Raw genomic sequence first — 57,671 nt, 5'->3', positions numbered from 1 at the left:
AGAAAAAACTGGCTATAGTGTAAGGCTTTAACCTAAAAAAATACAGTAATAGACAACAAAGACTCAGCATCCACACACGATATGTCGATGCTGAATACTGGCTAAACGGGCTCTTTCGGCAGACTTGGCAGATATTGCGGCTTAATAAACTGTTTGGCTGCATAATATTGCAGGGTCAACTCGCTCATCCCTTCGGCGTACGAAGCCAATTCATACAGCGGATAGACGAATACTATCCCATTGACACCATAATAATAGTTGTCACTCACCTGCAACTGCTCTTTCTTGATGTTGTGGTCTTCCAGCCAATTCTGATTCGAGGCATATAACTCATCGCGTAGTTTTTGGTTCATGTCAGGTTTAACCAATTCACTTACAGTAATGTGTTTTTTATTGGACAGGTCAAAATTGACAAATTCCTGATGCGACATGCCATGTGCCGCACCCGCAGGGTAACTATAGGTCTGAATAGCAAAAGTCGCTAAATTATAGTTTTGCCCTAAAAAACGTACATAAGTGCTACTTTCACTAAGCGAGGGTTCATCCGCTGGCACCTTGACTTTTTGGTCTGCAATGTTGGCAAAGGCATTCGGCTCGGCCTTTTTCATACGATTGATAAAATATTCATCAATCCATTTTTGCTTGGTCTCGACCGTTTGCAAGTCATAACTGGTACATCCATCTTCCAGGCACAACTTTTGTTTAGGAAGCTTAACCGCCACAACTTTGGCCTGAATCAATGGAATATCGACTTTTTCAGCATTAGCTGCCGATTGTTCCTTTTTAGGTTGGCAGCCAGCCAGTGCAATCACCGTAAGTATTGGAATGAGTGGAATCAATTTTGATGGTTTTACTATTTTCATCGCCTTGCAAGCCTCCAGAATTTTTCTTCACTATACAAAGCCTTGTACCTAGATGAAATTAAGAAATGTATCTATATCACGCCCAGCAAAAAGCCGCAACAGATGCGGCTTTTGTAGGGTCAAATCCATTACTGGTCAATAATATCTGTACCTTTTGGCGGTTCAAAGTTAAACACCGATGCTGGAATTGCTGGATTCACTTTGATGTTGCTAAAACGCACATACGTGGTTTGGCCTAAAGAATCCTGCAAAATCATCAAGGTGGGTGCCTTATTTGCGCCAAAGCTAATGGTCAGGCTTTGAAACGCACCATCATCCTGTTTTGGGTAAAGGGTATAGTACAGCTTGCTACGGTCAGGCTGGGTCACACGATAAGCATCCATAATTTGACTGGTATTGCCTGACAATAATAGTGCAGGCGTATTGGCCACCTGATCATCCAGACTCTGGCGTACTGCCTGCTGTAAATCTGGATCATAAATCCACACCACCTTACCCGTGGTTACAATGGTTTGCTTGGCTGGACTGGTGGTTTCCCAATAGAATTTTCCAGGACGCTCAACCTTCATCACACCCTTAAAGGTCTGGTTCATGTGCTGGGCTGTTAAGCCTTTTTTCTGTACAGTTTTATTATTGGTGGTCTTGGTGCTTTGTTCAAAATCTGCGGTCAGTCGTTGCAGGCCAGCCAACTGCTTTACCAGACTGCTGGTTGCCTGCTGAGCCGATGCAGCCACAGGTGCGGCAAACACCTGACTTGCCACAACAGGGGCAAGCGTGATGGCACTTAATGTTGCGGCATAAGCTATTTTTTTTACGAAATTCATAAAATGAACCTTCTATCAGATTTTTACTGTTATGACGACATCTTACTGTTTTTGATCACGAAAAAAATGAAGAAATCCACAGGTTTTGTGTATTTCGTGTCGCAAAGTCCTGCATTATGTATGAAGTTTCTGCCTTTATGTAGAGATTGTAAATATAAAAAAACCCGCCAAAAGCGGGTCTTTCTGAACCATTAAAGCTTAAGCTTCAACAGTTACATAGCGACGGCCAAACTGACCTTTCACTTCAAATTTCACTACGCCGTCAGCAGTAGCAAATAAAGTATGGTCACGGCCCATACCAACATTTGCACCAGCGTGGAACTCAGTACCACGTTGACGAACGATGATGTTACCAGCAGTTACAGTTTGACCACCGTAAACTTTAACACCCAACATCTTAGGATTCGAATCACGACCGTTCTTCGTCGATCCACCGGCTTTTTTAGTTGCCATGTCTATTTACTCCTGTGTTAGCCTGCGATACCAGTAATTTTCAACTCGGTAAACCATTGACGGTGACCTTGTTGCTTACGGTAGTGTTTACGACGGCGCATTTTGATGATGCGGATTTTGTCGTGACGACCATGGCCAACTACTTCTGCAGTTACTTTTGCGCCAGCTACAACTGGAGCACCGATTTGAATGTTGTCACCGTTTACAACCATTAATACGTCATCAAACGTAATAGTCGCGCCAGTTTCAGCTTTCAATAATTCTACTTTAAGGGTTTCACCCTCAACAACACGGTGCTGTTTACCACCGCTCTGGATTACTGCGTACATAATGTACTCCAACTTGCCCGTGTCGTCGTGCCGATAAAAGGACATATCGATCTTAAGACGAACGCCACTGGGGTTATACAAGGCGATAGATTTTAAGTGAAATTTGATCAAACAACAAGTGATTTTGCACAAATACGCCGCTCAACAAATGAGCTGTAGATTTCATAATAAAATCAAACAGTTTGAGAATACGTTGTTTTTATTGATTCTGATCGGGTTTTGCAATACATTCTAAAAAACCAATTGCGACAATAACAATCTGTGTTCATATAAAGTCACGCATACCTATGGTATAAAGCTTGGGTTTGACTATGTAGAGACCGCTTTTTTGTCTAACGAAAGCCGCAAAATCGCTGCACCGATTTAAATGACTGATTACACAGCCTGTATAGCTGTTCAGCAACAGACATATTGATACACCTAACACTATATTTCACCTGTACGAGGTTCTTCTTCATATGGTTATCGATTTTAAGCAAGACATTCTCTCTCCTGTAGCGACAGATTTTGCTGCGATGGATCATTTGATCAATGAAGGAATCAGCTCCAAGGTTGGCCTGGTCATGTCGGTCAGCAAGCATGTGGTTGAGGCTGGCGGTAAGCGTATGCGCCCAATCATGTGCCTACTCGCAGCCCGTGCATGTGGTGTAGCCAATATGCAGCATGCGCAGCATCTGGCTGCAATCATTGAGATGCTGCATACCGCAACGCTGGTACATGATGATGTTGTGGATGAGTCCAATCTGCGCCGCGGCAGACCCACTGCCAATGCAACCTGGAACAACCAGACCGCCGTTCTGGTCGGTGACTTTCTGATTGCCCGCGCTTTCGATTTACTGGTGGACTTAAACAACATCACTTTACTCAAGGATTTCTCAACAGGAACCTGTGAAATTGCGGAAGGTGAGGTTTTACAGCTTCAGTCCCAACACCAGCCAGAGACCACTGAAGAAACCTATCTAAAAATTATTCATGGTAAAACATCACGCCTGTTTGAACTGGCAACTGAAGGCGCGGCTATCTTGGCGGGTACTGAAGAATACCGTGAGCCACTGCGTCGCTTTGCGGGTCACTTTGGCAATGCCTTTCAGATCATTGACGATATTTTAGACTACACCTCCGATGCGGAAACACTGGGTAAAAATATTGGTGATGATTTAATGGAAGGCAAACCGACTTTACCGTTAATTTCAGCATTGGCCCACTCCACTGGTGATGACCATGCGATTATTCGCCGCAGCATTGCAACAGGCGGTGTGGAACATTTGGATAAAGTGATTGAAATTGTTCATCACTCAGGTGGTCTGGATTACTGTCAAAAACGTGCCCAACAAGAAACGGATGCCGCTTTAGAAGCGCTTAAAGCACTTCCAGATAATGAATATCGCCAGGCACTGATGAATCTAACCTTAATGGCCTTACATCGACTACAATAATTTTTCTGAGTGCCTATGCATTTAAATTTATCTGATTTATTTTTAAAAATGCAGGAACAGCTTGACCATCCTGAAGCTGTTCCTGAAAGTCTTCTTGCCAATGAGCAGATCCTCATTGAACTGGTCAATCGCATACGACCCAAAAAACCGAATGATGCTGAAGAAGTTAAACAGCGAATTCATGCATTAATCAAAATTCTTTTGCTGACTCCCACTTCAGCAACTTTACTCCAGAATTTCCTGCTCAAGCTGATGAGCCAGTATAAACAGATCAGCCTCTATGCCGACAGCGGCATTCTTTCGCTGGATGGTTTCTGGAATCAGCTTGGGCAACGTCTTGGCGCACATTTCCTGCCTTTAGTGGAAGATGCTAACCAGCTTAAAACCCTCGTTGGCAAAGTCTTTCATAAGCAAAGTGATGGAGAATGGCTGGACCTGATCGAAAATCAGGACTGGATTACCCTCTTCAACCTAATTGCTGAAAGCCAAAGCAACACGAATGAAAAACAGGTGTGTAAAACCGACCTGATCAAGGCCATTACTGTGTTGTCCTATCGGATTAGTGGCATTGGTCTGTATCCAGAATTTATTAATGCACAACCCGACATTATTGAATATGAGTCACCTTTTTTGGTTCAGAACCGTGAAATTGTAGAGTTCATTGAAAAGTATAAACAGCAGATACACCAGCAGGATACAGTTGCGGTGCTTGCTCCTCCCGATGCGTCACAGGCCTTTGTGATGCTGGACCAATGCCGTGAGGTTGTGCTCAAGATCCGTCGGGCAACCAAGCGCATCGGGGTCAGTATCAGCCTGACCTATTTATTGTCCTTACTGGAGCAGGCGCTTGACCGTATTGAATTATTGCTTGGTTTGCTTGCCAGTAAAAATGATTTCCACTATATCGCACTGGGACAATTAATTACTGACCTGACCCAGGCCCATTATGATGAAAAAAGTGTTCGTCACCTACTAAATTCAACCAGTGAACTGATTGCCCTGCAAGTCACCGAAAATGCCAGTAAAACAGGTGAGCATTATGTAAGTACCGATAAAAAAGGCTTTTTCGGCATGTATAAGGCGGCGGCAGGTGCAGGCGCAATTATTGCCGTCATGGCCACCTTGAAAATTTTAACGACCCGTCTGGTACTTGCTCCATTTATGCATGCATTTTTATATAGCATGAATTATGGTCTAGGTTTCATGCTGATCCATGTGCTGCATTTTACGGTTGCAACCAAACAACCTGCGATGACGGCCGCAGCACTTGCAGCAACGGTACAGCAGCAGAAAGGCAGTAAAACAGCTCAGATTGCTGAACTGGCGGCCCTGATTATCAATATTATCCGAACTCAATTCATCGCAATACTGGGAAATATTTCAATCGCTATTCCTGTAGCGGCCTTAATTACCTTTTTATGGCAGTACAGTCTTGGGGAACCGTTACTTTCCCCTATTAAGGCAGCCAAGACACTACATGATTTAAATCCATTTACTTCGCTGGCTATCCCGCATGCGGCAATTGCAGGTGTCTGTTTATTCCTTTCAGGCCTGATTGCGGGCTATTTCGATAATCTGGCAGTCTACCGAAAGGTCGGCCCCCGTCTAAAACAGCACCGCCGCCTAAAACGCTGGATGGGACAGGCACGACTGGACAAGTTTGCCAACTATATTGAAACCAATCTCGGGGCTTTGGCAGGTAACTTCCTGTTCGGGATAATGCTGGGAAGTATGGGAACCATCGGTTTTATTTTAGGCCTGCCGCTGGATATCCGTCATATTGCCTTTGCATCCGCCAATTTCATTCAAGGCTTAATGACAGTAAGCGGCGCACCTGACCTTGGTTTAATCATCGTGTCATTTTTGGGCGTTATGTTGATTGGTCTCACCAACCTGTTTGTCAGCTTTACCCTGACGATTATTGTCGCGTTGCGTGCGCGCCGTGTTCGCTTCTCACAGTGGAAACCCTTGGCTAAATTAGTCATCACCCATTTCCTGACCCGACCAAGTGATTTCTTCTGGCCCCCAAAACAACCTGTTGAAGTGGAAGAGCAAGACACGACAGAGCAAAAAATGAGACATTAATCAAATTTTGTTATGTTTTTTTACTGAACCTTAAAAAACATGAAAATGAAATTATCATAAGATTTCAAGACTTGACCAAGAGTGTACTCGCAAGTACACTTTCAAACATTCGACAACCATGAACAATGGTTAAGCAAATAATGAGGTTCGCATGCCGCACCTACTGCTTTGTATTGGTTGCTTTTTTTTAGGACTCGGTGTGTTTGGGCTGGTTTATCTCGACACATCGACTTTAGACCTTTTTAGTGTTCAAGCTTTATTTGAACACCGTTCGTTTGTGCTTAACCAGGTAACCATTCTGCTTTCTCGACTGGGTGGAATGCCATTTTTATTATTTTTAACCACTTTTTTGTGTATTTATCAAACTTGGATTAAAAACTATAAGAATGCAATTTTTATCGCTTTAAGTGTGGGTGGAAGTATTGTGATTGGCTGGCTTCTGAAATGGGGCATTGATCGACCAAGACCCTTGGAACTTTATCACTTGATTCAAAGTTATGGCGCATCTTTCCCAAGTGCCCATAGCCTATATGCTGCGACCCTTGCGAATATGTTCATGTTGCTGTACAGCGCGCATAAATACCGTAACAGCATTATTTTAGTATCTACTTTATGGTTTGTTTTCATGGGGATATCTAGAGTTTATGCTGGGGTTCACTATCCAACCGATGTATTGGCAGGTTGGGGAATCGGGCTGATTTGGACTTCGTTGCTTTGGTTTTGGCTGTATCAAGGCAATTTCAGCAACAATTTGTTTTTAGATAAAAAATCTAAATTGAGGTGGAATAATGATGTCAGCTAAGCTTTGGGCTCCTGCCCTCACTGCTTGCGCGTTGGCAACAAGCATTGCGCTTGTTGGTTGTAGCAAAGACCCTAAAGATGCACAGCAAGCTGCTGCTGCTCAAAAAATGCCACCTCCTGAAGTCGGTGTCATTGTTGCCCAACCGCAAAGTGTAGAACAAAGTGTGGAACTTTCTGGGCGGACCTCCGCCTATCAGGTTTCAGAAGTACGTCCACAAACAGGTGGTGTCATTTTAAAGCGCTTATTTGCTGAAGGCAGTTATGTTCAGGCAGGTCAGGCACTTTATGAAATTGACGCCAAGACCAACCGTGCAAGCGCAGACAGCGCCCGCGCGACCTTATTGCGCCAGCAAGCAAACCTAAATGCATTACGCGTTAAAGAAGGGCGTTATCGTCAGTTGGTTGGCACCAATGCGGTTTCCAAACAGGAATATGATGATATTCATGCCCAGGTCCTGTTGGCTGAAGCCGATGTAGCAGCCTCTCAGGCGGCATTGAAAAATGCTGAGATCACTTTGGGCTATTCTACTGTACGTGCGCCAATCTCAGGCCAGTCCAGCCGTTCTTCGGTAACAGCTGGTGCGTTGGTGACAGCGAATCAGGCTGATCCCTTGGTCACGATTCAACAGCTTAACCCGATCTATGTTGATATTAACCAATCCAGTGCCGAAATGTTGCGCCTACGTCAACAGCTCAGTAAAGGCAGCCTGAACAACAGCAACAACACCCGTGTCAAGATTACGCTTGAAGATGGTTCCGACTATCCTGTTGAAGGCCAGTTGGCTTTCTCTGATGCCAGAGTCAATCCAGACACAGGTACAGTGACCTTGCGTGCAGTGTTCTCAAATCCAAACCACCTGTTGTTACCAGGTATGTATGCAACTGCCAAGATTTCACAGGGCATCATTCCAAATGCCTACCTGATTCCACAGGTGGCTGTGTCACGTCTACCAACAGGACAGGCGATTGCCTTGATTGTAAATGCGAAGAATACGGTTGAAGCGCGCCCAATCACAACGGTTGGTGTGAAAGCTCAGGACTGGATTGTCACCGATGGCTTACAGGCGGGTGACAAGATTGTGGTTGATGGTGTTGCCAAGGTTAAGGAAGGCCAGCAAGTTTCTGTAAAACCTTACCAGCCACAGGCAAAAGCACCACAAGGTCAAAATGCTACACCACCAGCCGCCGCTGAACAACAAAAGCAAGCCGATTCAGCAAAAGCTGAACAAAAAGCTACTTCACAAGCTTAAGGGGTAGATTGCATGGCTCAATTTTTTATCCATCGCCCAATTTTTGCATGGGTGATCGCACTGGTCATTATGTTGGCGGGTATTATCACGCTCACAAAAATGCCAGTTGCACAATATCCGACAATTGCCCCCCCCACGGTAACGATTTCTGCAACTTATCCTGGGGCTTCTGCGCAAACCGTTGAAAATACGGTCACCCAAATCATTGAACAACAAATGAATGGTTTGGATGGTTTACGTTACATTTCATCGAATAGTGCGGGTAATGGTCAAGCATCAATTAACTTGAACTTCGCACAAGGTGTCGATCCAGATATCGCCCAAGTACAAGTTCAAAACAAACTGCAATCAGCAACAGCACTGTTACCTGCTGACGTACAACGTCAAGGTGTAAAAGTGACGAAGTCTGGTGCAAGCTTCTTGCAAGTTATTGCATTTTATTCGCCAGATAACAGCCTTTCTGCTTCTGACATTAAAGATTATGTGAACTCAAATATTTCTGAGCCACTGAGTCGTGTGGCAGGTGTAGGTGAACTCCAAGTATTTGGTGGTTCATATGCAATGCGTATCTGGTTAGATCCAGCAAAGCTGACTAGCTTTAACTTGACGCCAAATGATGTTGCAACTGCTATTCGTGCACAAAACTCGCAAGTTGCGGTGGGTCAGCTCGGTGGTGCGCCATCAACTGCAGGCCAAGTTCTTAACGCAACGGTAAATGCACAAACCATGTTGCAAACCCCTGAACAGTTTAAAAACATCTTCCTGAAAAATACCTCAGGTGGTGCACAAGTTCGTTTGGGTGATGTTGCACGTGTCGAACTCGGTTCAGATAACTATCAATTTGACTCAAAGTTCAACGGTAAGCCTGCAGGCGGTGTCGCAATTAGATTGTCTACAGGTGCTAACGCCCTCGATACTGCTGCTGCTGTGGAAGAACGTCTCAAGCAATTACGTCCTAACTACCCTGAGGGTTTAAAGGATGAATTGGCCTTTGATACCACGCCATTTATTGAACTTTCGATTAAGAGCGTTGTTAAAACCTTAATTGAAGCGATCATTTTGGTCTTTATTGTGATGTTCCTGTTCTTACAGAATTGGCGTGCCACCATTATTCCAACTATGGCCGTGCCTGTGGTGGTACTGGGTACTTTTGCCGTAATCAATATGTTTGGCTTCTCAATCAACACCCTCACCATGTTTGCAATGGTACTGGCCATCGGTCTATTGGTGGATGACGCCATTGTCGTGGTCGAGAACGTTGAACGGGTAATGCAGGAAGAACATCTGGAACCTGTCCCTGCGACCGAAAAGTCGATGAGTCAGATTTCAGGCGCCTTAGTCGGTATTACCAGTGTGTTAACAGCGGTATTCGTACCGATGGCGTTCTTTAGTGGAACCACTGGGGTAATTTATCGTCAATTCTCGATCACGCTGGTTACTGCGATGATCTTGTCATTGATCGTAGCACTTACCTTTACCCCTGCCCTATGTGCAACCTTGTTAAAACAGCACGATCCAAACAAGCAGGAAAGCAACAATATTTTCGCGCGTTTCTTCCGTTGGTTTAACCGTAGCTTTGAAAGACTTTCGGAGAAATACCAAGGCGGTGTCAATCGTATGACCCACCACAAGTTATTCTCTGGGGTACTTTATATTGTTGTGATTGCCGCTTTGGTTGGCATTTATAAAGTTTTGCCATCTTCATTCTTACCAGAAGAAGACCAAGGTGTGGTGATGACACTGGTTCAGTTACCACCGAGCGCGAGCTTGGAACGAACCGACAAAGTCATCGATACCATGACAGGCTATTTCTTGAATAAGGAAAAAGAAAATGTAGAGTCAATCTTTACAGTTGCTGGTTTCTCATTCACAGGGGTGGGTCAAAACGCGGGTCTTGCCTTTATTAAATTAAAAGACTGGAGTGAGCGTACGACACCAGAATCACAAATCGGTGCCATCATTCAACGTGGTATGGCATTGAACATGATTGTGAAAGATGCGTCTTACATCATGCCATTGCAGTTACCCGCAATGCCTGAATTGGGTGTCGCTTCTGGTTTCGATATCCAGTTAAAAGATGCCAGCGGTCAAGGGCATGAAAAACTCATTGCTGCTCGTAATGCGATTTTAGGTATGGCATCACAAGACAAACGTCTTGCGGGTGTACGTCCAAATGGTCAAGAAGATACACCACAGTACCAGATCACCATTGATCAAGCGCAAGCAGGTGCAATGGGTGTCAGTATCGCCGATATTAACAGCACCATGGGCATTGCCTGGGGTGGTTCATACATCAATGACTTCATTGATCGTGGACGCGTGAAAAAAGTCTATGTGCAGGGTGAAGCCAATGCCCGTATGATGCCTGAAGACCTCAACCAGTGGTATGTACGTAACAACAAAGGCGAAATGGTTCCGTTCTCTGCATTTGCAACTGGCAAATGGACCTATGGTTCACCACGTCTTGAACGTTATAACGGTGTATCATCCGTCAACATTCAGGGTACGCCTGCACCGGGTGTCAGCTCTGGTGATGCAATGTTGGCAATGGAAGAAATCATTGGTAAGTTACCTTCTATGGGCTTAACCGGTTTCGACTATGAATGGACAGGTTTATCTTTAGAAGAACGTGATTCTGGTAGCCAAACAGCACCTCTTCTTGTTCTTTCATTATTAATCGTATTCCTGTGTCTTGCTGCACTCTATGAAAGCTGGTCTGTACCTGTTTCGGTATTGCTGGTTGTACCTTTAGGTATCGTCGGTGCATTTGCCTTGACATGGTTAGGTATGCTGATTAAAGGTGATCCAAACTTATCCTTTAACATTTACTTCCAGGTTGCAATTGTTGCCGTAATTGGTCTATCCGCGAAGAATGCAATCCTGATTGTTGAATTCGCAAAAGAATTACAAGAAAAAGGTGAAGAGTTGCTTGAAGCAACCCTGCATGCATCCAAAATGCGTCTACGTCCAATTATCATGACTACACTGGCGTTCGGCTTTGGTGTCTTGCCATTGGCGCTTGCAAGCGGTGCGGGTGCGGGTAGCCAGCACTCAGTCGGTTATGGTGTATTGGGTGGTGTCATTTCCTCAACACTTTTAGGTATCTTCTTCATCCCTGTATTCTTCGTGTGGATTCGTAGTATCTTTAAGTACAAACCTAAAACTTTAAATACTCAGGAGCATTGATCGTGATGCAAACTGTATGGTCTATTTCCAGTCGTGGCATTGCAATCTCTGCACTCGCGTTGTCTTTGGCTGCGTGCCAAAGCATGCGCGGGCCAGAGCCTGTTGTGAACACAGATATTCCTGAAAGCTTTGCCTCTTATGGCAAGGCTTCTGGCGCATCAATCGCGGAACAGGGTTACAAAGACTTTTTTGCTGACCAGCGTTTACTGCAAGTGATTGATATGGCACTTGCCAACAACCGTGACTTGCGTACTGCTGTCCTCAACATTCAAAAAGCACAGCAACAATACCAAATCTCAGAAAACAACAGATTGCCAACCATTGGTGTCGGGGGGGGCGCAACTCGACAGGTATCCCCAAGTTATGATCCAAACAATCCTTATTCTACTTATCAGGTGGGTATACCACAAACAACCTATGAGCTGGATTTCTGGGGGCGTGTTGCCAGCTTAAAAGATGCAGCACTAGATAGCTACCTTGCGACACAGAGTGCGCGTGATGCCACACAAATTAGTTTAATCAGCCAGATCACTCAGGTGTGGTTAAACTACTCGTATGCAAGTGCACAGTTGAAACTTGCAAATCAAACCCTCAAGGCGCAGCAAGACTCGTTTAACCTGAACAAGAAACGTTTCGATGTGGGCATTGATAGTGAGATTCCATTACGTCAGGCGCAAATTTCGGTTGAAACCGCACGTAATGATGTTGCCAACTATAAAACGCAAATCGCACAAGCACAAAACTTGTTAAATTTACTGGTTGGACAAACAGTTCCTCAAAACTTATTGCCACAACAGCAAATTTCTCAAATTACCAAACAAAGTGCTTTAAGTGCTGGTTTGCCAAGTGACCTACTTAATAATCGTCCAGATATCAAAGCGGCTGAATATCAACTCAGTGCCGCAGGTGCAAATATTGGTGCGGCCAAAGCACAACTCTACCCAACAATTAGCCTGACAGGTTCGGCAGGTTATGCTTCAACAGATTTGAGCAACCTGTTTAAGGCAGGCAATGCTGCTTGGTCAATTGGTCCAAATATTAGCTTGCCAATCTTCGATTGGGGTACACGTAAAGCCAACATCAAGATTTCAGAGACCGATCAGAAAATTGCGCTGGCAAACTATGAAAAGTCAGTTCAATCTGCTTTCCGTGAAGTGAATGATGCGCTTGCAACCCGTGCCAACATTGGTGATCGTTTAACCGCGCAACGCCGTTTAGTGGATGCAACCAACACGACCTATAAGCTGTCTAACGCCCGTTTCCGTGCAGGTATTGATAGTTATTTAACCGTGTTGGATGCCCAGCGTTCAGCGTATTCGGCTGAGCAAGGTTTACTGCTGTTACAACAGGCCAACCTGAACAACCAAGTTGAGCTTTACAAAACATTGGGTGGTGGTTTAAAGACCAATACCAGTGATACAGTAACGCCTCAACCCTCTAGTGCTAAAATACATGCTGCACAATAAACCTTAATAAGATGTACTATCTATAGCCATCTCCCGAGATGGCTAGTTTATTTTGAGTCCGACTGAATAATAGTTTAACCCCAAATGATTGGCATATTGTGCCGCTTCGGCACGCGATGAAATTCCCAGTTTACAGGTTATTTCTATCACACCATCAAATAACCATCTCACTTTCAATCAAAATGGCTTGGTATATTCCCAAGCTATATTTATGAGAATTACCTTTTTAAGCTTTTCTCATCCCTCATGTTGATTTATCTTTAATACAGTATTTTTATTCGAGATCAATATGTTACTCAGCAGCTTGGAATCTGTACCTGGTCATGAAATTTTACGTCAGCTTGATGTGGTGTATGGCAGCACTGTCCGCAGTAAGCACGTGGGTCGCGACCTGATGGCGGGTTTAAAAAATATTGTGGGCGGCGAATTGACAGGTTATACCGAACTTCTTGAGGAATCCCGTCAGGAAGCCACACAACGCATGATCGACAAGGCACGCGGTTTAGGTGCCAATGCGATTGTGGGGATTCGCTTTTCCACATCGAATATTGCCCAAGGCGCGTCCGAACTTTTTGTATATGGTACGGCTGTCGTGGTTCAGCCTGTGGCGCCTAAACTTCCTGATCCATTTGGCGCATAGGCAATATAATGGATGGATTAATTTTTCAGATCGTTATTTTTCTGATTCTTTTTTCAGTCGGTTGGGGTTTTGGTCGTCATATTGAACAAAAACATTTACGCGAACTGGATGAGAAAGAAAGGCAATTTGCCCATATCCGCATTGATACCAACCGCTTTGTTGAAACGACTGCAAAAGGTCAATTGGTAAGCAGCAATGTGGTGATCTCACATGACTATTTTAAATATGTGCTTGCCACCATTAAAAACTTCTTTGGTGGCCGTCTCGTCAGCTATGAAAATGTGGTAGAACGGGCACGGCGTGAAGCCATGCTTCGGCTCAAGCAGGAAGCACACAGGATGGGAGCAAACCAGATCATGGGGGTTCGTCTCAGTACCACTGAACTGGGGATGCAAGGTGGCATGGTTGAAGTGTTTGCTTATGGCACGGCTATTTTAAATGAGTAAAAGGGAGCAAAAGCCCCTTTTACTTCACTTTGGTTTTACGAATCATTTTATACAACAGGCTTGGTGACAAACGGGACACCAATACGCCCAGTTGTTCTTTCTTGCCGCCGACAACTACATATTCCTCACCTGCCATCAAAGCCTCAACAACTCGCTGGGCGAATACATCGGCATCGAGGCCATTTTCAATGGCTTCATCCTGATGGCCCTGTGGCTTACCCTCACCATTTAAGGCATTAAAAGAGACATTGGTTTTAACAAAGCCTGGGAAAACCACCGAAACCTCAACCCCATCTTTTGAAACCTCGGCGCGAAGACTGTTTGCCCACATATGAATCGCCGCTTTGGCAGCTGAATAACTGGCGCGATATTGTGTACCCAATAGGCCCGCCACACTGGAGACAAATACCACCCGACCAGACTTTTGTTTGAGGAATGTTGGTAACACAGTCTTGGTAAAGAACACCTGTGAAAAATAATCCACTTCCATGATGGCACGTTCAGTTTGCATGGTGGTGTCCTGAATCAGGGCACGCTGGCTCAGACCTGCATTGTTGATGAGCCAGTCAATTCGCCCTTTGCATGCCAAAACCTGTTCATGCGCATGACGTACCTGGGCTTCATCAGTAATATCAGCGGCAATTGAAACATGACGTTCTGGCTTGAACAAACCGACACGCACAGCTTCCAGTTCATCATAACGGCGTGAAGTCAGCACCACCTGCGCACCCTGCAAGGCACATTCCCTTGCCAGCGCCTTGCCCAAACCAGAAGAAGCCCCTGTAATCCATACCACTTTATTTTCAAGGTTTTTTAGCTTTGCCATATCAATGATCCCCTATGCCTGATGACGCATAAATTTTAAGAAGTAATCCACATAAATGACCGCAACCTGCTGATCCAGTTGAGTGCCTAGTTTTTCCAAACGTTTATAGCCTAGATGTGTGGTCATGTTGATCACGCCATTGAGGGTTTTATCCACCACAAAATTGAACTTTAAACATTTTTTTGGTTCACGAATTAAATGGGTCACACCAACATCTATCACATCAGTCAGCAGTTTCAACGCATTTACCGTTTCATGACGGTCTCCACCAGCAAGCTTATGGCTTGAGCTTTTCACCTGTTGTGCAAGCTGCTGTTCAATTGGATAGGTCATGTAAACCTTTTCATCTTCAAGCTGAATGGTTTTGGAAAGATATTCCACCACAGGAACCAATCGGTCATTGCCAAAAAATGAAACTGACCACGGCATATATTTGCGAATGGCTTCCAGAATTTGCTGAATCACCTTTTCGGATTCGCCTGTTTGGGAATGATGCTGGTTTTCCTGTAGCAGCACCATAAAAACCTGTTCAATCACTTCACAAGCCATTTCTGACAGGACATTCCCCAAAGCATTTGCCTGACTTTCCTTACTGCCCTGTAATAACTGCGCTCGAATATGCGCAAATCTCGCGTATGTATCCGCATGAATATTTAAAAAAACGGCGGTGTTCATTCTAATTACCCTAATTCTTAGATTGCATAAAATAAGGGCTTGTTCAACAAGCCCTTAGTTTTCCATCAAACTGTTTTATATGATTTTTGGCTTTTTACACGCCGAATTTACCATATTCTATTCCGCATCGACATGCATAAATGCCAAAAAATGATTGACCGTGTGTTGCTTCATTAATTTTTAGTTAGGACTTACGCAAAGACGACCAAAGGCGAGCGTAACTGCTCACGCAAATAATCACTGAGTAAACCCTTTTTAACCTGATATAAAGATTGTTTTAACCGTTTAGCCTGTCTGGCTAACTGCAGCCAAACCAGCATACAACAACAAATATGATTCCGCTGAATACGAGCCTTACGACACTGATTAGCTTCAATACCAGTGAGTTGTTTAAGTTCTCGGTAAAACTGCTCAATCTTCCAGCGGATGGCACACACCAATCGTGTGCCATCTGATGAATCCTGAGTGGTGTCATTGGTGACAATCCAGTCCGTGCGGTTTTCATTAACCACTACTCGGAACAGTTGCACTTTGTAATCTTTAGGAAAGGCATGTATTTTAATCAGTTTGCCATTTTGCTCTTGGTCAGTCCAAGTTAATTCGTTGACTGCTTTGTAAGGGTTTACTCCTTTTGAATCGTCAACTTTACAGTTAGATTTTAATGGGCAGTAATAAATCTTTTTTAAGCTGTCTATGTACAACATGATGTCTTTGGTGGCATACCAGGTATCCATGAGCACATATTTGAATTTAATTTGTTTGTGTTCAATACTGTGCTGTAGCATGTCTTTTAGATGGTCAAGTTGGCTTTTGCCATCGGTGGTTTTGTCATAAATACGGTAATCAATGAGCCAGTATTGTTCGGTCTTTGGATTAACATAGATACAGTTAACGATGCAGATGCCTTTAATAATGCGATGGGCGTTGCCACTGTATTGGCGATTAACCAATTCAATTTTGTGACTATGATTTTTATCGAGTATGCTGTCATCAAAGAATTGATGCGGTCATGACTAATTGATTCAGGATGATGTTCTGCGTAGTTGGTAAGGGTGTAGTTGGTTTGGCTTACCAGTAAATATTGATAGTAGTCTAAGCGGGTGATAGCTTTTTTTCTTCATCTCTTTATGTTATGCTACTATATTTTTATCCGCTTTCGCAAAATTTTATGCTTTTTGCGTAAGTCCTATTATATAATATTTTCAATGGTTTATTGTAAGGCAGCTTACATTACATTTACCTATCTACTACATGAATAGACAACAACCGTGCATGGCGCGTGTTACTCTGCAAAACATCAAATGATAACGCCACATAACAGTTCAGTGCCGCTGTATTATTTGGTCAGATAACAGTCAAAAAACAATAACTAGGAGTCATACCCATGCGCGCATTAACCTATCACGGTGCCAAAGATGTTCGAGTCGACAATGTGCCCGACCCAAAATTACAAGCCAAAGATGATATTATCTTAAAAGTCACCGCTACCGCCATTTGTGGCTCGGACTTACATTTATACCGTGGCAAAATCCCTGCGACCGAAGAAGGCGATATTTTTGGTCATGAATTTATGGGGGTTGTCGAAGAAGTGGGCGCTGACGTCACGGCGGTAAAAAAAGGCGATCGTGTGGTGATACCCTTTGTAATTGCCTGTGGTAGCTGCTTTTTTTGTCAAAATGATTTGATGGCAGCCTGTGAGACCACCAATGAAGGTCCTGGCGCGGCGATGAACAAAAAGCTAATTCCGCCACCTTCGGCATTGTTCGGTTTTAGTCATTTATATGGCGGTGTGCCCGGTGGACAAGCAGAATATGTGCGTGTCCCAAAAGCCAATTTTGGTCCTTTTAAAGTCCCAGGTTCATTGCCTGATGAGAAAGTGTTGTTCTTATCGGATATTTTGCCGACTGCTTGGCAAGCGGTGACGAATGCCAATGTCACCAAAGGCTCGACCTTGGCTATCTATGGTGCAGGACCTGTGGGCTTGCTATCAGCCGCCTGTGCCAAAATGTTAGGCGCTGCACAAATATTCATCGTTGACCACAATGACTATCGTCTGCAATACGCACAAGATACGTATGGCGCAATTCCTGTCAATTTTGACAAAGTAGATGCCGCAGAAGCCATTATTGAGCAAACTGCGGGGCATCGTGGTGTCGATGCGGTGATTGATGCCGTTGGTTTTGAATCAAAAGGTAGCATAGTTGAAACAGTATTAACGACGCTCAAGCTTGAAGGCTCAAGTGGTGCGGCATTACGTCAGTGTATAGCAGCGGTACGCCGTGGAGGTACAGTCAGTATTCCTGGGGTGTATGCAGGTCCGATTCATGGTTTCTTAATGGGTGATGCGTTTGACAAAGGATTAACCTTTAAAATGGGTCAAACTCATGTACATAAATACTTGCCACAACTGCTTGAACATATTGAAAATGGGGATTTATCGCCTGAAGCGATTATTACCCATCGTATGAATCTATCTGATGCGGCAAAAGGTTATGAAATTTTTGAAAAACGTGAAGAAGAGTGTCGAAAAGTGATTTTGACGCCGTAATTTTACCTCGTCATGGATAGATTTGGAATGATAAAAATATAAGATGAGTGTGAGTCACCTTCATACCCTGATTAATCATTCAGTCACTAGCCCCTCACAACTTTTAGCTAATAATTTAGCCAAAGTTGTGCAAGGGGTTTCTGGCTTGTTGCTACTGTTAGATATTGATGGGACACTGAGTGAATTTCACCCCGATCCCCAGCAAAGTTTTATCAGCAATGATAATTTAGCAATTTTAGCGCAGTTACAAAATCATATACCCATTTGGCTAGTAACAGGGCGTTCAGTTGCCGACGCTAGACGTTTGACAGCGCCGTTAAAACTGCCGGTGATTGGTAGTCACGGTTTGCAATGCGATACTCTAATAAATAGCTATTCTTTGGTGGACATCGATTTAGCGCAGCTACAACAAATTATTCAAAGCGTCATTAACGCTACTGGTAATCATCCAAACTGGCGCATTGAGCAAAAACCTTTTGGTGTGGCACTGCATTTTCGTGAGCATCCCGAACTTGCCGATAAAGCTTTAACTATCATGCAAGCTATTGGGCATGATTTTAATGATTGGCAACTTAAAGCGGGCAAATATGTTTATGAGCTATTGCCTCAAGGTGTCGATAAAGGCAGTGCCATTAACCATGTTTTAAAACACTATCATCCTCATTGCCATCCGATATTTATCGGCGATGATGTGACCGATGAAGCAGGATTTATTGCCGTACAAAGTTATAGTGATACATCAAATAAGAAAGGTAGTGATATCATAGGAATTGGTGTCAAAGTCGGTTGTGAACCCACCCATGCTCATTATTATGTGAGCGACGTCTCAGCGGTTACCGCGTTACTTCGAGGATTATTGACCCTATGTCAAAGTTGATTGTGTTATCGAATCGGGTTAATTTACCTAATAAACAGTCACCTAAAGCTGTGGCAGGGGGGTTGGCAGTAGCGCTTCAAGAAGCCCTTGCCAAAGATGGCGGTATTTGGGTCGGTTGGAGCGGTCAAGTAGTGACAAATATCAGCGATATGCCCGATACCGTCAACCAATTTGCGACTGAGCAGCATGACAAAGTCACCTATGTCACGACGGCTTTTTCACCCATGCAATATGAAAAATATTACTGCGGTTACGCCAATAATCGACTTTGGGCGGGGATGCATGACCGCACGGATTTGATTGTATCAAGTAGTGAAGATTTTAGCGTTTATCAAGCTGTCAATCTTATGTTTGCCAAACAGCTACAGCAAATCGCGCAGCCTGACGATATGATTTGGATACAAGATTATCATTTTTTGGCGGTAGCAAGGCATTGCCGTGACTTAGGCATGAAACAGCGCATTGGCTTTTTTTTACATATTCCGTTTCCTAAGTTATTCGTTTGGGATTTTTTGACTTATGGTCAAACGTTAATCCAGCAATTACTCGATTATGATGTGGTTGGATTACAAACCCAACAAGACGCTCAAAATTGTGTCGCAGTGATTGAGCAGTTACTCCCCCACGCCATCCAGATTACCCAAACAAATGGGCGTACATTGATTACCCATGGCAATCATACCACCTTAATACAAGCCTATCCGATTGGTATCAATCCTGTCCATATTCGCCATCTTGCCAGTCAACCGCTCTCAGACCAATCTGTATTAAAAAATCTCACTTCAACCATCACCACGATTTTAGCGGTGGAACGACTGGATTACACCAAAGGTATTCCCGAACGCTTACAAGCTTTTGCCGCCTTTTTGCAGCGTTATCCACAATATCTTGAACAAATTCAGCTCTATCAAATTGCTTGCCCATCCCGTCTCGATATTGAGACTTATCAACAGTTACGACAACAAGTGCATACCCTAGTTGAGCAAATTAATAGCCAATTTGCTACTGCCAGTTGGCAACCGATTATCTATCAAGAAGACCCTGTCAGTCATGACAATTTAATGCCGTTATTTAGGCAATGCCAAATTTGTTGGGTTAATTCGCTAAAAGACGGCATGAATTTGGTGGCAAAAGAATACATTGCCGCACAGGATGAACAAAACGCAGGGATTTTGATTTTGTCTAAAAATGCGGGGGCAGCGCACCAACTTCAGCAAGCTATATTGGTCGACCCAAATAGCAACGACAGCATGATAGAGGGCTTATACCAAGCATTGACCATCACCAAACGACAACGGGAACAACGTCACCAATCGCTACTAAAGACCATCTATGAGACCGATATTCACACGTGGCTAGCGAATTTTTTGGCAGATTTAACCGACATGGATAAACCAAATAACCCAATGTAACAGACAATAAAACAGACAATGAAATAGACAACAAAACAGCCAATGAGAAATTCACAATGACACCAGTGTTGGATCATGCTTTACCTACCGACTATCACCAATCGGACTTGAATAAATTAATCACCGCTATTTTGCAAGACTTTCGTAGAACGGTTGATACATCACCTAAACTAAGCGATGCTGCTTATGTCACACAACTAAAGCAAACTTTGTCACAGTTGGTGCTTTTGTCGGCCCAAATTGCCTTGCCTGCTGACGGTCATACTTTACAGCGCTGGCAAGTATTGGCACAGGTTGCCGCTTGTGACTTGAACCTGGTCAAATTTTTTGAGTCGCATCTTGATGCATTGGCGATTCTGGCAGAATTGGGCGTGGACGATATCGCCGAAGGCCTATGGGCAGTATGGGCAGCAGAAGGCGGTGATGAGCCAGTGCGTTTTGATGGCGAAACATGCACGGGACAAAAACTGTGGTGTTCGGGTGCGACCTTTGTCGATCATGGCTTGGTTAGTTTCCGAGATGCCCATAATAACGCCCAATTGCTGATGTTAGCCATGAAGCAGCCGCAAGTGACCATTGATGACAGCGGTTGGTATGCGGTAGGTATGCCCTACACGGCGACAGCCACGCTCCATCTAAAAGGCGCTAACGCCACCCAAGTCATATCAAATGCGATTGCCAAAGGTAGCAGCCCTTATCTCGACCGCCCAGGATTTTGGCATGGTGCAGCAGGGGTAGCGGCTTGTTGGTATGGCGCGGCAGCCCAGTTGGCACAGTTTTTATTGGACAGCTATCAGCAAAAACCCCAAGCCTTTAAAGCACTTTATCTTGGCGAAGTGTCGCAAGCACTCAGTGTCACCCAAGCATACTTTCATCAGGTTGCGCAATTAATCGACAGTGAGCCTAGCCAAAGTCATGCACTCCCTATCCGTATCTTAAGAGCGCAAGTGGAGACCACCGCCATGCTAGTGCTTGAAAAAGTGGGTAAAGCCTTGGGCGCAACGCCTTTTTGCAAAAACGCCCATTTTGCACGGCTGTCGGCAGATTTATCGGTATTTATCCGTCAAACCCATGGCGCATTTGACAGTGAAGCGATTGGCAAATTGACTGCCCAACAGCAAGGCGATTCACAAGGGGCATTATGGCAACTGTAAGTTCCCAGCACGCCCCACTGCATCCGATTGTGGGTGACCGTTTAATTGCAGGCAACGGCACATCTGCACAAGACTGGCAAGCCTGGCAAGGGTTAGAGAGTCTCACCCGACTGGATATACCAACCCATTTTTCCACCCATCGGCGCGTGTGTTTTTTTGCGCCGCACCCAGATGATGAGATTTTGGGCTGTGGTGGGCTGCTGCAAGCGTTGGTGTCTCAAGGTAATCAAATATTGATTGTTAGTGTTACCCAAGGCGAAAAAAGCCACCCTAACTCACCGCTGTATCCGACCGACAAACTGGCAAAAATCCGAGCACTTGAAAGCCAGCTTGCGCTTGAAACGCTGGGTAGCAGTTTGGATTTGCCCAATGTGTCGATGATAAGCTTGAATTTTCCTGATGGCGAAGTTTTTGGGCGACAAGCGGATTTTTTTGACAAATTAACATCACTGATTCAGCCCGATGATATTTTAATTACCCCATTTGCGTACGATGGTCATCCCGACCATGAAAGTACTGGGCAAGTGGTACAGCGTTTTGCCCATGAGTTTAAAAGTCGCTTAAATTTGACCTGCTATCAAGTGCTGATTTGGGCATGGCATTGGGCAAAGCCTGGCGATAGCCGTATTCCCTGGCACAAGGCATGGCGATTTGATTTAAGCGAATTGCAGACGCAGCGAAAAAGTTATGCCATGCGCTGTTTTAGCAGCCAAATCTATGCTGACCCAACAACGGGAACAGCGCCAATTTTGTCAGATACCACGTTAACTAGGCTTAGCCAACCATTTGAGGTATATCTTCATGACTGATGTGTCAGCGTATTTTGCCCAAATTTATGCCGATAGTAGCGACCCTTGGCAATATGAAAAACGCTGGTATGAAGTGCGAAAACGCGCGATTTGCCTGTCATTGTTGCCCTACCCACATTTTGCCAAGGCGATTGAACTAGGCTGTAGCAATGGCGTATTTAGTGAGCAGTTAGCCCAGCGCTGCGATGATTTGCGGTGTATGGATGGGCAACTTGAGGCAGTCAGACTTGCCAGTGAGCGTCTGCAAACCCAGGCGCATGTGCAGGTTATGCAAGGCTTGATACCGCAGGATTTGCCGAGTGAGCGATTTGATTTGATTGTGGTCAGTGAGATTTTATACTACTTGGCACCTGACTCGCTGACCGAAGTCATCGCTTGGCTCAACAGCGCATTGACAGACAATGGCGTGATTTTAGCCTGTCATTGGCGCTATCCGATTGACGGGTTTCAACTGACAGGCGAAACAGTCCACAACAGTTTGCAACAACAGTTACTCTACCCTCAGCAAAGCCATGTTATTGACCAAGATTTTTTGTTGACCATTTGGCAAGCCAATCACCAAAGCCTTGCCGAGCAAGAAAACCTAGTGGAATAATTAAGGAAAATATCATGTCAAATACTCCAGTCTCACAGCGGCTGCCCAAAAAAATCGGCATAGTCATCCCTGCTCATAATGAAGCCGATAGCATCAGCGCTTGTTTGGATGCCATCAAACAGGCGATTGCTCAGCTATCAAGCGACATAGCGGTACAAACGGTGGTCGTGCTAGATAGCTGTGATGATGATACCTTATCAAAAGTACAAAACGCCCACGTAGACTGGCTGTGCTGTGAGTTTCGCTGTGTGGGTAAAGTCAGGGATTTGGGCGTGCGCTACTTGATTGAGCAAGGGGCTGATTGGATTGCTTGCACCGATGCCGATAGTATGGTTGAAGCTGATTGGTTAGTTGCACAAATCAAACACCTAAAAGCCGAACCCACAGCTATGATATGTGGCGTGGTGAGCATTGATTGTTGGGATGCATTGTCAGAGAGTACCAAACAGCAATACCTCGCCCATTATCAAGATTGTATGAATCATCGCCATATTCATGGGGCAAATTTGAGCTTTGCCAGTCAAGATTATCTGGCGGTGGGTGGTTTTGATGAATTAACCTGCCACGAAGATGTGGGTTTGGTGAAAAAATTTGAGCAAGCCAATTTACCCATTATTTGGAGTAATTTGGTACGCGTGGTGACTAGCAGTCGCCTTGATGCCCGTGCGGATGAAGGGTTTGCCCATTTTTTAAGGAGCTTAGAGAATCAGCCTTCGGCTTAAATGAGAACCAGCCTTTGGCTTAAATAAAGCTACAAAAATCGGGCGCAATAGCATTCACTTACAAAACTATTGTGATATCCCTTGCTATCTGCCGATATTACTATATACTGGACAACAGCTAGAAAGTAGTCAGAAGTTTCAATCGCATTACATTAAGTCTATTCTAAGTTCGTTTTCATTACGCTTGTGTCCTAGATTTTAAGTCAATCGTGTATCAAAACTGCCGCAATTCTTTCATACTAAATAGAATCGTGTTGTGGCTTAGTTCCAGCTTTAGAATCAGATGACCACTTTTAAAATCTATCTAATCAAGGACAATCCTATGTCAAATACTGTAAACGGCACCGTAAAATGGTTTAACGAATCAAAAGGCTCTTTTAGATGGTCAAGTTTGCTTTTGCCATCGGTGATTTTGTCATAAATACGGTAATCAATGAGCCAGTATTGTTCGGTCTTTGGATTGACATAGATACAGTTAACGATACAGATGCCTTTAATAATGCGATGGGCGTTGCCACTGTATTGGCGATTAACCAATTCGATTTTGTGACTATGATTTTTATCGAGTAGGCTGTCATCAAAGATAAGATAGCCATCGTCGTCTAATACGATGTCGTCTTTGACTTTTTCCCATACGAGCTTGGGTTTTAGTTTGTCATGACGTAGGTATCGATTGATGCGGTCATGACTAATTGATTCAGGATGATGTTCTGCGTAGTTGGTAAGGGTGTCATTGGTTTGGCTTACCAGTAAATATTGACAGTCGTCTAAGCGGGTGATAGCTTTTTTTCTTTATCTCTTTATGTTATGCTACTATATTTTTATCCGCTTTCGCAAAATTTTATGCTTTTTGCGTAAGTCCTATTAGTAAAATTGAATAACTCATCTGAACCATCCTCTGATTCATATTTTAGTAGTTTTATGTTGTTATTTTATCCGTTCACATTTTTATTTACGTGATCCAATACACATAAATCCAACTTTTTCCCACTAAAAAAACCAACGCATTTCATCGGCTTTTTTAGATGAAAATCTTGGCGGTTTTTTTGCTACAATAGATCCAATTTTTTATTCAATTTTAATCTTCTGTACTATGACTGACGCTCAATCTGCTCAAAATATTGCAACCACTTACGATCCAACCGAGATCGAAAAGAAATGGTATCAAATCTGGGAACAACAGGGTTACTTCAAACCATCAGGTCAGGGTGAATCATTCTGTATCATGATTCCACCGCCAAACGTGACAGGTAGCCTGCATATGGGGCATGGCTTTAACAATGCCATTATGGATGCCTTGACTCGCTATAACCGTATGATGGGTAAAAACACCTTATGGCAACCAGGCACAGACCATGCGGGGATTGCAACGCAGATGGTGGTCGAGCGTCAACTCGGTTTGCAAGGTGTAACCCGTCATGACTTGGGCCGTGACAAGTTCATCGACAAAGTTTGGGAATGGAAAGAACAATCTGGCGGAACGATTACCAAGCAAATCCGCCGTTTAGGTTCATCTGTGGACTGGTCTCGTGAACGCTTTACCATGGATGATGGTCTATCCAATGCCGTAAAGGAAGTGTTTGTGCGTTTGCACGAAGATGGCTTGATCTATCGTGGCAAGCGTTTGGTGAACTGGGACCCTAAACTGCAAACTGCCCTTTCTGACCTTGAAGTTGAAAGCAAGGAAGAAAAAGGCTCATTGTGGCACTTTAAGTATTTCTTTGAAGATAAATCACTGAAAACCAAAGATGGTAATGACTATCTTGTGGTGGCAACCACACGTCCAGAAACTTTATTAGGCGATACAGCAGTTGCGGTACATCCTGAAGATGAACGTTATGCACACCTGATTGGTAAAAACATTATTCTCCCAATTACAGGTCGCTTAGTACCTGTGGTGGCTGATGAATATGTCGAAAAAGATTTCGGTACTGGCTGCGTGAAAATCACCCCAGCGCATGACTTTAATGACTATGAAGTCGGTAAACGCTGTAACTTAGCCATCATCAACATCTTCAACAAAAATGCCGAAGTGCTGGCTGAGTTTGAATATATCGCCAAAGCGGGTGAGCAAATTTCTCAACTGTTGCCTGCCCCTGCGGACTATATTGGTTTAGAGCGTTTTGCTGCCCGTAAAAAGTTGGTTGAACAAGCGGAAACTGAAGGCTGGTTAGATCAAATCCAACCTTATGACTTGAAAGCGCCACGTGGCGACCGTTCAGGTGTGATTGTTGAACCATTATTGACCGATCAATGGTATGTCAAAATTGCGCCACTTGCTGAACCTGCAATCGAAGCAGTTCAGGATGGTCGTATTAAGTTTGTGCCTGAGCAATATACCAATATGTATATGTCATGGATGCGTGACATTCAGGACTGGTGTATTTCGCGTCAACTGTGGTGGGGCCACCGTATTCCTGCCTGGTATGATGCAGAAGGAAACATATACGTGGGACGCAATGAAGAAGACGTTCGTAGCAAAAACAACATCGCTGCTGATGTAGAACTTAAACAAGACGAAGACGTTTTGGACACATGGTTCTCATCTGCGCTTTGGACGTTCTCAACTTTAGGTTGGACTGGCGATGCACAGAAAGATGCAGCCAATGACTTCCTTAAAACGTTCCACCCGACTGATGTGTTGGTGACAGGTTTTGACATCATCTTCTTCTGGGTTGCCCGTATGATCATGATGACCATGCACTTCATGAAAAATGAAGATGGTTCATCACAAGTTCCATTCAAGACGGTTTACGTTCATGGCTTGGTCCGTGATGGTGAAGGTCAGAAGATGTCGAAGTCCAAGGGCAACGTACTTGATCCGTTAGACTTGATTGACGGTATTGATCTTGAAAGCCTGGTTGCGAAACGTACCACTGGCTTAATGAATCCGAAAGACGCAGCGAAGATTGAGAAATCAACCCGTAAAGAATTTCCAGACGGCATCAATGCCTACGGTACAGATGCAGTTCGTTTTACGTTCTGTGCGCTTGCCAATACGGGTCGTGACATCAAGTTCGATCTAAAACGCGTTGAAGGCTACCGTAACTTCTGTAACAAGATCTGGAACGCAACCCGTTTTGTTCTAATGAATGTTGAGGGGCAAACCGTTGGTCAGGAAGCGCGTCCTGATTTATGGGAACTTCCTGAACAATGGATCATCAGCCGTTTACAGAAAGCAGAAGCTGCGGTGCATCAAGCATTTGCCACCTACCGTTTAGACCTTGCGGCGCAAGCGATCTATGACTTTATCTGGAATGAATACTGCGACTGGTATGTCGAACTGACCAAGCCTGTGCTTAACGATGCCAATGTGTCAGAAGAACGTAAGGCAGAAGTTCGCCGTGTGTTACTTGCAGTAATGGAAGCTTCTTTACGTTTGGCACATCCACTCATGCCATACTTGACTGAAGAAATCTGGCAAACCCTTGCACCAATGTTGGGCAAAGGTGGCGCAACCATCATGACCGCACAATATCCTGTGCCTGATCAAGCGAAGATCAATGATCAAGCTGAAGCAGATATGCAGTGGTTACAAGGCCTGATTGGTGCGGTACGTAACATTCGTGGTGAAATGGGCTTGGGTAATGCGCGTTTATTGCCTGTATTGCTGCAAAACATTTCTGATACTGAACGTGAGCAAATCACCCGTATTGAAGCATTATTTAAGGCATTGGCTAAAGTTGAAAGCATTACATTCTTGGTTGACGGCGAACAACCGCCATTATCTTCTTCTTCTGTTGTGGGTCATGTTTCTGTATTTGTTCCAATGAAGGGTTTAATTGACCCGAAAGCTGAATTAGGTCGTTTGCAGAAAGACCTGGATAAGGTTCAAAAGCAACATGATCAAATCGCAACTAAACTTTCTAACGAAAGTTTTGTCGCTAAAGCACCAGCAGCCGTTGTTGATGGTGAAAAAGTCAAATTGGCTGAGTTCGCTGACCAATTAGCGAAGATTAAAGCGAATATGGAGCAAATTGCAAGTTTATAATTATGACTAGCGTATTGAATAAAATATATTCAATACGCTAAACAGAGGTGGTCCCACTTGTTTGAACAACTAAAAGCTTATTTACAGGCTCAAACCACTTTAAAAATTAAATGACCAGCCGAATGCTCTATTTTTAAGTAAGTTTTTTAAACAATCAAAATCCTTATAACTATTTAAACACTGTTCATCTTGTAATAGCTTTCTTCGAATTTCCCTCAAATCATATTGGTACTTCTTAGCCAAATCAGCAGGTTTAAAAGTGTGTTTATAAAAACCTGAGCTTTTCCAATCAAATGAGTAAATAATGTGATCTAACTCCATTTGCAATTGCTCAATTTGATCTTCTAGCAATAGATTATAAGATTTCAAATGTTCATTTGCGATTTTAACTGCTTGTTTTTGATCACCTTGTTCTGTATAAGCACGTAACTTTAATAGCGTAAGTAAATCTTTTTCTTCAAGTGCAGTATTTGCTTGCTGCAAGAGCTCGGTTTTGTCTATACGTTTTTGCTCATCCCGTTCACGATCAGGATGGATCACAGAGGCAATTTTTAAATAAATGCTTTTTAATGACTGCCCTGCCATTTTTTTTGCATCTTCAAGTTGCATTTGCTTCTTTAAAATTTTCTTTTTTTCTTTTTCTGCAAACTTTTGATATGCTTCACGTTCATGATCATTCAGTTGATTTTGAATGAAATCAGCTTCCTCTCGATCAAATTTTTCTTTTACTTTTTGCATAAACTCTTCAAGATTTTCGAGATCAAAATCAAAGTCAATCCAGTCCTCAGACACACCCAATTGATCTGCAAGAATTTCTTTCATCACTTGTTTTTCCATCATTTCATCAACATCATGCTCTGAATGAAAATCATCCTCTGTATCATCTACTTGTGATGTAGGCAAATGATCATGGTCTTCTAAAATTTTATAAAATTGAGCAATGACGATGGTCAATTTATGTTGTTCTTCAGACAGATTGGGATTATTTAAAAGTTGACTCACTAAAATTGAGATTTTTTGATCTAAACGCTCTAAATGGGTTTTAGCAAATTTATGCGATTGTTTATATTGCCAAAGTACCTCTAGTTGACTAAATAAAACTTGGTGCCATTGAGCATATAATGGCAAGAGTTCAACACTTGCATCCTGCTGTACTTTTTGTTGTGCTTGTTGCCACTCAACCAAAGAGAGTTGTAATTTCTCAATTTTTTGAATCTGACGATTAAACTTTTTTTGTTGTGGAGATAAATTTTCAGTTTCTTGATACAAACTTAAATCTAAAATGCTCATGACTTTATTTCAATACAAATGCGATTTGACTCAATATTTTAACAGAAAGCATGCCTACGACCATTTGTTTTAAAAGTAAAATTCTTATCTCATAAAACCCCATGCCCCAACAACATCTCCCCGCCACTCAGCTTTTTCATATACTTTAAACGTTCTTTTTTCCCACTTCAACTGCGGCTTTAAATCAGTACAATCGGCATCTTATACTTACTAGACTCGCCTTACAAAATGTACAATTCAAATGTACATCTAAATAGGACAAATAATATGAACAACATTCCATTTAGCCAAGTCCGAGCCAATCTTGCGCAACTGATACAACAAAGCAAACAAGGTCAACCGATTTTTATTTCACAACGAGGGCAAACCTCTGCGGTGCTCTTATCTTTCAATGACTATCAAAAATTAGGTCATCAGCCACAAAGTCTTATGCAGGCATGATCAGCATGGCATCAACAACATATACAAGATTTACAAAATGAGACTGATGATTTTCAGCCTGAACGCTCACAAGAACAGGGGCGAAATTTTTCATGGTAAATTCTACCCTATCTCATATTAGTTATCTCCTAGATACCAACATCATTTCTGAACTGATCAAGCCCCAGCCTAATCCACACATCATTTCGCAATTTCAACTGTATCAATATGAAATTGCGATTCCGAGCTTAGTTTGGCATGAACTGCGTTTAGGTTGGCTTAAAATGCCTCAAGGCCAACGTAAAGAAATGATTGGTTCTTTTTTACAGACATTGTCAGTCTGATTCCCATTGTTTCTTATCATGAATCTGCTGCCAAAATTCATGCTGAAATTCGCTTAGAAGCACAACAAAATGGGCTTAATATTTCCTTTGCAGATGGACAGATTGCGGCAATCGCAATGGCTCAAGGCTTACCTTTGGTCACTCGTAATAGCAAAGACTTTCAAAATATTTCAGGTTTAAGGTTGGTCAATTGGTTTATATAACCCGCATTTTTCCACGCTTCAACATTTTCCATCACATCAGGCTTTAGCTTAATCAAACGCGCAACAACATCAGTCATTTTATTTCCCCTCTATAAAACTGTGCTCTTTTTAAGCAAATCGCACCACTTTTCATCAAAATTACAATTTAAATTCTAAATTGGTGCTTTTTTTGCATTAAAAAATCCATCAAATTGGGTTGTTCCACGACAGCTTGAGTTTTTAGATTTACTAAATCTATTTTGGTGCAAAAAACGAATCAAATATTTGTATCAAAACCGAATTTAGCACTTTTTTTGAGCACCACTATGCAAAACGTAGATCTATTTTTCTTACTGCTCGGTGCAGTACTGGTATTAGCAATGCATGCTGGCTTTGCATTTTTGGAACTGGGCACAGTACGCCATAAAAACCAGGTCAATGCGCTCAGCAAAATCTTAACTGATTTTGCCATTTCAGCAATTGCCTATTTCTTTGTGGGCTACTGGATTGCATACGGACAGAACTTTTTCCATGCAGGCACTACCTTGGCTGCCGATCATGGCTACAACCTGATGCGCTGTTTCTTCCTGCTCACCTTTGCCGCCGCCATTCCAGCGATTATCTCTGGTGGTATTGCTGAACGTGCCAAAATGCGCTCCCAAGCCATTGCCACGCTGATTCTGGTCGCGCTGATCTATCCATTCTTTGAGGGCATGATCTGGAATGGCAATTATGGCTTGCAAGGTTGGCTGGAAAAAACCTTTGGTGCTGGGTTCCATGATTTTGCAGGTTCAGTGGTGGTTCATGCCATGGGTGGATGGATTGCATTGGCGGCCGTGATTTTGCTGGGTGCTCGAAATGGTCGCTATAAGAATGATGGCCGTGTCAGTGCGCATCCACCATCATCCATTCCATTCCTTGCCTTAGGTTCATGGATTTTGATTATAGGCTGGTTTGGCTTTAACGTGATGAGCGCTCAACGTGTGGAGGCTATCTCTGGCTTAGTTGCGATCAACTCATTGATGGCGATGGTTGGCGGTACTTTGGCAGCAAACTTTATGGGTAAAAATGACCCTGGTTTCCTGCACAATGGTCCATTGGCAGGTTTGGTCGCAATCTGTGCGGGTTCGGATATTGTGCATCCTATTGGTGCATTATTCATTGGCGGCGTTGCAGGTGCCCTGTTTGTTTACCTGTTTACTTATACACAAAACAAGCTCAAGGTAGATGATGTACTGGGGGTATGGCCTTTACACGGTGTCTGTGGTGCATTTGGTGGCATCGCTGCGGGTATTTTGGGTCAGCAGGCTTTAGGCGGATTGGGTGGCGTGTCCATCATTTCCCAAATCATTGGTACAAGCTTAGGTATTATCATTGCGCTGATTGGTGGTTTTGTCGTGTACGGCATCTTAAAAGCGACTTTGGGTATCCGTCTTTCTCAGGAAGATGAATATCGCGGTGCAGACCTTTCCATTCACAAAATTTCGGCAAACTCTGAAGAATCCATATTCTGATGTGGTTTAATGATTAGAAACAAGTATTCCTAAAATTTCCCTTGTATGTGCAGACCTCACTACAAGGGAATAATTTTAAACATAAAAAATTTATTTCAAACATACATTTTAAATGTATTAGCTCGCTCCACATTTATTTTATAAATTTGTATTACCTTATAATATGAATAACATTTTTATTATAATAACTGATGTTACGCACCTAGCCTATATGTTGTAAATTTTCAAAAATTCAACCACAATATATTGTGGTGAAAGTACCCAAAAATACACTTACTGAGTAACATCAGATAATAATAAAAATTATCATTCAAATAAATTTAATTTTTCTTTAAGTTTTGGTTAATTTTATATTAAGTTCCATCATTTTAAATCTCAGTCCAATCTGCGCCATTATTATTTATTCATTATGTTAATGAAATCCCCTTTTCTCTTATGGAACAGTTGCCTACTTATTCTCAGCGGGTTGGTATTGATTTTTGTATTTCCAGTCGCTGGACAGATTGATTTATCTCTTATTCAACCCTGGGTGGATAGCACAGGACATTTCCAATTAAAGGGCGACTGGTATTTAGCCATCCTAAGTCATACTTATGTGAAGAAAATCCTGACAGTGGTCTACATCATCTTTTTTGTACTTTGGTGTTTATCATTTAAGGTTGAGAAACTGAAAGCAAGACGTTGGCAGTATGGCTATATGTTTTGGGTCAGTATGTTATGTACATGCATTATTGGTCTAATGAAAGCACAAGCTTCTCATGCTTGCCCATGGGATATGACCCATAAGACTGTCACAGGTTTTATTTGGGATTATTCCGCAACTGCGGGACACTGCTTTCCAGGTGGACATGCCAGCACAGGCTTTGCCTTGCTCACAGGCTACTTTACCTACCGTTTACAGGACAGAAAACGTGCATGGTTTTATTTATTTGCAGGTTTAACACTGGGTTTTGCGATGGGCTGGGCACAGATGATGCGTGGCGCACACTTCCTCAGCCATAATCTCTGGACAGGCTGGATTTGCCTAACCATTAACTTTGTTCTCTATGCGGTCACTGAAAAATACCACGTATCGCTCCCCGACCGTAATTCCGTACCGCAAGCACAGCTTGATGTGGTAAAGTGAACACCTACTACAAGTAAGTGTTTATAAACATCAGGATGTTTTTTGCTGGCCTATGTCTGACTTTCAAACTTTTTTAGAATCGTCTTTAACCACACAACAGAATTCGATTGAGGCCTACCAACTCAACATCGGCAAGGTCTGGCTTAAAAAGGCTTCCGAGCGTCATGGTTTATGGCTCTACACCCCACTGAAATGGCTGGCAAAAATATTCAACCTCGGTGCAATCATGCCTGTTCCCAACCGAGGGGGATCAATCGCAATTCAGTGTGAATTCAAGCGTATTCAGCAACTCAGAGCATTAGGGGTTTCCACGCCAAATGTGTTGGCAGTTTCGGAAAAAGGCATTTTATTACAGGACATTGGAATACAGCATCAAAGCCAGATTCAGCAACTAGATCAGGCGCTTGCCCGCCGCAAGGAAAATCCTGATGCACAATTTCTACTATTTACCCAGGCAATTCAGTCCATTCAAAGCATACATCAGAAAGGTGGGTATTTAAGTGAAGCCTTTGCACGCAATATTCTAGTCGATGAGCAGAATCAGTTTAGCTTTATTGACTTTGAAACTGATCCACGTGATGTACTCAGCCTGCATGACTGCTTTGTACGTGACTGGTTGCTGTTTATTTTCTCAACGGCCTATCATTTTGAATTTGAACAATTAAATGATGCCAGCCTCATCCTGTACAAAGCGCTGCTTGCTGAGCCGCAAGTCTATAAGGACATTGCCAAGGTTGGAAAACGCCTGAGCTGGGTACTTAATTTCAATGTAAGCAAGGTCGGTAATGATGGAAAACGTATTCAGAAATGTGTGTTGTTTCTGCGCGACCTTAAAGAACACGCTGAAAACGCATCAGCATAGTTTTCTCTATGCATGATGCTCCAGTTTTTTAGGAAGTTTTACCAGCACCGATAAACCGCCTAAATCAATACTTCTTGATAAAGTGAGTGTGCCACCCAAACGCTGCGTGGCCTTATCCACAATTGAAAGTCCAAGACCGCTGCCCACTTCCAGATGATGATGCACACGGTAAAAACGCTTCAAAACCTTGTCGTATTGGTCTGGATCAATGCCCTGCCCGCTGTCATCAATCTGCACGTAGGCAAAGCCATCGGTATCATCATAAACCGAAATATTGATGATGCCCTGATTCGGAGTGTACTTGATCGCATTATCAATCAGGTTAAAGATAATCGAGTGAACGGTTGGCTCAAGGCTTTGCATTTCAATCAGGTCATTACGCTCAAAGCCCAGATCAATTTCTTTCTCCATTGCCAGATTGACCAGTTGCTCCACGCAGTTCAGTGCCACATCATTCAGGTAAAACTGGGTGTTTGGTTCAATCAGGCTTAATCCAACATCCTGTTTTGCCAAGGCCAGCAACTGTGTTACCAAGTGCTGAATACGTGCCAGTCCCTTGCTGAGGTTTTGCAAAGCCTCATGTTCAGGAAACTGGCTAATCAGAATCTTGGTTTGCAGGTTCAAGGCGGTGACAGGCGTCCTGAGTTCGTGTGCCGCATCGGCAATAAACTGTTTCTGTTCGGTCTGTGCGTGCTGGATCCGTTCAAATAAACGGTTCATTTCCTCAATGGTTGGAATCAACTCCTGCGGATATTCGTCACTATCAATTGGTGCCAATCCCTCAGACCCTCGTTGGGTCAGCTCAGTTTTAAAGTCTTCCAGTGGTTTTAGGCTTAAACTGATAATAAAGGCCAGTACAATGATCGCAAATGGCAACATCAGGATATAGGGAATAAACATGCTGCCCGCTAGTTCCCAGGCAAAGCTTTGACGTACCTTTTCCTGCTGGCTAATCTGGATTTGATAGTCTTTTAAGGGAAATACATAAACCCGCCATGTGCCCTGCACAGTATTTTGGGTATAAAAACCCGCCTGTTTTACAGGGGGAACCAGTAAATGGGTTGGGTGCCAAAGGTGGCTTTGATCTTTATATGCCCAAATATCAACCAGTAAATCCTCTTCATGGTAACTGCGGTGCAGTTCTATTTTGCTGGCAATCTTTATGATCGGTTCAACGGCGGAGCGTTCAGCCATATACTGCATCTGGGTATCCAGAATTTCATTGACCTCATGCAGGGCAATTTTATAGGCGGTAAAAATCAGCAAGCATCCAAGTAGAAGACTAAAGACAGATGTTCCCCAAATCAGTCTTTTTTTCAGTGAATATTGCTTCATTTTTTTCATAAATAATCAGGGTTGTCCCAGTCTGTAGCCTAGCCCACGAATGGTTCGAATAAAGTCCTTGCCAAGCTTGGCACGCAAATGGTGGACATACACCTCAATGGTGTTGCTTGTCACCTCACTATCGAAATCATATAGCTTGTCTTCAAGGTTGGCTTTGGAAAAGATTTTATTGGGATGCGTAACCATTGGGATCAGGATGGCCCATTCACGGTTGGACAATTCAATTTGCTGCCCTTTAAAAGTCGCCAAATGCTGTTCCACATCCAGCGTCAACTCACCACTTTTAATTAGCTGTGACTGGTTTTTCAATAAGGCGGTTTCTGAATTTCCACGGCGCAATAGTGCATTGATACGGGCCAGCAATTCATCAAACTCATAAGGCTTGACCAAATAGTCATCCGCACCCTGATTCAGTCCATCCACCCGATTCTGCAACTGGTCGCGTGCCGAAATAATCAGCACAGGAATTGAGGTACGCTGGCGAATCTGTCTGAGAATCTGCATACCATCCATCAGCGGCAGGCCTAAATCCAGCAGAACCAGATCAAAAGACTGTTTGGTCAGCAATGCCAAGCCATCGACCCCATTATTGACTCCCTCCACTTCAAACTGATGATAGCGCAGCAGGGTCATTGTTGACTCTGCAATCATAAAATCATCTTCGATCATCAAGATTTTGGTCATGATTTCATCACACCTTATGGATTAGGAACATGCTGCCAGCATATCGTTGTTCGGGTCGATCACCTTGCTTTTGACATCTAGCAGGCTCAGCATGGTCGGGAACAGGTTATCCTGACTCAACTCCTGCCTGCCCTGTTGTGCCAAACACTTGACCTGTTGTTTTGCCTGATTTTTCCAGACAGTGGAGAACCACATCAGCATCGGGATATGGGTTTGTTGCGTTGGTGCAATCGCATAAGGCGCACCATGCAAATAGATACCGCTTTCACCTGTGGACTCTCCATGATCAGATAAATACCACAAAGCAGTTTGGTATTTCGTTGTATTTTTTAATGTTTCAATCAGGCTGTCCAAAACATAATCGGTATAGAGCAAGGTATTGTCATAACTGTTCAGCAATGCATCTCTGCTACAACCCTGAATGGCGTTGGTGTCACAGGTCGGCTTGAACACTTTGAATTGTGCGGGAATACGTTTATAGTAGGCTGGTCCGTGACTGCCCATTTGATGCAGTACAATCAAACGTGGACGATTGTCATCTTGCGGAATTGTGGCTAAATAGGCCTTAAAGCTATCAATCAGAATATCGTCAAAACATTCCTTGTCCTTGCACCATTTCTGCTGGATGGGTTCAGGAATCTTGAATTGATTGACACGGTCACAGGTGCCTTTACAGCCTGAATTATTATCAATCCAGGTCACCTGATAACCCACTCGCTGGGCAATATCCAGTAATCCCTCACGGTGGCTGGCAAGACGTTCTTCATACTCTTTACGCGGCATACCTGAGAACATACAGGGAACCGAAACCGCGGTTGCCGTACCACATGAACTGACCTGCGAGAAGTTTAAAATATCCTGTTGTGACAGTTTCGGATTGGTGTTTTTGCCATAACCATTTAAGGAGAAGTTTTCAGCACGGGCGGTTTCTCCCACCACCAACACCATCAACTTGGGTAAAGATGAATCTTGTGCTTTTTTCATCACCGCATCTTCACCATACACCATCAGTGGTAAATTTTCTTTAGGTGCTTTCTTCTTATAATACGAAGCAAAGGAAGCAATCATGTTCTGCGGCGAAATCATGCCTTTCAGGTCACGGTTTTCACGAAAGATTGCAGCAAAATCAACATAGAAAACAAATAATAGCCCTAACACCATCGCCAGAGAGACAACAGAAGCAATGACCTTGTGCAATAGCTGACGAATGATGGGTTCAGGTTTGATTTTCATCATGAGAATCACAATAATCGGCAATACTGTCATTCCCAAAGTCCATGTCACCAAATGCCATGACCAGGTATCACGCGCTTCCGCAATATCAGTCTGCATCAAGTTCTGGATTTGGTCAGATGTAATGAGTACGCCTAGTGTATTCACTGCATAAGCGGCAAAACCACCAATAAATACCAGTACAATCGCCAGAGGTTTTGCTGTCCATTTCCAGTTAAAAAGCTGGAAAATAAAGTTATAGGCGGCAACCACAATAATGATTGAAGCGACAACAAATAATCCTGCCTTTACACCATTATATGGCGTCAGCATGTGTATTTTTTCAAAAAAGGCAATATTTAAAAATACACCCAACCAAATTGCCAGTAATAAATTAAATACAATTAAAGAAATAGGTTTTTTCTTTAAATTTTGAAAAAATGTCATCATTACAGTCTAAACATCAATATCCTGCTTCTTTTTAAATATAAAAATACAAACTTAAAAATGACTTAAATAGAAAAAGACGATCAAGTGATCGTCTTTTTGTTAAAATGATAATGATATTAATTCTTAGAACTTAAATTCCAGACCTAAACCAGCAACAGGCTGTTTATCCTTTTTACTGGCCTGTTCAAGCGTTAAGTAACCTGCATAGCCATAAGTCTTTACCTGCTTGTTAAATGCATAGTCCACGCCACCAATGATCTGTTTGGCCTCAAAGTCAGCCGTGGTATCCTTAAAGCTGGTGGTGTTCTGGCTGTACTGACCTTTTACTGTCCAGTTCTTTGCCTGTGGAATGGTGTATTCCGCACCAAGCAACCAGCCCTTGGCATCATCAATCTTGTCTGCGCCTGCGGTATTGCCAGCCACATTCTCGACCTCAGAGCTTTGGAATAGTGCTTTCAGCGCCAAACCATTCACTGGGTTGACACGGCCAATGGCACGGATGGTGTTTGCCGCGGCAAATATCGCTGGGGCAGCCGTTGGTGAAATTGCCTTGTCAGAGGCATTTAAAAAGCCACGTCCAAGGAATGTGCTTGGAATGGCTTTATCATAGCCAATACCAGCAACCAATAACGGACTTTCAAAGCTTGCTGACGCTGACCATGCATCACCTAAACCACGGCCTGCTGTTTTAACAACACCTGATTTACTGGTATCAATTCCTGTTGCTTCGCCTGTTGCCAATAGGCCACTTACTTTAATGGCTCCGTCCAGTACAGGAACTTTTACTGCTGGTGATTCATAAACAACGACGTTGCTAACACGTGTTTCACCACCAAAAATTCCACCAATGTCGGCCTTATTGGCAACATAGTTGTTAAAAGTATCAACGACACTAGAAAGTTGCTTCAATGGCGTATCATGTACACCAATTTTCACTGTACCCAACTGGACATCTTTTAAACCGACAAAACGGTTACGCTGTGACCAGTCTGTACTGTCACCATCTGCGCTGAAGCCCCATTCAATAGCATAAACGGCACTTAAGCGGTCTGTAAGTTTTTCATCGCCCTTAACACCAATAAATGAACTATTTGAACTAATTTCCCAAACATCCTTGTTGGCCTTGGTTGCATTTTTTTCTGGTAGATAGTCAACACTGGCATCAATTTCACCGTAAATGGTCGGTGCTGCAAATGTTGTGGTTGCAAGTAAACCAAACACTGCTGCTGTTACAATTTTGATTTTCATTGTGTACGTCCTAGCTAAATTTGTAACAAATCCTACACATTAACTTTATATGACAAAACGATTAAAATCTTATTAATTTATTCCATTTTCGACTAAAGTTTAATTTTTAGACACTTTTTCAGTACCGTTTAACTCGATTTTTTCTTATCTCTTCATCCAGATTATTATTTTAACTATCAATCAATTAAGAAAATAAATTTATTTTCTATTTCAATAAAAACACCTTTATTCATAAAACAACTGTTTTTTATAAATTACTTCAATTTTCCATATAAAACATGACTTCAGCACATAAAACCTATTTCAATCGTAGGCCATTTTAGAAAAAATTGTAATAAAACTATATTTTCATCTTGCATTATTTTTCCAAAGGAATATCGGCCATAAACAGAAAATGGCAACCCCACAAATCATGGCTAAATAACGGTAATATCCGAGTACATCCCCTACGATTCCACTGATCAGATACAGCAAACCACTCACTGTCGCCATGACTGACACCTGAAAGGTAAAGTCTGTTCCAGCAAATTGCTTACGGCTATATTGCATCACCAAGGTCAACATCACCACCAACAGCATCGCGGAACAGGCATCTTCAAATGCGTTCACGGCATATAGCCATAACGGTGCAACCTGAACCTGCTGGTCATATGCATATGCAACAAAGGCATAAGCGACCAGACTCAGGATTTTCAACAGGGAAAATATGATCAGACACTGTGCCCGAGAAAAATACTTCAGCAGCACACCTGCACAAGCTGCCCCGATCAGCGCAGCGATGGCACCAAACATGGTGATAAACACGCCAATTTGGGTGAAACTCAATCCCATATCCACCATAAGCGGCTTTAATAATGGCCCTGCCAAACCATCCGCGACCTTGAAGCTGATCAAGACCATTAACCAGCTTTTAAGCGCTTTGGATGAGCTAAAATAATTCAGGTAATTCCTGATGGCCTGTATGAATGAGGGAGCAACCTGTGGATCATCAACGCTTGGCCTTGAATGAAGCGGTTCCCGATAAAATAAAACAGGTAATGTGTTCAGGAAAACCAGTACCGCCAACACAAGAAATGTTGCCTGCCAATGTAGCCAGTCCAGCCCCCAGAGTACCGCTCCACCACCGACAATAAAGCCCAGACGGGAACCGATCACCTGAAAGGTATTGCCCCAATGTTGCTGATCACTTTTAAGCAGGTTCACAGCAAGACCATCTGTGGCAATATCCTGAGTTGCTCCCGTAAGGTTCATGAGCAGCAATAGCACAAAAAAAATGATCAAATAGCTGGGTTGGTCCAGAGACTGAATGGGAAAAAAAGACAAAATGACCAGAATAAACACACTACATAATTGAGTGGGGACAATCCAGCTACGATAATGCCCCAAACGTGACAAGGCATAACGATCCACATAGGCCGCCCAAAAAATCTTGATTGACCACGGCAGCATCAACAACCCAAAGCCACCAATATGTGCCAGAGATACCCCCTGCGCCCTTAAAATCACGGGTAAGGCGTGGGTCATAAAGCCAACGGGAAGTCCCTGTGCCCAATATAGGGAAAACAATAAAATGTAAATCTGTCGGAGATTAGCCACTTTTTCAGTTTCCCTTGGCAAGCTATGGCGAAGCCCAAAGTATCCAATCCTTTCAGTGTCATGGCAATAAAATCTTATTTTTTGCCAATGCAGGCACTGTCATGAGGATTTAAGATGATAGGAGTTGTTCATGATCTATCTTCGCTTATGCCACAAGATTTTCCAGGTTTACCGCCCTTAGTTCCGCAACGTGGCAGAGCGTATAGTCGTGCATTGTGCAGAAAACTTTTCATTGGTCAGGGATGAAAAGTGGCTTTTATCATATTGCCCATGCCGCTGGTGTACCGATTGTGATGTTTTCTTTCGATTATGAGCACAAGACCATCTATAGTCTGGGCGCATTCACCACGACAGGACACTATCAGCAAGACCTTGAGAAAATTATGAAATGTTATGAGGGCCATTTCTCACCAAAGAATCCACACTGGCTGGCTGAACCCTTACAAAAACTTGTGAAAAAAAACTAGAAAATTAAGGGCAAATCTGCTCTGATGTGCCCATCTTTTTGTACACTTTATCTGCATTTAATATGAAAATTGCTCGACTGTCTTGCCTGACTTTACTTAGCCTGGCTTTATTTGGTTGTGATCAGACTGCAAAAAAAACACCGCCTACAACAGCAATCAAGGCCCGTGAACCTGTGATCGCACTGGCGTTGGGTGGTGGTGGTGCCAAGGGCTTTGCTCATATTGGTGTGATCAAGGTGCTGGAATCACATGGAATCAAGGCCAAGATTGTGACAGGCACCAGTGCAGGCAGCTTTGTGGGCAGTATCTATGCAAGCGGTCAAACACCTTATCAAATGCAAAACCTTGCCCTAAAGCTGCAAGAGTCTGATCTGCGTGATTTAACCCTCAACAGTCAGGGCATTATTTTAGGCCAGAAACTACAGAACTATGTCAATGCTCAGGTGGGCAATAAACCGATTGAAAAGTTCCCAATCCGTTTTGCTGCGGTTGCAACCCGTTTAGACAATGGCAAAAAGGCTGAATTTATTAAGGGCAATGCAGGTCAGGCAGTGCGTGCATCCTGTAGTATTCCGAACGTTTTTGTACCCACTGTAATTAGCAATACCAAATATGTCGATGGCGGTCTGGTCAGCCCAATTCCAGTAAAAACGGCAAAGGATATGGGTGCTGATATTGTGATTGCGGTGGATATTTCAGCCCGTCCAACGGGTGACAAACCATTGAGTATGTGGGGATTGCTCGACCAAACCATTAATATTATGGGACAGCAAAGTATTAATGAGGAGCTGAATCAGGCAAACGTCGTGATTCAGCCTAAAGTTGGTCATCTTGGTGTGCTTGACCTTAAATCAAGTAATGAAGCGATTTTAGAGGGTGAAAGAGCGGCTCAGGGTAAAATCGTTGCCATTCAAAAAGCCATTACTGATTTTAAGAAGTCCCCTGCTGCATTACAGCCAGCGCCTCGGGCTAAATTCTAAAAAAACAATATTAAGTCGTGGTGTGCATTTCAAAAATGCTTGCTCTATGAGTAAGCTTTCCAGCTCGCATCCCCCCCCATTCTAAAAAAACAATCTTTTTATATTCATAAAGATAATCATCTGCTAGAGTGGAGAAAGTGAATATTTTTTCACCTCCACTCAGTTTAATGATGCGAGCAAATCTATGGAGTTTGTAGTTGAACCTTGGCACTGGTTCGTATTAGGGATTTTACTGATTCTTTCAGAGTTGATTTTGCCTGCTTTTGCCGCATTATGGTTTGGCATAGCAGCAGTCATGGTATGTATTTTACTGTGGCTTTTCCCAATGATGGGCTTTACCACCCAAGTGGTGACCTGGGGAATTTTATCTATTTTATGTACGATACTCTGGTTCAAGTTTATCAAGCCACTCTCGACTGATAAAACCAAGGCAGGATTACCACGGGAAGCCACGATTGGACAAGTGGGTATGGTCATCCGTACTGGGCTTGACCATGATCAGATCATTGTACGCTTTCCAATGCCTGTTTTGGGCTCAGATGAATGGAATTGCCGAACCACAACGGCTGTTCAAGTCGGTGACCGTGTTCGGGTCGTTGATATTCTAGGTAATGATTTAGTGGTCCAACCACATAGTAGTAATATTTCATAACAAAGAGGGTTTTGATATGTCTGCTGGAGCGATTATTGTTTTAGCTCTTTTGGTCTTTATTGGTATAACCATTTTTAAAGGGGTTCGTATTGTTCCCCAGGGTTATAAATGGATTGTACAACGTTTAGGTAAATATCATACTACGTTGAGTCCTGGCCTGAATTTTGTCATTCCATATGTTGATGAAGTGGCTTATAAAATCACCACCAAGGATATTGTGCTGGATATTCCTTCACAGGAAGTGATTACACGCGACAATGCGGTCTTGGTGATGAATGCAGTTGCCTATATCAACCTGACCACACCTGAAAAAGCGGTGTATGGCATTGAAAACTATACATGGGCAATTCAAAACCTTGTTCAAACTTCACTACGTTCCATCGTGGGTGAAATGGACTTGGACGATGCGTTGTCTTCCCGTGACCATATCAAAGCGAAATTAAAAGCCGCGATTTCTGATGATATTTCAGACTGGGGAATCACGCTCAAAACCGTTGAGATTCAGGATATTCAACCTTCACATACCATGCAGGCTGCAATGGAAGAACAAGCGGCAGCAGAGCGTCAACGTCGTGCTGCTGTAACCAAAGCAGATGGTGAAAAACAGGCAGCTATTTTAAGTGCAGAAGGCCGTCTGGAAGCATCCCGTCGTGATGCAGAAGCGCAAGTGGTACTTGCTGAAGCCTCACAACGTGCCATTGAAATGGTCACCAGTGCTGTGGGAGATAAAGAAATTCCTGTTGCCTACCTATTGGGTGAACAATATGTGAAAGCCATGCAGGATTTATCCAAATCAAGTAATTCAAAAACTGTGGTACTCCCTGCTGATGTACTGAATGCAATTCGTGGGATTATGGGTAAGCATTAATTTTTAGTTATAAAAAAACGTACTATCTCTAAAGATGGTGCGTTTTTTTATTGAGCAAATACCATCTAACCTGTGTAGTTGATATTTATTGCTCAGCTAATTTCTTAATTTTACGATCAAAAATAAAAGGGCCAAAAGGTAGGATCGCAGCAATCAACCCCATGTTAAAAATACTCAGTGACCATTTCATACGGTGACAAACAACCAGCAAGACCGCTAAAAACAACAAGAACAGTACTCCATGTCCCATACCAATGTATTTGACAAAAACAGGATTATCCCAAATATATTTAATCGGCATCGCAACACCAAGCAATAACAGGAAACTGATTCCCTCAAGCGTACCCACGAAACGTAAAGTTTTAATATTCATTATGATGCTGTTCCTGTCATTAACTTTTTCGTGCCAGTAAAAACTGTGCAATTGCCACCAGCTCTCTGGCGCCATCACCAAAATAGCCCAATGCTTCAAATGCCTGATCATGTAGGGTTTGCGCATAGGCCTGAGCTTTTTCCAAACCCATTAAGGCTGGATAAGTCGATTTTTGTACCTGCTCATCCTTACCCGCAGTTTTACCCAACGTTTCAGTGCTGGCGGTAATATCCAGAATGTCATCCTGAACCTGAAAAGCCAAACCAATGCTTTGCCCAAACTGGCGCAACTTTGGAATCGCCTGATCCGTACCTGCAAAAATTGTCACTGCACCCATCATAATCGCGGCCTGAATCAAGGCACCTGTTTTATTACGGTGAATATTTTCCAGTTCAGCCTGATCGACCTGTTTGCCTTCAGCCTGTAAATCCAGTACCTGACCACAGACCATTTTTGAACTGGCGGTGGCTAAAATCTGCATTTGCTTCAGTACAATTGCAGCATCTGTACCTTGACCTTGTTCATCAAACAAACGGCTTCCCAGAATTTCAAATGCCATGGATTGCAAGATGTCACCTGCCAACAAGGCAGTGTCCTCACCAAATGCCACATGGCAGGTTGGCTGCCCACGACGCAGTAAATCATTATCCATACAGGGTAAGTCATCATGTGCTAAGGAATAACAATGTATTAACTCAATCGCAACGGCAGCACGACGAGCCGCTGCAAAATTATGATTCGGCAATAGAGCTGCTGTTGCATAACACAATGCAGGACGAACACGCTTTCCCCCTAGCATCACGGCATGATGCACAGCGGCCTTTAACGGTTCTGGAATGGAGAATGCAGCCAATGCTGTCAATAAATCCTGTTGAATACGTTGTTGAGCTTGTTGTAAAACATCCGCATTAACTTGAGAAATAGATGACACAATTGCCTCTGGAAGCTTGAATGATAAGGATAAAGACAGGACCTGTCAGAATGGCGACATCATACCATTATTTATCTCAGGAAATTGTGTTTGTATTTTTAACTTATTCAAAATAATAAAGCCTCCAAAAGGAGACTCTATCAAGAGATTTACTGGGATAATTTAGAACGTATCACCTGGTACACGCACCCAACCTTCCATTAACACACGTGCGCTACGGCTCATAATGGCTTTTTTCACGGCCCATTTGCCATCAATCAACTCAGCTTGAGCGCCAACACGCAATGTCCCTGATGGATGACCAAAACGAACCGCTTCACGCTCACCACCGCCTGCTGCCAGATTCACCAACGTTCCTGGAATGGCTGCTGCCGTACCAATCGCAACTGCGGCTGTGCCCATCATGGCGTGGTGCAGCTTACCCATCGACAAGGCACGCACCAATAAATCCACATCAGCCGCTTCAACGGTTTTACCACTTGAAGAGGTATAGGCTTTCGGCTGAGAAACAAAGGCAATTTTAGGCGTATGCTGACGGGCAGCAGCTTCAGAAATATCTTTTATTAAGCCCATTTGTAGCGCGCCATAGGCACGGATTTTTTCAAAGCGCGCCAAGGCAGCGTTATCACCATTGATATGATCCTGCAATTCTGTACCCTGATAGCCAATATCTTCCGCATTCAGGAAAATGGTTGGAATACCCGCATTGATAAAGGTGGCCTGAAATGTACCAATCTCAGGTACTTCAAGCTGATCCACCACATTGCCTGTAGGGAACATATCGCCGCCCTCTTCACCATCATCGGCAGGGTCTAAAAATTCAATCTGCACTTCCGCTGCTGGAAAGGTCACGCCATCCAGTTCAAAGTCACCTGTTTCCTGTACCTGACCATTGGTTACTGGCACATGCGCAATAATGGTTTTCTGGATATTCTTCTGCCAAATGCGTACCGTACAGATGCCATTTTCAGGAATACGTTCGGCATCCACCAGACCATTGGAAATGGCAAATGAACCGACTGCTGCGGTGAGGTTGCCACAGTTACCACTCCAGTCCACAAATGGCTGGTCAATCGAAACCTGTCCAAATAAATAATCTACATCATGTTCTGGTTGTGAACTTTTTGCCAAAATCACGGTTTTGCTGGTACTTGAAGTTGCACCACCCATGCCATCAATTTGCTTGCCATAAGGGTCTGGACTGCCAATCACACGAAGAAGAAGTTGATCACGTGCCTTTCCTGCCACCTGTGCCGCTTCAGGCAAATCATCCAGCTTGAAAAACACCCCCTTACTTGTGCCACCACGCATATAGGTTGCTGGGACTTTGATTTGCGGTACTGAGCTCATGTCAATTTCATCCTTTTATCATGTTTTGGTGCAGCTAGGTTTTGTGTTCAACGTTACTGCACAGCAGTCAAAAATGCCATACGACCAATGGTTTTTTAGGCAAATTATCGTTAGCAAAATATGTTGTTTATATTGGGTATATCAGCATGATTTAACAATAGCACTAAAGCCAACAAACATGGTTAAAAAACAAACTTGCCTTTCAAGCGTACAAATATAAATCAATATTTATTTTATCAATCATTCAAATATAGGATTTTAAATAACTTTTAAAAACTACTTTACAGTCATAGCCTGCCTGTACTTTTACTAGGCGAAAATCCTGCAATCTATTAGAATAATCCACTTATTCATCGTCGAGCTCAGTCCTTTGAACAACGATTCTTCTCAACTTCAGCGTGGACTAAAAAACCGCCATATCCAGCTCATTGCGATGGGTGGAGCAATTGGTACGGGCTTATTTTTAGGTTCTGCACAGGTGATCCAGTCTGCTGGACCATCCATTATTTTGGGTTATGCGATTGGCGGCTTGATTGCCTTTTTAATCATGCGTCAACTTGGTGAAATGATTGTTGAAGAGCCTGTTGCAGGTTCATTTAGCCATTTCGCCTATCAGTATTGGGGTAAGTTTCCAGGTTTCCTGTCAGGCTGGAACTATTGGGTATTGTATATCCTTGTTGCCATGAGTGAGCTGACGGCGGTCGCCAAATATATCAATTACTGGTGGCCTCATATTGCCGCCTGGCAATCGGTGCTGTTCTTCTTCGTCATCATTACTGCCATTAACCTGACCAATGTAAAATTTTATGGTGAGTCAGAATTCTGGCTTGCCATTATCAAGGTCACGGCCGTGGTTGCCATGATCCTGTTTGGCCTTTTCCTGCTCTTTACCGCAGATGCCAATTCAACCGCCTCATTTAGCAACCTCTGGGCGCATGGTGGCTTTTTCCCAAATGGCTTCGATGGCCTTTTCTATATGCTAGCATTCTTGATGTTTGCCTTTGGTGGGATTGAACTGATTGGTATGGCAGCAGCCGAAGCCAATGATCCAAAGAAAACCATTCCTAAAGCGATCAATCAGGTTGTGTTCCGTATTCTGATTTTCTACATCGGTTCACTCACAATTTTATTATCACTTGTGCCCTGGAATCAGTTGGATTTAGGCGGTCTGGATAAAAGCCCATTTGTGATGATCTTTAGCCAGATGGGAATTGGCTGGGCTGCACATTTACTTAACTTTATTATCCTGACTGCTGCTTTATCAGTCTATAACAGTGGTATGTATGCCAATAGTCGTATGTTGTACGGTCTGGCTCAACAAGGCAATGCGCCTAAAGTGTTTGCCAAGACCAATAAACAGGGTGTGCCTGTACCAGCGGTTTTACTGTCTGCCTTATTGATCTTTGGCTGTGTGTTGTTGAACTACTTTGTTCCAGAAGATGCCCTTGGCCATTTGATGTATGTAGTGGTCGGCGCACTGGTTTTAAACTGGGCGATGATCAGCCTGACCCACCTGAAATTCAAGGCGATGACCAAGACAAAAGGCCTGAAAACCAGCTTCCCTGCGTTATGGTCGCCATTGAGTAACTATTTGGTCTTGGCATTTATTGCTGTGGTGTTGTACATCATGTGGCAGCAGGGCTTTAAGGAATCCGTGCTGATGATTCCAATCTGGATTGTGCTGATGTTTTTACTGTATAAAGTGCTGAATTTAAAAGCCAAGAATTAAACACTTGATCGGTATTGAAAAAGTGATTGTTCTAGCAATCACTTTTTTGTTTATGCTTTTTCATTTACAATCACCGCACTATGCGCCCTTAGCTTAACTGGATAGAGCAGTTGCCTCCTAAGCGACCGACGTGGGTTCGAGTCCCGCAGGGCGCACCATTTTATGGTTTATTTTGATATAAAACATTCCACCCAAAAATAAAACATACATTAAATTCAAATATTTAATTAAAATCAAATCTAATTTAGTCTATAAATTTCCAACTTAATACATATTTTTTTGCGGTAATTTTTACGGTAAGATGTACTACCGCAAAAACTCTTACCGTAAAAAGGCCAAAAATAGTTATACCACTTACAGATACCAAGATTAAAACTATCAAAGCAGACTCTACAAAAGTTCAGAAGCTTGCCGATGGTAATGGTTTATTTTTGATTATCTCTAAGACTGGGGATAAGAGCTGGAGATTTGACTACTCACGCCCCTATACCAAAAAAAGAAATTCCTTAAGCTTTGGTTCCTATCCAACAGTCACTCTAGCTGATGCAAGAATTAGACGTGAAGAAGCCCGTACCCTTCTCTCTCAAAATATCGACCCACATGTTGAAAAAGTTAGAATTGAGAATGAGATATTAAATACGAATAATAATACTTTCCAAAATATTTCAAATGAGTGGATGGCAAAGCAAGACTTTGCTGAATCAACGATTAAAGGGCAACAACGCTTATTAGAAGTAATCAATCAGCATATTGGTAAAATCCCAATACATGAGATTAAAGCCATGGATATCCTGAAGGTTTGTCGAATTTATGAAAAAGAAGGCAAATTAGAAACAGCTTAAAAGGTCAAAGTGAAATGTGGTCAAGTTCTGCGCTACGCGGTTTCTATTGGATTTTGTGAGCGTGATGTTACTCAAGATTTAAAGGGAGCCATCTCCCCTCCCAAAGTGACACATATGGCCGCTTTGGTAGAACTGATGTGGTTCTAGGATTTTAGACCACGCCTATAAGTGATAATCTACTCCCCAATAAGCATACCAGTAAGCCTAATCTTGCACACCGTATTTTCCCATATCTGTTGAAAAACATGGTCATCGATCACTCTAATCAAGTCTGGTGTACAGATATCACATACATTCCTATGGCTAAAGGCTTTGTCTATCTGTGTGCAATTATAGATTGGCATAGTCGTAAAGTACTGGCTCATCGTGTATCGATCAGTATGGAAACAGACTTTTGCATAGATGCGTTGCAAGAAGCAATTGTGAAATATGGTTGTCCTGAGGTGTTCAATACAGACCAAGGCAGTCAATTCACAAGCGAGGCATTTTTGAATGAGTTAAAATTGCGAAATATCCGTATCAGTATGGATGGGAAAGGACGATGGATGGATAATGTGATGATTGAGCGTTTATGGCGCAGCGTGAAGCATGAGGAAGTCTATTTGAAGGCTTACGATACGGTTAAACAAGCGAAACAATCAATTGCTGAATATTTGGGTTTTTATAACATGATACGTCCTCATTCAAGTTTGAATAAGGCAACACCGAATGAATTTTATGATCAACATTTACTAAAAGTAATGGCAGCATAATTTAAATATTTAGAGCGGATTTATCACTTATAAAACTGAATTGAGTGGTCTAATTAACGGAACCACATTACTTTAAATACTTATGATGGATATTAAGTAACTAAGAATAAACCATTATGCTTTTGATTGGATCAGTGATATTAGGTGTTTTAAAACTTTAGGAATACAAGAAATCGTGCTTTTAGGACCACTTTAAAATGGGATTTCAATTTTTTATTGGCATTAATCCATGAATACAAATCTTCATTTAGCAGTCCAATTTGTTCTAGGTGCTTTTACAGTTCAAGATATAGTTGGTGATACTTTAGATTGGCGATATATCATGTACTCTCATCGTCGATTTAATTTATCCATTGGTGTACAAGATAAAATCAATGAGGCAATTCAATGTTGCATTGAGCAAGGCTATCTAACCCATGATCATAGATTGACTGAAAAAGGGTTTATAAAACTGAGAGCGTAAGAAAATAAGATTACCCACAATTTACATCGTGGGTAATCTTTAATTGCCTCTAAAAGTAATTACTTTCCTTTCCCAACCAACTCTTAATTTTTCAAATGAAAAAACTTTTAAGCTTCGTTATTTCCCTCTAACCATTTGGTCGAGTCACAATTGGAAAAATTGAATCTGGACGTTTAAACATGGCAAAGAATTTTCCAATTTTCAATGGATTGCCTTTTACTTTACTGTCTTTAGACAGCAGGACTTTTACCCCTTCTATTTGACCTGTAATCATTTTTAGATATAAGGGCTTGGTTACGGTTAATGTTGGGCAATCCGATGCCAAATCTTTACTGTCATCATGACGCTTAAACTGCATGACTGAGTTTTCAACCCATAATGAAAAATTCTCTTGGGTATCCGACAAAACCAGATTGATACACTGGTTTTCATTTTTTAAATTTTCCACATCTAAATTTGTCGCCATGGCTTCAAGAAATCTTTCAGTTGGCGTGTGAATCAATAAATCACTCGGATCAGATGTATTTTGTAGGGGTACATTATTCTGTAGCTCTTGAGCGCCCACCAAAAAGAAATTACGCCAAGTTGAAGCCTCAGCTGCATAGCCCAATCGTCGATACGTATTTGCCAATAAGTCTTTTGCTTGCTGGTTCTGAGGGTTATTCAACACAATATGTTTTAAAATCTCAGCAGCCCATCTATAGTCAGCTTGAGCATAAGCATCCTGCGCATTTTTCAATGCATTATTCTCCCCGCCTGCCAACTCAATATATTTTTTTGCAACAGCTTTAGGCGGCAATGGATCTAAATTGGAAGGATGAGCATCGAACCACCCCATATAGTATTGGTATACCGCTTTTACATTATGCTTTAGGGTTCCATAATAGCCATGCGCATATAGTTTTTGGTCAAGTGCCACTGGAAGCTGAATTTTTTCGGCAATTTCAGCACCATTAAAACCAGAGTTCATATATCTCACCGTCTGATCATGCGTGAACTTATAAACATCTCGCTGGGTTTTAATAAAATCTTGAATATTGTCATTGCCCCAGACCGGCCAATGATGCTGTGCAATCAATACATCGGATGTTTTGGCATGCTGCATTGCTTGGTCTAAATAGCCCACCCATTTTAAGGCATCACGGACTTTGGCACCGCGGAGGGTATAAAGATTATGCATGGTATGCGAAAGAATTTCCGCGCCATTATAAAGTTTCAGCGATGGAATAGAGAATGTTAACTCTGCTGGCGCTTCTGAACCCGGCACGTTATAAAACACAAAATCCAAGCCATCAATGGCCATTTTCTGTTCTGCTTGGGTGATCAGTTGTGTAGGCTCAAGGATGCCCATTTTACCCACAGCAACAGCCTTACCTAAACCTGTATCCACCAATCCTTCCGCATTCTTTGGTAGAAAAGTTCCATACATATAAGTCGCACGACGTATCATGGCTGAACCTGCCATCACATTTTCACTGGTCGCTTCTTCCATAAAGCCTTGCGGCGCAATAATTGGGGTTTTTCTAGCGTTAATTTCTTCTGTAGAAAGAACACCTAATGCACCACCAAAATGATCGATATGGCTATGGGTAAAGATAATGGCTGAAATTTTTTGCTCACCTAAATGCTGCCTAGCAAATTTAAGTGCTGCTTCCGCCGTTTCTTTAGAGGTTAATGTATCCACAATAATCCAGCCAGTATCGCCCTGAATAATGGTCATATTTGCCAAATCAAAACCACGAATTTGCCAAACTCGATCTGTGACTTTAAATAGACCAACATTATTGTTGAGCTTTGCTTGTCGCCATAGCGCAGGATTAACAGTATTTGGTGCTGGATCATTTAAAAAATTAAACGCATCAAAATCCCAGATCACATTGCCTTTTTCACTTTTAATTTGACCTGTTGGCTTGGCAATAAAGCCTTTTTGCGCATAATTAAACTCCGTCATATCGTCTAAATTATATTTGGTTTTATACGCATTATTTGATTCAATGACTGCTTTTTCGACTTGCCCATTTGCTGCAAAAACAGAAAATGGCAAAATAAACATCAATGAGACCGTTAAAAAATTAATTTTCATTGTCGTTCCTTCTTTAAAATATCCATAATTTTTGATTTTCTGATCTGTACTATTGATGTGGTTCTAGGATTTTAGACCACGCCTATAAGAAAACCCAATACCAGTAAGCCTAATCTTGCACACCGTATTTTCCCATATCTGTTGAAAAACATGGTCATCGATCACTCTAATCAAGTCTGGTGTACAGATATCACATACATTCCTATGGCTAAAGGCTTTGTCTATCTGTGTGCAATTATAGATTGGCATAGTCGTAAAGTACTGGCTCATCGTGTATCGATCAGTATGGAAACAGACTTTTGCATAGATGCGTTGCAAGAAGCAATTGTGAAATATGGTTGTCCAGAGGTGTTTAATACAGACCAAGGCAGTCAATTCACAAGCGAGGCATTTTTGAATGAGTTAAAATTGCGAAATATCCGTATCAGTATGGATGGGAAAGGACGGTGGAGAGATAATGTGATGATTGAGCGGTTATGGCGCAGCTTGAAGCATGAGGAAGTCTATTTGAAGGCTTACGATACGGTTAAACAAGCGAAACAATCAATTGCTGAATATTTGGATTTTTATAACACGATACGTCCTCATTCAAGTTTGAATAAGGCAACACCAAATGAATTTTATGATCAACATTTACTAAAAGTAATGGCAGCATAATTTAAATATTTAGAGCGGATTTATCACTTATAAAACTGAATTGAGTGGTCTAATTAACGGAACCACATTATTTCCATACTAATCCTTTATATTTAGACGACTACAATAAAGTCTTACTTTTATTAATCAGTATTTATTTTACATTAAAATCATTATTTTAATAGATCATTATTCACTATAAAAAATGAATATTAATTAACACCAAAAACAACAATTCTACGTATAAAAACTGGCTATATCCGTTATTGCTTGGAGTAAAGAGTAATGGAGGCCTAAGACCTGAACCAAACTTTCAAAAAGTAAGTGAGTTATGCTTTTAAAGTATGGTAGAGAGCAATCAAGAAATTTGATAAAAGATAGGCTTTGCAATAGATGTGAATTGGCTTGAACAGTTATTATTTACTATTTCTAATTAAAAAAAGTGATTCAGCAATAATGTACCCCTCATTCAATAGAGGTACATGAGTATAAATGAGCTCATTAAACATTACATTCAACTCATTTATTGAGCCGAATATGTGTTATATTTAGCTCACCTTGGAAAGACTCTAAGTGGAGATTAAGATGCAAGATTGGATTTGGCAAAGTGACAACTGGGTAAACTTCACATGGGAAGATGAAATCATCTTACCCAAAACCAGACAAATTCATCAAAAAATTGGAATCCTACTTGGGCAAAGTCAACATGATTTAGCCAAAGAACAATTCACTTTAGATACTCTACTTGCCAATCTTGTAGCGTCATCAGCGATTGAAAATGAGACCTTAAATGTGTATTCATTACGCTCCTCACTTGCTCGTCGTTTGGGTGTTACCCTTGAACAACCTTACCCAAGTTCAGACCGATCTGAAGACTTAACCAACATCATGCTGGATGCGCTTAATAACGTAAAGCAACCACTTACTGTTAAACGTCTTATGCAATGGCACCAATGGCTTTTTAATGACCCTGATTGGACAATGCAGCGTTTACGTATTGGTCAACTCAGAGGTTCAGAACCAATGCAGGTTGTCTCTGGTCGATTGGACTATCCGACCGTTCACTTTGAAGCACCTCCTAGAGAAGGACTAGAAGAACGTTTAGAAGCTTTTATAAATTGGTTTAATCATAGTCTAACCGATGCGTTGCTTGACCCACTACTTCGTGCAGGCATTACTCACTTATGGTTTATCACACTTCACCCTTTTGATGATGGTAACGGTCGTATTACACGTACCCTCACAGACCTTGCATTAGCACAAATGGATGAACAGAGTATACGTTTGTATGCGATGTCCCCCGTTATATTAAATAAACGCAAAAGTTATTATGAAATATTAGAACAAACCCAAAAAAATGATTCCAATATCACCAATTGGCTTGTCTGGTTTTTAGATACTTTAAATGACAGCCTTGAAACGACGCTAAAGCAAATTGATCGAACATTGTTTAAGAGCCAGTTTTGGCATAAATATTCAAACTTAGATCTTCATGAAGGACAACGCAAAGTATTGAATCGTTTATTGGATGGAGGGGAAAATGGTTTTGAACATGGTATCAGTGCCTCACAATATCAAAAGGTTGCTAAAGTCAGTAAAGCAACGGCTACTCGTCACTTATCTGACTTGCTCGGAAAAGAGTGTATAATCAAATTGGAAGGTGGTGGGCGCAATACTCGCTATCAGATCAATACTCAATTATAAATAGAGTACTTTTATTTTTTACGGTATAGTTTGCGGTAAAATCAATTTAATTCATAAATTATAAACTTAAAATTCAATTATATAACATAATAGTTCGAGTCCCGCAGGGCGCACAATCACAATAAACAAATATAGAAAAATATATTTAAAAGCCTTTGATATATAATAATTTAACCAAAACAACATGACAAAATATACAATAATAAATAAGGATACCGTTGCAAAAAATGAGGATATATCCAGTTCTATCAACTTTTGTATCCTCATTCGCTATGGCTAAACACATCCCCCCCCCCTAACAGATTCAAAGTGTTCAAGTGCAAAACCAAAAGAGAAAGACTATTCCCTATACGATGGTCATGGGTTAAGCTTCTGTTAAATCACTGCAAATCACAGGGATGACATCATACACCTCAACATTGGCTTGTTCATGCTTGCCGCCCAGTAGCACCAGATACAACGACTTCATTTAAATATCCAAAATAAAAATTATGATTCAAAAAATTAAATTAACCGCAAGGTAAAATAATCTACAATATTTTAGGAGATTCGTGCTAAACACCAGTTATGAGAAGTAGAAATCAACGCTACAGAAAACTAATAAAAAACAACTAATTGCCGTGTAATAGGGAAAGTAGGCCCAAAAGCAATAATAACAGGATTGCAGATAGCATTTTCCAGAATAAAACAGGGTCCCTATCTACAAATGATTTACGTGCTGGCTGCACAAACAGAGGATTAGAATAATTTAAATCATAAATAAACTCTGAGATGTCCTCATAACGCTGCTCAGGATCAGGTCGAACCGCCTTTTCCAATGCCAGATCAACCCAGATCGGAATATCTTTGCGATATTCAAAGACCGAAAAATAATACAGCTTCCTCAAGTCTTTTCTGGATTTACATTTGGCAATATTGGTCTGGTAAGGTAAATCCCCTGTCAATAAATAATAGGTCAATACGGCAAGCGAATATTGGTCTGATCGGGTTGAAACAGGTTCCAGTAAAAAATATTCAGGTGCCATATAGGCCAACGTTCCCAAGGCAGCATCCTGTGTTTCCCGTTGCATTTCGCGAATGCCTGCAACACGACAAGACCCAAAATCAATGATTTTTACCGTTCCAAAGCGATCCAGCATAATATTTTCTGGGCGAATATCCTGATGCAACATTTCCAGTCGATGCATTGCCTGTAAACCCTTGGCAACTTGCGCAATAATTTGACGTACTTGATCCAATGCAATCGGTTGTTGCTGATCCAGCATCCATTGCTTTAAGGTCTGTCCCTCAACATAATGCATGGTATGGTAAATATAATGTCGTGGTCGGGTTTGAGGATAGGCGCTCAATACATGAGGACTATGAATCCGCTTGGCAATCCATTCCTCCAGTAAAAACTGTTCAGCCAAATATTGATCATGCTGCACCTCAGAGGCAGGCACTTTGATTACCAGCAACTGTTGCCGATCTATTTCATGTGCCAAATATAAAATACTACGGTGGCTGGTATAGATTTCCCGAAGCAGTTGATAACCATCAAATTGCGTAGGCACATTTAACGCTGGCACAAAAGCCAGTTGTGCATATTCAGGCAAAATATCCTGTGCTTCAATTTGAGGCAGTTTTTGCACTTGAATAATCTGAATGGTCAGGTTATCGGTACTGCCCTGCTGATAGGCCCATTCCACAATGTGCTGAGCAATTTGATCTAAACTGGTATTTGTTTGAGTTAAAAACTGAATGAGTTGCGCTTGGGGACAATATTCATACACCCCATCGGTCATCAAAATAAAAATATCGCCCTCATATAAGGCATAGTTTTGATAATCAATCTCTACCTTGGCATTAACCCCCAAGGCTCGGCTTAAATAGCTTTCTTGTGATGATAACCAAATCCGATGATCTGTCGTCAGTTGTTCCAATTGACCCGATTGCAGCCGATAAATTCGACTATCGCCAATATGGAACAGATGGGCAATCTGCCCTTTCAGCACCATAGCACTCAAGGTACAGACATAACCACGATCTTTATCAAAGCGATACTGGCTCTGTTGAGTCTGTGCGTATAACCAGCCATTGATTGCGGTCAGTACCCGTTCCACCGAGGTTTTGACGGTCCATGTTTCTGGCGTGGAAAAGTAGTCTGATAGCAATCCTGTAACGGCGGTTTGACTGGCAATGTGACTGACATTGCTGCTGCTAATACCATCCGCCAAGGCAAATGCCATGCCCTTATGCTGCAATAGATAGTTTTGCGGTAAAGTTGCGGCATAAAAGTCCTGATTGAGCTTTTTACGACCTTGATGAGAATATTGCCCCAGTTCAACCTGTAATTGTTGTGTCATTTTTATCTCAGTATTGAGCGGGAATCACTCCCTGATTCCCTTATGCCATTCAATAGCAAATCATTAGAAGCTACGTTTTGGTGCTGTTTTAACATGCGTGGTATAGAGCGCAAGACCTGTCAAAGCCAGACCACCCACTAAATTCCCCAATGCAACTGGAATCTCATTCCATAGGAAATAATCCATAATTGAAAAATCACCACCCATCATCATGGCAAATGGGAACAGGAACATATTCACCACAGAATGCTCAAAGCCCATGGCAAAGAACAGCATCACAGGCATCCACATGGCAATGAACTTACCACTCACCGAGGTCGAGATCATCGCACCAATCACCCCCAGTGAAACCATCCAGTTACACAGCATGCCGCGAATGAAAATTGTCATCCAGCCACCAAAGCCATATTCCTTATAGCCAATGGTTCGGTTTTCACCAATATGCGCAATTTTATTACCAATTTCATTTGGTTCAGTGGCAAATCCATAAGTATAAACAGCTGCCATCAACACAGCGACGGTTAATGCACCCGCGAAATTACCTAAAAACACCCAGCCCCAGTGTTTCAGGATTCTTGGAATGGTCACCCCTGGACGCTTGTCGATCCATGCCAATGGCGTTAATACAAAAACGCCCGTTAATAGGTCATAACCCAATAAATACAACATGCAAAATCCCACTGGGAACAACAACGCACCAATAAGTGGCACACCTGTTTGAATCCCAATCGTCACCGCAAATACAGCCGCAATCGCAAGGATTGCCCCTGCCATATAGGCACGAATCATCACATCCCGTGTTGCCATATGCAGTTTTGATTCGCCTGCATCAACAACCTTGACCGCAAACTCGGATGGCGCAATATACGACATAAACAATCCTCTATAGTTTCTTTAAAAATTTTTATAAAAAAAGGGCCTAAAGCATCTTTCAGCTTTAGGCCCCTTTGCCCATAAAAACGTAGTGATTAATTGAAATAGGCATCTTTGCCTGTCTAATTATTTAAAAGCAAATGGCATGCCAGAAATAAAAAAGACCTAAGTATTGATTCACCCAATTTGCGTGCCAGCGCAGTATGGTCTTGCTATCAAACTTGATATTGTCCTGTTCATGCACCCAACCCGTTGCTGTCAATGCATGGTGGTTGGTCCCAATAATCACATCGTAATCATTACGAATCGTATGCTCACGGCGTGGCAATGGACGATAGGTTTCATTTGAAGTCCATTCCGTTACCCCATTATCTTTGGTCCAACGCCCCAAACCTGCATAACATGGAGAGTCATCCACCTGCCATACTGTCTGCAACCATTTTCCTTGTGCATCCTGTTGTTTTAGCTCAATACTTTTCCATTTATAGTTACCAATATAGCTCCACATTTTTGTTGGTTCATATTCCCAATATTGTCGCACCTCATGTTTGAATTCGCCTTGACATCCTCCCCGACCTAAAGGACGGGGATTCCTCCTGCGAGACGCTCATGTCCGAGCGCAAGAATATTCAGTGCGGAATTTACATCCCGATCATGGAGCGTACCGCACTCCATGCACTGCCATTCTCTTATTCCAAGACCTGTCCTACCTTTCGGACTACTACAGCGTGAGCCACAGCACGAACACGTTTGGGTGGTATACGCTTCATTGACTTCTTCATACCATACCCCTGCGTTCTCGCATTTATACTTAAGCATGGTTCTTAGTGTTGTCCAACTTGCATCTAATACAGACTTAGCTAATTTAGTCCGTGCTAGTGCTTTGGCATTCACATTGCCAATGAAGATTGCTGCATGTTCATTCACCAGTTTATGACTGAATTGATGCAACATGTTTTGACG

At 42.4% G+C, this 57,671-nt stretch carries 46 protein-coding genes, 1 tRNA gene and 8 pseudogenes; 33 read left to right on the top strand and 22 right to left on the bottom strand.

The window, feature by feature from the left end:
* Window positions 1-101: 101 nt before the first annotated feature.
* The 4 genes from F967_RS04270 to rplU form a co-directional block, all read right to left on the bottom strand.
* Window positions 102-863, bottom strand: coding sequence for an RsiV family protein (locus F967_RS04270; RefSeq protein ID WP_004798409.1), 762 nt, complete (start codon window positions 861-863; stop codon window positions 102-104).
* A 128-nt stretch (window positions 864-991) separates the two neighbouring features.
* Window positions 992-1,687, bottom strand: coding sequence for an outer membrane lipoprotein periplasmic chaperone LolA (gene lolA / locus F967_RS04265; protein ID WP_004798407.1), 696 nt, complete (start codon window positions 1,685-1,687; stop codon window positions 992-994).
* 198 nt (window positions 1,688-1,885) lie between these two features.
* Window positions 1,886-2,140, bottom strand: a complete 255-nt coding sequence (gene rpmA / locus F967_RS04260; RefSeq protein ID WP_004640422.1) for a 50S ribosomal protein L27 — start codon at window positions 2,138-2,140, stop codon at window positions 1,886-1,888.
* 17 nt (window positions 2,141-2,157) lie between these two features.
* Window positions 2,158-2,469, bottom strand: coding sequence for a 50S ribosomal protein L21 (gene rplU / locus F967_RS04255; RefSeq protein WP_004652230.1), 312 nt, complete (start codon window positions 2,467-2,469; stop codon window positions 2,158-2,160).
* A gap of 458 nt (window positions 2,470-2,927) precedes the next feature.
* Between rplU and sdsA the strand changes: the two genes are divergently transcribed.
* The 8 genes from sdsA (at window position 2,928) to F967_RS04215 (ending at window position 13,779) form a co-directional block, all read left to right on the top strand.
* Window positions 2,928-3,905, top strand: a complete 978-nt coding sequence (gene sdsA / locus F967_RS04250) for an All-trans-nonaprenyl-diphosphate synthase (protein WP_004681534.1) — start codon at window positions 2,928-2,930, stop codon at window positions 3,903-3,905.
* 15 nt (window positions 3,906-3,920) lie between these two features.
* Entirely contained in the window at window positions 3,921-5,990 is a 2,070-nt protein-coding gene (locus tag F967_RS04245) for a site-specific recombinase (RefSeq protein ID WP_004755949.1), read from the top strand.
* 151 nt (window positions 5,991-6,141) lie between these two features.
* A complete protein-coding gene (locus F967_RS04240) occupies window positions 6,142-6,792 on the top strand; it encodes a phosphatase PAP2 family protein (protein ID WP_004674969.1) in 651 nt (216 codons plus the stop codon).
* On the top strand, window positions 6,779-8,041 hold the full coding sequence (locus tag F967_RS04235) for an efflux RND transporter periplasmic adaptor subunit (protein ID WP_004674970.1): 1,263 nt from the start codon (window positions 6,779-6,781) through the stop codon (window positions 8,039-8,041). Before F967_RS04240 ends, F967_RS04235 begins: the two co-directional genes overlap by 14 nt.
* Before the next feature lie 12 nt (window positions 8,042-8,053).
* Window positions 8,054-11,227, top strand: a complete 3,174-nt coding sequence (locus tag F967_RS04230; protein WP_004674971.1) for an efflux RND transporter permease subunit — start codon at window positions 8,054-8,056, stop codon at window positions 11,225-11,227.
* Window positions 11,228-11,232: 5 nt separating this feature from the next.
* Window positions 11,233-12,693, top strand: a complete 1,461-nt coding sequence (gene adeK, locus F967_RS04225) for a multidrug efflux RND transporter AdeIJK outer membrane channel subunit AdeK (protein WP_004798404.1) — start codon at window positions 11,233-11,235, stop codon at window positions 12,691-12,693.
* Between the two features lie 289 nt (window positions 12,694-12,982).
* The gene (locus F967_RS04220) at window positions 12,983-13,333 is read left to right on the top strand and encodes a YbjQ family protein (RefSeq protein ID WP_004674976.1); all 351 of its coding nucleotides are present in this window, start codon (window positions 12,983-12,985) and stop codon (window positions 13,331-13,333) included.
* Window positions 13,334-13,341: 8 nt separating this feature from the next.
* Complete coding sequence (locus F967_RS04215; RefSeq protein WP_004798401.1) at window positions 13,342-13,779, top strand: YbjQ family protein; 438 nt, start codon at window positions 13,342-13,344, stop codon at window positions 13,777-13,779.
* A gap of 19 nt (window positions 13,780-13,798) precedes the next feature.
* Here the strand turns inward: F967_RS04215 and F967_RS04210 are convergent, their stop codons facing one another.
* The 3 genes and pseudogenes from F967_RS04210 to F967_RS04200 form a co-directional block, all read right to left on the bottom strand.
* Window positions 13,799-14,605, bottom strand: a complete 807-nt coding sequence (locus F967_RS04210) for an SDR family NAD(P)-dependent oxidoreductase (RefSeq protein WP_004760932.1) — start codon at window positions 14,603-14,605, stop codon at window positions 13,799-13,801.
* A 12-nt stretch (window positions 14,606-14,617) separates the two neighbouring features.
* The gene (locus F967_RS04205; RefSeq protein WP_004674981.1) at window positions 14,618-15,280 is read right to left on the bottom strand and encodes a hypothetical protein; all 663 of its coding nucleotides are present in this window, start codon (window positions 15,278-15,280) and stop codon (window positions 14,618-14,620) included.
* A gap of 191 nt (window positions 15,281-15,471) precedes the next feature.
* Window positions 15,472-16,385 (bottom strand): annotated as a pseudogene (locus tag F967_RS04200) (transposase).
* Window positions 16,386-16,664: 279 nt separating this feature from the next.
* Between F967_RS04200 and F967_RS04195 the strand changes: the two are divergent.
* The 9 genes from F967_RS04195 (at window position 16,665) to F967_RS04155 (ending at window position 27,388) form a co-directional block, all read left to right on the top strand.
* A complete protein-coding gene (locus F967_RS04195; RefSeq protein ID WP_004798397.1) occupies window positions 16,665-17,828 on the top strand; it encodes a zinc-dependent alcohol dehydrogenase in 1,164 nt (387 codons plus the stop codon).
* A gap of 43 nt (window positions 17,829-17,871) precedes the next feature.
* Window positions 17,872-18,705: a trehalose-phosphatase gene (otsB, locus tag F967_RS04190; protein WP_004798395.1), complete on the top strand. Its 834-nt coding sequence runs from the start codon at window positions 17,872-17,874 to the stop codon at window positions 18,703-18,705.
* Window positions 18,693-20,117, top strand: a complete 1,425-nt coding sequence (locus F967_RS04185; RefSeq protein ID WP_004798393.1) for an alpha,alpha-trehalose-phosphate synthase (UDP-forming) — start codon at window positions 18,693-18,695, stop codon at window positions 20,115-20,117. The genes otsB and F967_RS04185 overlap by 13 nt, the downstream gene beginning before the upstream one ends.
* A 56-nt stretch (window positions 20,118-20,173) precedes the next feature.
* The gene (locus F967_RS04180) at window positions 20,174-21,271 is read left to right on the top strand and encodes a hypothetical protein (RefSeq protein ID WP_004798391.1); all 1,098 of its coding nucleotides are present in this window, start codon (window positions 20,174-20,176) and stop codon (window positions 21,269-21,271) included.
* Complete coding sequence (locus tag F967_RS04175; protein WP_004798389.1) at window positions 21,259-22,080, top strand: PIG-L deacetylase family protein; 822 nt, start codon at window positions 21,259-21,261, stop codon at window positions 22,078-22,080. The genes F967_RS04180 and F967_RS04175 overlap by 13 nt, the downstream gene beginning before the upstream one ends.
* On the top strand, window positions 22,073-22,675 hold the full coding sequence (locus tag F967_RS04170) for a class I SAM-dependent DNA methyltransferase (protein WP_004798387.1): 603 nt from the start codon (window positions 22,073-22,075) through the stop codon (window positions 22,673-22,675). Before F967_RS04175 ends, F967_RS04170 begins: the two co-directional genes overlap by 8 nt.
* A gap of 14 nt (window positions 22,676-22,689) precedes the next feature.
* Window positions 22,690-23,397 carry a glycosyltransferase family 2 protein gene (locus F967_RS04165; protein WP_004798385.1) on the top strand — a complete coding sequence of 236 codons (708 nt, stop codon included), beginning with the start codon at window positions 22,690-22,692 and terminating at the stop codon, window positions 23,395-23,397.
* Window positions 23,398-23,778: 381 nt separating this feature from the next.
* A complete protein-coding gene (locus F967_RS04160) occupies window positions 23,779-23,967 on the top strand; it encodes a hypothetical protein (protein WP_004798384.1) in 189 nt (62 codons plus the stop codon).
* Window positions 23,968-24,490: 523 nt separating this feature from the next.
* Window positions 24,491-27,388, top strand: coding sequence for a valine--tRNA ligase (locus F967_RS04155; protein WP_004798382.1), 2,898 nt, complete (start codon window positions 24,491-24,493; stop codon window positions 27,386-27,388).
* A 99-nt stretch (window positions 27,389-27,487) separates the two neighbouring features.
* Here the strand turns inward: F967_RS04155 and F967_RS04150 are convergent, their stop codons facing one another.
* Both F967_RS04150 and F967_RS14665 read right to left on the bottom strand, forming a co-directional pair.
* Window positions 27,488-28,678 carry a hypothetical protein gene (locus F967_RS04150; protein WP_004681545.1) on the bottom strand — a complete coding sequence of 397 codons (1,191 nt, stop codon included), beginning with the start codon at window positions 28,676-28,678 and terminating at the stop codon, window positions 27,488-27,490.
* An 89-nt stretch (window positions 28,679-28,767) separates the two neighbouring features.
* Window positions 28,768-28,879 (bottom strand): annotated as a pseudogene (locus F967_RS14665) (molecular chaperone DnaJ); the annotation flags it as partial.
* A gap of 66 nt (window positions 28,880-28,945) precedes the next feature.
* Here F967_RS14665 and F967_RS13585 point away from each other — a divergent pair.
* The 5 genes and pseudogenes from F967_RS13585 to F967_RS04130 all read left to right on the top strand — a co-directional run bounded on the left by F967_RS13585 (window position 28,946) and on the right by F967_RS04130 (window position 33,126).
* Window positions 28,946-29,119 carry a type II toxin-antitoxin system Phd/YefM family antitoxin gene (locus F967_RS13585; RefSeq protein ID WP_004681546.1) on the top strand — a complete coding sequence of 58 codons (174 nt, stop codon included), beginning with the start codon at window positions 28,946-28,948 and terminating at the stop codon, window positions 29,117-29,119.
* A gap of 92 nt (window positions 29,120-29,211) precedes the next feature.
* A pseudogene (locus F967_RS14660) lies at window positions 29,212-29,645 on the top strand (type II toxin-antitoxin system VapC family toxin).
* A gap of 305 nt (window positions 29,646-29,950) precedes the next feature.
* Window positions 29,951-31,138 carry an ammonium transporter gene (locus F967_RS04140; RefSeq protein WP_004798378.1) on the top strand — a complete coding sequence of 396 codons (1,188 nt, stop codon included), beginning with the start codon at window positions 29,951-29,953 and terminating at the stop codon, window positions 31,136-31,138.
* A gap of 409 nt (window positions 31,139-31,547) precedes the next feature.
* The gene (locus F967_RS04135; RefSeq protein ID WP_004681549.1) at window positions 31,548-32,264 is read left to right on the top strand and encodes a phosphatase PAP2 family protein; all 717 of its coding nucleotides are present in this window, start codon (window positions 31,548-31,550) and stop codon (window positions 32,262-32,264) included.
* Between the two features lie 52 nt (window positions 32,265-32,316).
* A complete protein-coding gene (locus F967_RS04130; protein WP_004798376.1) occupies window positions 32,317-33,126 on the top strand; it encodes a lipopolysaccharide kinase InaA family protein in 810 nt (269 codons plus the stop codon).
* A gap of 6 nt (window positions 33,127-33,132) precedes the next feature.
* On the opposite strand, the gene F967_RS04125 is transcribed toward F967_RS04130, so the two are convergent.
* The 5 genes from F967_RS04125 to F967_RS04105 form a co-directional block, all read right to left on the bottom strand.
* Window positions 33,133-34,470, bottom strand: a complete 1,338-nt coding sequence (locus tag F967_RS04125; protein WP_004681553.1) for an ATP-binding protein — start codon at window positions 34,468-34,470, stop codon at window positions 33,133-33,135.
* A 6-nt stretch (window positions 34,471-34,476) separates the two neighbouring features.
* Window positions 34,477-35,154 (bottom strand): DNA-binding response regulator PmrA, encoded by a 678-nt coding sequence (locus F967_RS04120; RefSeq protein ID WP_004764020.1) that lies wholly within the window; start codon window positions 35,152-35,154, stop codon window positions 34,477-34,479.
* Window positions 35,155-35,175: 21 nt separating this feature from the next.
* Window positions 35,176-36,816: a phosphoethanolamine transferase gene (locus F967_RS04115; protein ID WP_004798373.1), complete on the bottom strand. Its 1,641-nt coding sequence runs from the start codon at window positions 36,814-36,816 to the stop codon at window positions 35,176-35,178.
* A 123-nt stretch (window positions 36,817-36,939) separates the two neighbouring features.
* Entirely contained in the window at window positions 36,940-38,064 is a 1,125-nt protein-coding gene (locus tag F967_RS04110) for a porin (protein ID WP_004798372.1), read from the bottom strand.
* Window positions 38,065-38,412: 348 nt separating this feature from the next.
* A complete protein-coding gene (locus F967_RS04105) occupies window positions 38,413-39,660 on the bottom strand; it encodes an MFS transporter (protein ID WP_004798370.1) in 1,248 nt (415 codons plus the stop codon).
* Between the two features lie 242 nt (window positions 39,661-39,902).
* Between F967_RS04105 and F967_RS04100 the strand changes: the two are divergent.
* The 4 genes and pseudogenes from F967_RS04100 to F967_RS04085 form a co-directional block, all read left to right on the top strand.
* Window positions 39,903-40,127 (top strand): annotated as a pseudogene (locus tag F967_RS04100) (acyltransferase); the annotation flags it as partial.
* Window positions 40,128-40,189: 62 nt separating this feature from the next.
* Window positions 40,190-41,107, top strand: coding sequence for a patatin-like phospholipase family protein (locus tag F967_RS04095; protein ID WP_004798366.1), 918 nt, complete (start codon window positions 40,190-40,192; stop codon window positions 41,105-41,107).
* Window positions 41,108-41,291: 184 nt separating this feature from the next.
* The gene (locus F967_RS04090; protein WP_004675003.1) at window positions 41,292-41,759 is read left to right on the top strand and encodes an NfeD family protein; all 468 of its coding nucleotides are present in this window, start codon (window positions 41,292-41,294) and stop codon (window positions 41,757-41,759) included.
* 16 nt (window positions 41,760-41,775) lie between these two features.
* Complete coding sequence (locus F967_RS04085; protein ID WP_004675007.1) at window positions 41,776-42,627, top strand: SPFH domain-containing protein; 852 nt, start codon at window positions 41,776-41,778, stop codon at window positions 42,625-42,627.
* An 85-nt stretch (window positions 42,628-42,712) separates the two neighbouring features.
* Here the strand turns inward: F967_RS04085 and F967_RS04080 are convergent, their stop codons facing one another.
* From F967_RS04080 to prpF, 3 genes are all read right to left on the bottom strand, one after another.
* Window positions 42,713-43,000 (bottom strand): DUF3817 domain-containing protein, encoded by a 288-nt coding sequence (locus tag F967_RS04080; RefSeq protein WP_004681563.1) that lies wholly within the window; start codon window positions 42,998-43,000, stop codon window positions 42,713-42,715.
* Between the two features lie 19 nt (window positions 43,001-43,019).
* Window positions 43,020-43,931: a polyprenyl synthetase family protein gene (locus tag F967_RS04075; protein ID WP_004760916.1), complete on the bottom strand. Its 912-nt coding sequence runs from the start codon at window positions 43,929-43,931 to the stop codon at window positions 43,020-43,022.
* A 162-nt stretch (window positions 43,932-44,093) separates the two neighbouring features.
* Window positions 44,094-45,281, bottom strand: a complete 1,188-nt coding sequence (gene prpF, locus F967_RS04070; RefSeq protein ID WP_004798363.1) for a 2-methylaconitate cis-trans isomerase PrpF — start codon at window positions 45,279-45,281, stop codon at window positions 44,094-44,096.
* A 370-nt stretch (window positions 45,282-45,651) separates the two neighbouring features.
* On the opposite strand from prpF, the gene F967_RS04065 reads away from it, so the two are divergent.
* From F967_RS04065 to F967_RS04045, 5 genes and pseudogenes are all read left to right on the top strand, one after another.
* Window positions 45,652-47,010, top strand: a complete 1,359-nt coding sequence (locus F967_RS04065; protein ID WP_004798361.1) for an amino acid permease — start codon at window positions 45,652-45,654, stop codon at window positions 47,008-47,010.
* Window positions 47,011-47,092: 82 nt separating this feature from the next.
* A tRNA-Arg gene (locus tag F967_RS04060) sits at window positions 47,093-47,168 on the top strand.
* A 129-nt stretch (window positions 47,169-47,297) separates the two neighbouring features.
* Window positions 47,298-47,984: pseudogene (locus F967_RS04055) on the top strand (tyrosine-type recombinase/integrase); the annotation flags it as partial.
* Window positions 47,985-48,043: 59 nt separating this feature from the next.
* Window positions 48,044-48,604: pseudogene (locus tag F967_RS04050) on the top strand (IS3 family transposase); the annotation flags it as partial.
* A 229-nt stretch (window positions 48,605-48,833) separates the two neighbouring features.
* The gene (locus F967_RS04045) at window positions 48,834-49,067 is read left to right on the top strand and encodes a hypothetical protein (RefSeq protein ID WP_004798357.1); all 234 of its coding nucleotides are present in this window, start codon (window positions 48,834-48,836) and stop codon (window positions 49,065-49,067) included.
* 127 nt (window positions 49,068-49,194) lie between these two features.
* On the opposite strand, the gene F967_RS04040 is transcribed toward F967_RS04045, so the two are convergent.
* Complete coding sequence (locus F967_RS04040; protein WP_004798355.1) at window positions 49,195-51,150, bottom strand: alkyl/aryl-sulfatase; 1,956 nt, start codon at window positions 51,148-51,150, stop codon at window positions 49,195-49,197.
* A gap of 90 nt (window positions 51,151-51,240) precedes the next feature.
* Here F967_RS04040 and F967_RS04035 point away from each other — a divergent pair.
* Window positions 51,241-51,807: pseudogene (locus F967_RS04035) on the top strand (IS3 family transposase); the annotation flags it as partial.
* Between the two features lie 564 nt (window positions 51,808-52,371).
* Window positions 52,372-53,490: a Fic family protein gene (locus F967_RS04030; RefSeq protein WP_004755996.1), complete on the top strand. Its 1,119-nt coding sequence runs from the start codon at window positions 52,372-52,374 to the stop codon at window positions 53,488-53,490.
* A gap of 611 nt (window positions 53,491-54,101) precedes the next feature.
* Here F967_RS04030 and F967_RS04025 read toward each other — a convergent pair.
* The 4 genes and pseudogenes from F967_RS04025 to F967_RS04010 form a co-directional block, all read right to left on the bottom strand.
* Entirely contained in the window at window positions 54,102-55,835 is a 1,734-nt protein-coding gene (locus tag F967_RS04025; protein ID WP_004798350.1) for a bifunctional protein-serine/threonine kinase/phosphatase, read from the bottom strand.
* A gap of 63 nt (window positions 55,836-55,898) precedes the next feature.
* Complete coding sequence (locus tag F967_RS04020; RefSeq protein WP_004756001.1) at window positions 55,899-56,708, bottom strand: formate/nitrite transporter family protein; 810 nt, start codon at window positions 56,706-56,708, stop codon at window positions 55,899-55,901.
* 179 nt (window positions 56,709-56,887) lie between these two features.
* A pseudogene (locus F967_RS04015) lies at window positions 56,888-57,246 on the bottom strand (DUF6607 family protein); the annotation flags it as partial.
* A gap of 38 nt (window positions 57,247-57,284) precedes the next feature.
* A partial coding sequence (locus tag F967_RS04010; RefSeq protein ID WP_004798345.1) for an RNA-guided endonuclease InsQ/TnpB family protein occupies window positions 57,285-57,671 on the bottom strand: 387 nt, incomplete at its 5' end.

Origin of the sequence: Acinetobacter sp. CIP 102637 (assembly GCF_000368425.1) — a bacterium.
GTDB lineage: Bacteria > Pseudomonadota > Gammaproteobacteria > Pseudomonadales > Moraxellaceae > Acinetobacter > Acinetobacter parvus.
This window is presented reverse-complemented; position numbering and strand designations above follow the sequence as displayed.

Excerpts from the sequence above, each read along its gene's own strand:
- F967_RS04270 (WP_004798409.1), bottom strand. The coding sequence starts at position 863 with ATGAAAATAGTAAAACCATCAAAATTGATTCCACTCATTCCAATACTT.
- lolA (WP_004798407.1), bottom strand. The coding sequence starts at position 1,687 with ATGAATTTCGTAAAAAAAATAGCTTATGCCGCAACATTAAGTGCCATC.
- rpmA (WP_004640422.1), bottom strand. The coding sequence starts at position 2,140 with ATGGCAACTAAAAAAGCCGGTGGATCGACGAAGAACGGTCGTGATTCG.
- rplU (WP_004652230.1), bottom strand. The coding sequence starts at position 2,469 with ATGTACGCAGTAATCCAGAGCGGTGGTAAACAGCACCGTGTTGTTGAG.
- sdsA (WP_004681534.1), top strand. The coding sequence starts at position 2,928 with ATGGTTATCGATTTTAAGCAAGACATTCTCTCTCCTGTAGCGACAGAT.
- F967_RS04245 (WP_004755949.1), top strand. The coding sequence starts at position 3,921 with ATGCATTTAAATTTATCTGATTTATTTTTAAAAATGCAGGAACAGCTT.
- F967_RS04240 (WP_004674969.1), top strand. The coding sequence starts at position 6,142 with ATGCCGCACCTACTGCTTTGTATTGGTTGCTTTTTTTTAGGACTCGGT.
- F967_RS04235 (WP_004674970.1), top strand. The coding sequence starts at position 6,779 with ATGATGTCAGCTAAGCTTTGGGCTCCTGCCCTCACTGCTTGCGCGTTG.
- F967_RS04230 (WP_004674971.1), top strand. The coding sequence starts at position 8,054 with ATGGCTCAATTTTTTATCCATCGCCCAATTTTTGCATGGGTGATCGCA.
- adeK (WP_004798404.1), top strand. The coding sequence starts at position 11,233 with ATGCAAACTGTATGGTCTATTTCCAGTCGTGGCATTGCAATCTCTGCA.
- F967_RS04220 (WP_004674976.1), top strand. The coding sequence starts at position 12,983 with ATGTTACTCAGCAGCTTGGAATCTGTACCTGGTCATGAAATTTTACGT.
- F967_RS04215 (WP_004798401.1), top strand. The coding sequence starts at position 13,342 with ATGGATGGATTAATTTTTCAGATCGTTATTTTTCTGATTCTTTTTTCA.
- F967_RS04210 (WP_004760932.1), bottom strand. The coding sequence starts at position 14,605 with ATGGCAAAGCTAAAAAACCTTGAAAATAAAGTGGTATGGATTACAGGG.
- F967_RS04205 (WP_004674981.1), bottom strand. The coding sequence starts at position 15,280 with ATGAACACCGCCGTTTTTTTAAATATTCATGCGGATACATACGCGAGA.
- F967_RS04195 (WP_004798397.1), top strand. The coding sequence starts at position 16,665 with ATGCGCGCATTAACCTATCACGGTGCCAAAGATGTTCGAGTCGACAAT.
- otsB (WP_004798395.1), top strand. The coding sequence starts at position 17,872 with ATGAGTGTGAGTCACCTTCATACCCTGATTAATCATTCAGTCACTAGC.
- F967_RS04185 (WP_004798393.1), top strand. The coding sequence starts at position 18,693 with ATGTCAAAGTTGATTGTGTTATCGAATCGGGTTAATTTACCTAATAAA.
- F967_RS04180 (WP_004798391.1), top strand. The coding sequence starts at position 20,174 with ATGACACCAGTGTTGGATCATGCTTTACCTACCGACTATCACCAATCG.
- F967_RS04175 (WP_004798389.1), top strand. The coding sequence starts at position 21,259 with ATGGCAACTGTAAGTTCCCAGCACGCCCCACTGCATCCGATTGTGGGT.
- F967_RS04170 (WP_004798387.1), top strand. The coding sequence starts at position 22,073 with ATGACTGATGTGTCAGCGTATTTTGCCCAAATTTATGCCGATAGTAGC.
- F967_RS04165 (WP_004798385.1), top strand. The coding sequence starts at position 22,690 with ATGTCAAATACTCCAGTCTCACAGCGGCTGCCCAAAAAAATCGGCATA.
- F967_RS04160 (WP_004798384.1), top strand. The coding sequence starts at position 23,779 with ATGGTCAAGTTTGCTTTTGCCATCGGTGATTTTGTCATAAATACGGTA.
- F967_RS04155 (WP_004798382.1), top strand. The coding sequence starts at position 24,491 with ATGACTGACGCTCAATCTGCTCAAAATATTGCAACCACTTACGATCCA.
- F967_RS04150 (WP_004681545.1), bottom strand. The coding sequence starts at position 28,678 with ATGAGCATTTTAGATTTAAGTTTGTATCAAGAAACTGAAAATTTATCT.
- F967_RS13585 (WP_004681546.1), top strand. The coding sequence starts at position 28,946 with ATGAACAACATTCCATTTAGCCAAGTCCGAGCCAATCTTGCGCAACTG.
- F967_RS04140 (WP_004798378.1), top strand. The coding sequence starts at position 29,951 with ATGCAAAACGTAGATCTATTTTTCTTACTGCTCGGTGCAGTACTGGTA.
- F967_RS04135 (WP_004681549.1), top strand. The coding sequence starts at position 31,548 with ATGTTAATGAAATCCCCTTTTCTCTTATGGAACAGTTGCCTACTTATT.
- F967_RS04130 (WP_004798376.1), top strand. The coding sequence starts at position 32,317 with ATGTCTGACTTTCAAACTTTTTTAGAATCGTCTTTAACCACACAACAG.
- F967_RS04125 (WP_004681553.1), bottom strand. The coding sequence starts at position 34,470 with ATGAAAAAAATGAAGCAATATTCACTGAAAAAAAGACTGATTTGGGGA.
- F967_RS04120 (WP_004764020.1), bottom strand. The coding sequence starts at position 35,154 with ATGACCAAAATCTTGATGATCGAAGATGATTTTATGATTGCAGAGTCA.
- F967_RS04115 (WP_004798373.1), bottom strand. The coding sequence starts at position 36,816 with ATGATGACATTTTTTCAAAATTTAAAGAAAAAACCTATTTCTTTAATT.
- F967_RS04110 (WP_004798372.1), bottom strand. The coding sequence starts at position 38,064 with ATGAAAATCAAAATTGTAACAGCAGCAGTGTTTGGTTTACTTGCAACC.
- F967_RS04095 (WP_004798366.1), top strand. The coding sequence starts at position 40,190 with ATGAAAATTGCTCGACTGTCTTGCCTGACTTTACTTAGCCTGGCTTTA.
- F967_RS04090 (WP_004675003.1), top strand. The coding sequence starts at position 41,292 with ATGGAGTTTGTAGTTGAACCTTGGCACTGGTTCGTATTAGGGATTTTA.
- F967_RS04085 (WP_004675007.1), top strand. The coding sequence starts at position 41,776 with ATGTCTGCTGGAGCGATTATTGTTTTAGCTCTTTTGGTCTTTATTGGT.
- F967_RS04080 (WP_004681563.1), bottom strand. The coding sequence starts at position 43,000 with ATGAATATTAAAACTTTACGTTTCGTGGGTACGCTTGAGGGAATCAGT.
- prpF (WP_004798363.1), bottom strand. The coding sequence starts at position 45,281 with ATGAGCTCAGTACCGCAAATCAAAGTCCCAGCAACCTATATGCGTGGT.
- F967_RS04045 (WP_004798357.1), top strand. The coding sequence starts at position 48,834 with ATGAATACAAATCTTCATTTAGCAGTCCAATTTGTTCTAGGTGCTTTT.
- F967_RS04040 (WP_004798355.1), bottom strand. The coding sequence starts at position 51,150 with ATGAAAATTAATTTTTTAACGGTCTCATTGATGTTTATTTTGCCATTT.
- F967_RS04030 (WP_004755996.1), top strand. The coding sequence starts at position 52,372 with ATGCAAGATTGGATTTGGCAAAGTGACAACTGGGTAAACTTCACATGG.
- F967_RS04025 (WP_004798350.1), bottom strand. The coding sequence starts at position 55,835 with ATGACACAACAATTACAGGTTGAACTGGGGCAATATTCTCATCAAGGT.
- F967_RS04020 (WP_004756001.1), bottom strand. The coding sequence starts at position 56,708 with ATGTCGTATATTGCGCCATCCGAGTTTGCGGTCAAGGTTGTTGATGCA.